The sequence below is a fragment of the Micromonospora halophytica genome (assembly GCF_900090245.1).
Classification (GTDB): Bacteria; Actinomycetota; Actinomycetes; order Mycobacteriales; family Micromonosporaceae; genus Micromonospora; species Micromonospora halophytica.
In genome coordinates this window covers 55,728-112,123 of the sequence record NZ_FMDN01000019.1, presented here as the reverse complement: position 1 = coordinate 112,123, position 56,396 = coordinate 55,728, and the positions used below count along the sequence as shown (strand labels likewise).

The following is a 56,396-nucleotide window of genomic DNA, read 5'->3' as shown; positions in this document are numbered from 1 at the left end:
CGGCTCCGTCAGCCGCTGTTGGGGCGCCGGCCACCTCACCCGGCGACGGCGGTCATGTCCGCCCGGTAGACCGACCTGGATGGTCCGCGAACCGGGAGGAACGATGACTGAACTCGACAGGCGTACCCTGCTGCGCGCCGGCCTGATCGCCGGAGCGGGAGCGGCCGGCGGCGCGCTGCTCGGTGGCGGCGCGTCCGCCGCCCCCGCCTGGCGGCCCGCCGGCCGGCCGGTGCTCACCCACGGGGTGCAGAGCGGCGACGTCACCGCCGACTCGGCGCTGGTCTGGACCCGCGCCGACCGGCCCGGCCGGATGTACGTGGAGCTGAGCCGACGCCCCGACCTGCGCGGGGCGCGGGTGCTGCGCGGGCCGGTGCTCGACCCCTCCGGTGACTTCACCGGCCGGCTCCGGCTGCGCGGGCTGCCCTCCGCAGAGCGGCTGCACTACCGGGTGCGGGTGGAGAGCCTGGACCGGCACGGGCTGCTCAGCGAGCCGCTACGGGGCTCCTTCGCCACCGCCCCCGGCCGGCACGAGCGGCGGGACGTCCGGTTCGTGTGGACCGGGGACATCGCCGGGCAGGGCTGGGGGATCGCGCCCGACTTCGGCGGCATGAGCATCTTCCGGTCGATGCGGGCGGTGCGGCCCGACTTCTTCCTGTGCAGCGGCGACACCGTCTACGCGGACGGACCGCTGAGCGAGACGGTGACGCTGCCCGACGGCCGGACCTGGCGCAACCTGGTCACCCCGGAGAAGGCGAAGGTCGCCGAGACGCTGACCGAGTACCGGGGGCAGTTCGCGTACAACCTGCTCGACGAGCACCTGCGGGCGTTCGTCGCCCAGGTGCCGCAGGTCAACCAGTGGGACGACCACGAGGTCACCAACAACTGGTACCCGGGGGAGGTCCTCACCGACGCCCGCTACAGCGAGCGCCGGGTCGACGTGCTCGCCGCCCGCGCCCGGCAGGCGTTCGGGGAGTGGCTGCCGGTCCCGGCGGACGGGCCGCTGTACCGGCGGCTGTCGTACGGGCCGCTGCTGGACGTGTTCGTGCTGGACATGCGGACGTACAAGGACCCGAACGACGGCAACACCTACGCCGACCCGTCGCGCGGCCTGCTCGGCCGTGACCAGCGGGAGTGGCTGGTCCGGGAGCTGACCCGGTCCCGGGCGACGTGGAAGGTGATCGCCGCCGACATGCCGATCGGCCTGGTGGTGCCGGACGGGCCGGCCGCGCAGGAGGGCGTGGCGCAGGGCGACCCGGGCGCGCCGGCCGGACGCGAGCTGGAGTTCGCCGAGGTGCTGCGGGCCACCCACCGTGCCGGCGTCACCGGGATCGTCTTCCTCACCGCCGACGTGCACTACACCGCGGCGCACCACTACGACCCGGCGCGGGCGGCCGTCGGTGACTTCACCCCGTTCTGGGAGTTCGTCTCCGGCCCGGCGCACGCCGGCGCCTTCGGCCCGAACCGGCTGGACGGCACGTTCGGCCCGCAGGCCGTCTTCGTGCACGCGCCCCCGCGCGCCAACACCTCTCCGGCCGAGGGCTTCCAGCACTTCGGCGAGGTGAGCATCGACGCCGCCTCCGGTGCCTTCACCGTCCACCTGCGCGACCGTGACGGCGCGTCGCTGTGGAGCACCACCCTCCCCGCCCCCTGACCGCTCGCCGCCGGTCCCGGGGTCGTTCCGGGACCGGCGGCGAACCCAGGGGCGGACCGGGACGATCCGCACACCCGTTACTCGGCGGCGATCTCCCGGTCGGGTCGGGTAGCCTTGAGCACCGTAAGGCGATGACCCGGCCATCACCGGTGAGCCTCCGGAAGAACAGCCGGGTGACCGGCCCAGTAGAACCGGACGGGTCCGGCCCGTCACAGCCGGCCAACGAGCGGGCGGTCGATCCTGACCGCCAAGCGGGGTGGTACCGCGGGCCTGCCCCGGGGCGCCGGTGACGGCGTACCGGAAAAGGGCTCGTCCTCGCAGACCCACGACACCGTGAGAGCTGCTGAGGAGAGCGACCCCCGATGGCCTATCCGTTGCACGACCCGACCGCCGCCGGTGTCCCGGCGAGCCCGGACCTGCCCGCGGTCGAGCGCCGGGTGCTGGAGCACTGGACGGCCGACAAGACCTTCGAGGCCAGCGTCGAGGCCAGGCCGGCCTCCGGCCGGCGACCGGAGACCACGGACTCCGCCGACGGCGGAGTCGCGGGCGACGCCGACAACGAGTACGTCTTCTACGACGGCCCGCCGTTCGCCAACGGCCTGCCGCACTACGGCCACCTCTTCACCGGCTACGTCAAGGACGTGGTGCCGCGCTACCAGACCATGCGCGGCCGGCGGGTGGAGCGGCGTTTCGGCTGGGACTGCCACGGCCTGCCCGCCGAGGTGGTCGCCGAGAAGCAGCTCGGCATCACCAGCAAGGCGGAGATCCTCGATCTCGGCGTGGCCCGGTTCAACGAGGCCTGCCGCACCTCGGTGCTGGAGTTCACCCAGGACTGGGAGCGGTACGTCACCCGGCAGGCCCGCTGGGTCGACTTCGCCAACGACTACAAGACCCTCGACCTGGACTACATGGAAAGCGTCATGTGGGCCTTCAAGACCCTGCACGACAAGGGTCTGGTCTACGAGGGCTTCCGGGTGCTGGCGTACTGCTGGCGCTGCGAGACGCCGCTGTCGAACACCGAGACCCGGATGGACGACGTCTACCGGGACCGGCACGACCCCACCCTGTCGGTGTGGTTCGGGCTGACCCCGGACGACACCGCGCCGGAGCTGGTCCGGGGCCCGGTGCAGCTGGGCGTCTGGACCACCACGCCGTGGACCCTGCCGTCGAACCTGGCGCTCGCCGTCGGCCCGGACATCGAGTACGCCGTGCTGGAGCGCGACGGCTCGCGGTACGTGGTGGGCGCGGCGCGGCTGGCCGCGTACGCCAAGGAGCTGGAGGGCTACGAGCAGGTCGGTACGGTGTACGGCCGGGACCTGGTCGGACGCCGCTACACGCCGCTCTACGACTTCCTGGTCGAGCAGGCCGGGGAGAACGCGTACCAGGTGCTCGGCGCGGAGTTCGTCACCACCGAGGACGGCACCGGGATCGTCCACCTGGCCCCGGCCTTCGGTGAGGACGACCAGAACGTCTGCAACGCGGCCGGCATCCCGACCGTGGTGACCGTCGACGACCACACCCGGTTCACCGCGCTGGTCCCGCCGTACCAGGGTGAGCAGGTCTTCGACGTCAACAAGCCGGTGATCCGGGAGCTCAAGGAGCGGGGGGTGGTGCTCAAGCAGGACACCTACACCCACTCGTACCCGCACTGCTGGCGCTGCGACACCCCGCTGGTCTACAAGGCGGTCTCCTCCTGGTTCGTCGCGGTGACGCAGTTCAAGGACCGGATGGTCGAGCTGAACCAGCAGATCAACTGGACCCCGGGGCACATCAAGGACGGCTCGTTCGGCAAGTGGCTGGCCAACGCCCGGGACTGGTCGATCAGCCGGAACCGGTTCTGGGGCTCGCCGATCCCGGTGTGGAAGTCCGACGACCCGAACCACCCCCGGGTCGACGTGTACGGCTCGCTGGCCGACATCGAGCGGGACTTCGGCGTACGCCTGACCGACCTGCACCGGCCGGCGGTGGACGACCTGGTCCGCCCCAACCCGGACGACCCGACCGGCAGGTCGATGATGCGTCGGGTGCCGGAGGTGCTGGACTGCTGGTTCGAGTCCGGTTCGATGCCGTTCGCCCAGGTGCACTACCCGTTCGAGAACCGCGACTGGTTCGAGCACCACTACCCGGGCGACTTCATCGTCGAATACATCGGACAGACCCGCGGCTGGTTCTACACCATGCACGTGCTGGCCACCGCGCTGTTCGACCGGCCGGCGTTCCGCAACTGCCTCAGCCACGGCATCCTGCTCGGCTCCGACGGGCGCAAGATGTCCAAGAGCCTGCGCAACTACCCGGACGTGTACCACGTCTTCGACGCGTACGGCTCGGACGCGATGCGCTGGATGCTGATGTCGTCGCCGGTGCTGCGCGGTGGCGACATGCCGGTGACCGAGGCGGGCATCCGGGACGCGGTGCGTCAGGTGCTGCTGCCGCTCTGGAACGTCTGGTACTTCTTCTCGCTCTACGCCAACGCGGACGGCCACACCGCCCGCCGCCGTACCGACTCGACGCACCTGCTCGACCGGTACGTGCTGGCGAAGACGCGCGAACTGGTCGAGACGGTCGGCGCTCAGATGGAGGCGTACGACATCTCCGGCGCCTGCGCCAGCATCCGGTCCTACCTGGACGCGCTGACCAACTGGTACGTGCGCCGCTCCCGGGACCGGTTCTGGTCCGGCGACGCCGAGGCGTTCGACACGCTGTGGACGGTGCTGGAGACGCTCTGCCGGGTGCTGGCGCCGCTGGCGCCGCTGACCGCGGAGGAGATCTGGCGCGGCCTCACCGGCGAGCGGTCGGTGCACCTGACCGACTGGCCGTCCGCCGAGGAGTTCCCCGCCGACCACGACCTCGTCGCGGCGATGGACGCGGTGCGCGACGTCTGCTCGGCGGCGCTGTCGCTGCGCAAGGCGAAGGGGCTGCGGGTGCGGCTGCCGCTGTCGACGCTGACCGTGGCCTCGCCGGTCGCGGCGACGCTGCGTCCCTTCGCCGACCTGGTCGCCGACGAGGTCAACGTGAAGGCGGTGGAGTTCTCCGAGCAGGTGCAGACCTACTGCCAGCAGGTGCTGACCGTGGTGCCCCGCGCGCTCGGCCCCCGGGTCGGCAAGCAGGTGCAGCAGGTCATCAAGGCGGTCAAGGCGGGGGAGTGGGAGCTGGTCGACGGCGCCCCGGTCGCCGCCGGGGTCACCCTCGCCGAGGGTGAGTACGAGCTGCGCCTGGTCGCCGCCGACGCCGAGCACTCCGCGCCGCTGCCCGGCGGCGAGGGCGTGGTCGTGCTGGACACCGAGGTCACCCCGGAGCTGGCCGCCGAAGGGCTGGCCCGGGACGTGGTCCGGGTGGTGCAGCAGGCCCGCCGGGACGCCGACCTGGACGTCTCGGACCGGATCGTGGTGGCGCTGTCGGGCTCCGAGGAGGTCCGGGCCGCCGTGTCGGCGTACCGCGACTTCGTGGCCCGGGAGGTGCTGGCCGACACCGTCGACTTCGTCGAGGGCCTCGACGGCTTCGCCGGCGAGGTCGGTGAGGGCGAGCGGGTGACGGTAACCGTCCGGCGGGTATGACCTGCTGAGTTCCGGTGGTCCGGTGGCGTCCGCGCCGCCGGACCACCTGCTGCGATCCCGCGCCACCGGATGGGTAGGGGGCGCACGCGTCCGCTACCGTGACACCGCCTGTTCACGTACGACCGCCGGAGGACCAGTGCCCCTGCTCTACACCATCGGCAAGCTCACCGTGGCGCCCGCGCTCCGGTTGGCCTTCCGCCCGACCGTGGAGGGGTTGGAGCACATCCCGGCGACCGGGGGCGCGATCTTCGCCGGCAACCACCTCTCCGTCGCCGACGAGCTCTTCCTCGGCACGGTGGTCCCCCGGCACCTGGCCTTCTGGGCCAAGTCGGAGTACTTCAAGGGCACCGGCCCCAAGGGGGCCTTCTCCAAGTTCGTCCTCACCGGCCTGGGCGCGATCCCGGTCGAGCGGGCCGGCGGGCGGGCGGCGCTGTCCGCGTTCGACGCCGCCATTCCCGCGTTGAAGGGCGGCGATCTGGTCGCCGTGTACCCGGAGGGGACCCGCTCCCCGGACGGGCGGCTCTACCGGGGGCGTACCGGGGCGGCCCGGCTGGCGGTGGCGGCCGGCGTGCCGATCATCCCGGTCGGCATGATCGGCACCGATCGGGCCCAGCCGATCGGCGCGCGGGTGCCCCGACCGGGCCGGGCGAAGATCATCGTCCGGTTCGGCAAACCGTTGGACTTCACCGGCCGGCCGGACGACCGCACCTCGCTGCGGGCGATGACCGACGAACTGATGGCCGAGATCCAGAAGCTCACCGGCCAGGAGTACGTCCCCCGCTACGCGCCGAAGCGCGGCGAGCCCACTCCCGGCGAATCGCCCGCCTGACCCTTCCAGCCCATTCTCCCACCCCCCGGTCGGGGTGGACGTGGGTGCGGCCGGTCAGCCTTGGCTCGGGGTGATGATCTGGCCGCGCAGGGTGTCCAGCAGTCGGGCGCTGTCGTCGACCGAGAGCCGGGTGAACACGGCCGTGGTGATGCTGCCGTGGTCGACGGAGGTGCAGACCACCACGTCGGTGCCGTCCGAGCGACCCGTCGCGCAGCGGGCGTGCCGACCGCGTACGCCGGTGTCCACCGGCTCCGGGGTGCCCAGCCGGTACGTGTCGGTCAGTCGGGTCATCTCGTCGTCGGCGTCCGACTCCGGGCTGATCCGGAAGCCGGTCGCGCCGAACACCGTCACCCGTTTGCCGTCGCCGGTGCCGTAGACCCCGGCGAAGACCTCCTCGGAGATCAGGTGCGCCTCGCGTACCTCGGCTTCGAGGCGCTTCGCGGTCGCCGTACTGCGGGTGTCGTCGCGCAGCGTCAGGTCGGCCACCTGGCCGGGCAGCGCGGCGTCGACCGGGTACTGCTCCCACATCGGCTTGCCGAACCAGGCCGGGCAGCCGCAGCAGCAGGCCAGGCTGAGCAGCAGCACCCAGGGCCAGCGCCGCCGCTTGCGCACCGGCACCGGGACGTACCCCCTGGGGGCCTGCCATCCCGGCGGGGGCGTCACCGGCTCCGGACGGCGACCCCGGCGCTGCTTCGGTGGCCGGGTCACCGGCGGCGGGGGAGGGGGCGGCGCCGGCCGGGGCGGCGGAGAGACCGGCAACGGCGGCGGGGAGACCGGACGGGCCACCGGCGGGGCCGGGTACGGGTGTGCCGGTGGTGGCGCGGCCCGATGGGGCCCGGCCGGGTGGTGCGGCGGAGGCGGCGGCGACACCGGGTGGTGCGGCGCGGGCGGCGGTGTGGCCTGGTGGTGCGGCGTGGCCTGGTAGGGGCGGGTGGCCGGCGGTGCCGGATAGGACAGCGTCGGCGGCAGCGGTGGGACCGGGTGGTGATGGTCCAGGTCCCAGGAGCCGGTGTCCGCGCCCGCCCACGGGTCCACCGGGGCGCGATGCTCGGGCAGTTCGGTCGGGGCCGGCGGCGGGACGGGTGTGGGCTCGGCCGACTCGCCCCAGCCACGTCGACGCGGCGGTGGGGGCGGCACCGGGGCCGAGCCGCTCCAGCGCGGCGCCGGCGGCGGCTCGGGATCGACCCGGGTGCCGTCCGGGACGGCTTCGACGCGGGTGGGCGCGGGCGCGGCCGGGGAGTCGGGTTCGACGCGGGTGGGTTCCAGGGCGGCGGGCGGGACGGCGACGTCGACGCGGGTGGGCGCGGGCGCGGCCGGGGAGACGGGTTCGACGCGGGTGGGCTCGGCCGGGGTGGGCTCGGCGGCGGTCGGCTCGTCCGTGCCGGGTTCGGTCGCCGGACGTGCCCCGACGCCGGAAGCGGCGTCACCGGCCGGTCCCGCGCCGGCCGCCTCGGCGGGACGGCCCGGTTCCGGGTCGACGGGCCCGCCGACCGGCTCAGTGGGCCCTGGCGTGTCCGGCCGCACGTCGGCCGGCCGCGTGGCCCCGGCCCGGTCGGTGGGCAGCTCACGGGTGCCTTCCGGGCCCGTGCGGGGCCCGGCCTGCGGGGGTACGGGAGAGGGCGTCGGCTCGTCGGCGACGGCCGGTTCCCGGCCCGGGTCGGTGGCCGGCGTGCTTCCCTCGGCCGGCCGGTCCGGACCCGGCTGCGGCTGCGGCATCGCGGCAATCTCCTCTCGCGCCGGTCCGAGGTTAGTACCGGCGTGCCAACGTCCGCGATCCGCGTCCCGCCCGGCCGGCCGTCGGATCCGGCACCCCGCCCCGACGGGGCCGCCCGGTGCGCCGTGGTCCCCGGCCGGCGAACGCGTACCCTTGGGCATCATGAGTGCCCCGTCCACGACGCCGCGCCCCGCCGCGGCCAATTCTGGCGACGGCTCCAGCTCGGCGCGTCTGTCGCCCCGCCGCGACCTGGAGCCGTCGATCTGGCCCCAGCTGGAGCCGCTGCTGCCCCAGGTGACCAAGCCCATCCAGTACGTCGGTGGCGAGCTGGGCGCGGTGGTCAAGGACTGGGACGCGGCGACCGTGCGTTGGGCGCTGATGTATCCCGACGCGTACGAGGTGGGCCTGCCCAACCAGGGCGTCCAGATCCTCTACGAGGTGCTCAACGAGCTGCCCGACGTGCTCGCCGAGCGGACGTACGCGGTCTGGCCGGACCTGGAGAAGCTGATGCGCGCCCACGGCGTGCCGCAGTTCACCGTCGACGCGCACCGCTCGGTGCGCGACTTCGACGTGTTCGGTGTCTCGTTCTCCACCGAGCTGGGCTACACCAACCTGCTCACCGCGATCGACCTGGCCGGCATCCCGATGCTCGCCGCCGACCGTACCGACGCCGACCCGGTGATCGTGGCCGGCGGTCACGCCGCGTTCAACCCGGAGCCGATCGCCGACTTCGTCGACGCCGCCGTGCTCGGCGACGGCGAGGAGGCGGTCCTGGAGATCACCACGATCGTCCGGGAGTGGAAGGCCGAGGGCTCGCCCGGCGGCCGGGACGAGCTGCTGCTGCGGCTGGCCCGCACCGAGAGCGTCTACGTGCCGCGCTTCTACGACGTGGACTACCTGCCCGACGGCCGGATCCAGCGGGTCGTGCCGAACCGCCCGGACGTGCCGTTCCGGGTGCACAAGCGCACGACGATGGACCTGGACGCCTGGCCGTACCCGAAGAAGCCGCTGGTGCCGCTGGCCGAGACGGTGCACGAGCGGTACGCGGTGGAGATCTTCCGTGGCTGCACCCGGGGCTGCCGGTTCTGCCAGGCCGGCATGATCACCCGCCCGGTGCGGGAGCGCTCGATCACCACCGTCGGCCAGATGGTGCAGCAGGGGCTGGAGTTCTCCGGTTTCCACGAGGTGGGTCTGCTGTCGCTGTCGTCGGCCGACCACTCGGAGATCGGCGACATGTGCTCGGGCCTCGCCCAGCAGTACGAGGGCACCAACGTCTCCCTGTCGTTGCCGTCGACCCGGGTGGACGCCTTCAACATCGACCTGGCGCAGGAGCTGTCCCGCAACGGGCGGCGCACCGGTCTGACCTTCGCCCCCGAGGGCGGGTCGGAGCGGATCCGCAAGGTGATCAACAAGATGGTGTCGAAGGAAGACCTCATCCGCACCGTCGTCACCGCGTACACCAACGGCTGGCGGCAGGTGAAGCTCTACTTCATGTGCGGCCTGCCCACCGAGACCGACTCCGACGTCCTCGAGATCGCGGACATGGCGCACGAGGTGATCCGGGCGGGCCGGGCCGCCACCGGTTCGAAGGACATCCGCTGCACGGTCTCCATCGGCGGTTTCGTGCCGAAGCCGCACACCCCGTTCCAGTGGGCGTCCATGGCGCGACCGGAGGTCATCGACGGCCGGCTCAAGCTGCTCAAGCAGGCGATCAACGCGGACCGTTCGCTGGGCCGGGCGATCGGCTTCCGGTACCACGACGGCGAGCCGTCGCTGATCGAGGGCCTGCTCAGCCGCGGTGACCGCCGGGTCGGCGCGGTGATCCGCAAGGTCTGGGAGAACGGTGGCCGCTTCGACGGCTGGAGCGAGCACTTCTCGTACCGCCGCTGGGTGGAGGCCGCCGACGAGGTGCTGCCGACGTTCGGTGTCGACCTCGACTGGTACACCACCCGGGAGCGCGACGAGCTGGAGGTCCTGCCCTGGGACCACCTCGACTCCGGCCTGGACAAGGACTGGCTCTGGCAGGACTGGCAGGACTCCCTCTCCGAGTACGAGCAGGACGACTGCCGCTGGACCCCGTGCTTCGACTGCGGCGTCTGCCCGTCGATGGACACCGAGATCCAGATCGGCCCGACCGGCCGGAAGCTGCTCCCGCTCACCCCGGTCAACGGCCTGAAGGTCCCCACCGGCGCCCAGCAGTGACCGTCCGGAGCGGGCGCGCCGCGCTTCTCCCGCGCGCCGCCCGCTCCGCCCGGTGATCATGAAGTTATCGTCTGCGGCACGGCGTGTCGCAGACGCCACCGTCATGATCAACCGGTGCCGACCGAACGAGGAGCACGACGATCAGTAAGAAACCACAGCCGGAGGGCGGGCAGGCGCCGGTCGTCCAGCGCGTCCGGATCCGGTACGCCAAGCGCGGGCCGTTGCGGTTCACCTCGCACCGGGACTTCGCCCGGGCCTTCGAGCGGGCGCTGCGGCGGGCCGGGGTGCCGATCGCCTTCTCCCAGGGCTTCACCCCACACCCCAAGATCTCGTACGCCAGCGCCGCCCCCACCGGCGTGGCCAGCGAGGCCGAGTACCTGGAGATCGGCCTGCGCGAGCCGGTCGACCCGGAGCAGTTGCGTGCCGCGCTGGACGCCGCGCTCTCGCCCGGCCTGGACGTGCTCGACGCGGTGGTCGCCGACGGCGGCAGCCTGGCCGACCGGATCGAGGCCTCGCACTGGCGGATCGAGCTGCCGGCGGTGGAGCCGGCCGCGCTGGAGCGCGCGGTGGCCGCCTTCACCGCCGCCGACGAGGTGTTGGTCGAGCGGATGACCAAGCAGGGCCGGCGCACCTTCGACGCCCGTGCCGCCGTCATGAGCATCGATGTGATCCGGTCGGCGGAGACGCCTTCCGGGGCCTCGGGCGTGTCGTGTGCGATACTCGAACTGGTCGTGCGGCAGGTCACCCCGTCCGTACGACCCGATGACGTCCTTTCCGGCCTCCGCGTGGTGGCCGACCTGGAGCCGCCGGTCTCGCCCAGGGTGAACCGGCTGGCGCAGGGCACGTTGACCGCGCAGGGCGCGATCGTGGATCCGTTGGACGCGGACCGCGACGGGGCATCCATCGGGGAACACTGACCGTCGGTCAGCGTTCCAGGCAGGCAGACTTCGGCGGTCGCGCACCTCGCGCGCCCGGCGGAAACACTTTTGCGGCAACCCTGCGTGGCAGCGCTCACCCGCGCCCGGGGCAGCCAGAACTGGAGAACCTCCATGCTCGAGAACGAGCCCGAGGGTGGCGAACGGACCGGTTCACAGCCGGCCGGCGACACCGCCGACAGCACCACCACCGGCAGCAGCCCGGAGGCCCCGCCGGCCGAGGCGGCGGCGGAGGCGCCCAAGCGTCGCCGCACCACCCGGCGCAAGGCCGCCCCGCTGAGCCAGCCGGAGCAGGCGGAGCTGCCCGCCGAGGCGTCGACCGCCGCCGCGTCCGCCACCGACGAGACGCACCAGGCCGAGGTGATCGCCCCGGTCGCCGGTGAACTGGACACCGCCCCGAAGACCACCCGTCGCCGGCGCAAGGCGACACCCGCGAAGGCGGCCGAGGAACCGGTCGTGGTGACCGGCGCGGAGGAGCCCTCCGGCGAGGTCGTACCGCCGGTGAAGGTGACCCGTACCCGGCGGCGCAAGGCCACCGCCCCGGCCGTGGAGCCCTCCGCCGAGACTCCGGCGACCGCCGAGGTGCTCGCCGCGTCCGGCGAACCCACCGAGGTCGTGACCCCGGCGGTGGAGACCGAGGAGCCGGCCGTCGAGGCAGCGGCCCCCACCGAGCCCACCGCCGCCGACGAGGAGCTCACCGACGAGGAGGCCGCGGCGCAGGCCGAGGCCACCGAGCCGGCCGCCACCGATTCCGGGGCCGCCGTCCCGGCCGTCGCCGCGTCCGGTGCCGAGAGCCGGGCCGGCGAGGTTCCGCCCGGCGTGACCGTGCCCGGCGGCGAGCAGCCGGCGGAGCGGACCGAGCCGGAACCGCGTACCCGTCGGCGCCGGGCCGCGCTCTCCGCGCCGACCGTGCTGTTCATGGCCCCCCAGCCGGAGGAACTGCCGACCTTCCGGGTGGTCGAGCCCGGCCCGGTGGCCGAGGTCGTCGAGGAGGAGCCGGCGGAGACCGGCCGCCGTCGCCGCCGCGGCCGTCGTGAGGTCGAGCCGGTCGAGGCCGCCGAGGTCGAGGAGGAGCCCACCGCCGAGGAGGAGGAGCCCGCCGCCGAGGACGAGGACGAGGACGAGACCGCCGCCGGTCGTCGCCGTCGTCGTCGTGGTCGCCGGGGCCGTGGTCGCGGCAAGGGTGGTGCCGACGAGGCCGACGACGAGGAGGAAGGCGAGGAGGCAGCCCAGGTCGAGGCCGAGGAGGTCGAGACCGAGGAGGCCGAGGAAGAGGAGGGCGAGGGCGACGGGATGACCCGCCGCCGGCGCCGTCGCCGCCGTCGGGGCGCCGGGGACGCCGAGGGGGCCGCCGACGACGGCGTACCCACCGTCGTCAAGATCCGCGAGCCGCGCAAGGCCGTCGACGAGGTGCAGGGCGTCTCCGGCTCGACCCGGCTGGAGGCCAAGCGCCAGCGTCGCCGGGACGGCCGCGAGCAGCGGCGTACCCGCCCGCCGATCCTCAGTGAGTCGGAGTTCCTGGCCCGCCGGGAGGCGGTCGACCGGGTGATGGCGGTGCGCCAGCGCGGCGACCGCACCCAGATCGCCGTTCTCGAGGACGGCGTGCTGGTCGAGCACTACGTCACCCGCAACTCCTCCGGCACCATGGCCGGCAACGTCTACCTGGGCAAGGTGCAGAACGTCCTGCCCAGCATGGAGGCGGCCTTCGTCGACATCGGGCGTGGCCGCAACGCCGTGCTGTACGCCGGTGAGGTCAACTGGGACACCACCGGCCTGGAGGGGCGGGCCCGCTCGATCGAGCAGGCGCTGCGCTCCGGCGACTCGGTGCTGGTGCAGGTCACCAAGGACCCGATCGGGCACAAGGGCGCCCGGCTGACCAGCCACATCGCGCTCTCCGGCCGGCACCTGGTCTACGTGCCCAACGGCAACGCCTCCGGGATCAGCCGCAAGCTGCCCGACACCGAGCGCAAGCGGCTGCGGGACGTGCTGAAGAAGCTGGTGCCGGACGGCGCCGGGGTGATCGTCCGCACGGCCGCCGAGGGCGCCAGCGAGGACGAGCTGGCCCGGGACGTCAAGCGGCTCCAGGCGCAGTGGGAGGACATCCAGGCCAAGGCGGCCGAGGGCGGTGCCCCGGTGCTGCTCTACGAGGAGCCGGACCTGGTCATCCGGGTCGTCCGGGACCTGTTCAACGAGGACTTCCGCGAGCTGGTCATCGAGGGCGAGCAGTCGTACGACATGGTCGAGTCGTACCTGTCGCACGTCTCGCCCGACCTGGTCGCCCGGTTGCGCCGGCACGTCGGCACCTCCGACGTCTTCGCCGAGTACCGCATCGACGAGCAGATCATCAAGGGGCTGGACCGCAAGGTCTTCCTCCCCTCGGGCGGCTCGCTGGTGATCGACCGGACCGAGGCGATGACCGTCGTCGACGTCAACACCGGCAAGTACACCGGCTCCGGCGGCAACCTGGAGGAGACGGTCACCCGCAACAACCTGGAGGCGGCCGAGGAGATCGTCCGCCAGCTCCGGCTGCGGGACATCGGCGGCATCGTGGTGATCGACTTCATCGACATGGTGCTGGAGTCCAACCGTGAGCTGGTGCTGCGCCGGCTGACCGAGTGCCTGGGCCGGGACCGGACCAAGCACCAGGTCACCGAGATCACCTCGCTCGGCCTGGTGCAGATGACCCGCAAGCGGATCGGCGCCGGGCTGCTCGAGGCGTTCAGTGAGCCCTGCGAGTGCTGCAAGGGTCGCGGCCTGATCATCCACACCGAGCCGGTGCCGGAGAAGCCGCGTTCCGGCGGTGCGGGGGAGAAGGTCAAGGCGGTCGCCTCGTCGGTGGCCCCCACGGCGGCCGAGCAGCCCGCCACGTCGTCGCGTCGGCGCTCCCGCAAGGGCGCCGTGGCCGAGCGTGTGGTGGTGGAGACGACCGAGGCCCCCGAGGTCGCCGCCCCCGCCACCGACGCCGAGTACCACGACACCATGGGCTACGACCTGTCCCGGTACGAGTCGGAGACGCCGGCCGCGCCGGCCGTCGCGGACGCCCAGGAGGGCGAGTCCGCCCGGCTGGCCGGGGCGGACGACCCGGACGCGCTGGGCGACGGCGACACTGACGACGAGGGCGGTGAGGGCGGCACCGGCCGACGCCGGTCCCGCCGCGGCGGTGCCCGTCGGCGTACCCGGCCGTGACCGGCTGACGGACGACGTCCGACAGGGCCCCTTCCCCGGCCACGGCGCCGGCGGGAGGGGCCCTGTCGTGTCCGGCCGGCCCGGCTCTACGATCGGTCACCCCGGCTAGGAGAAGACAATGCGCCGCCTGCTCGCCGCCACCGTGGTGACCACCGTCCTGCTGACCGGCTCCGGCTGCTCCGGCGACCGGGCCGACGAGGCCGCCCCGGCCAGCCCGGTCGGTCCGTCCACCGCCCCGACCGTCCTGCCGTCCGCCCCGGTCAGCGTCGCGCCGGCGGGCGGCAACGGCCCGCAGGTCTGCGCCGAGGCCGAGGCGGCCTCCTCGACGGCCGTGCGGACGTACGTCGAGGAGTTGGGCAAGATGATCGCGGCGGTCGGCGCGAACGACAGCACCGGGGCGGAAACTGCCCGGAAGCGGGCGGAGTCGGCGCTGACCACCTGGCGGACGGCGCTGCGGCAGCAGTCCGCCAAGGCCACCGACCCGCAGCTGAAGACCCTGCTCAACGATCTCGCGACCGAGGTGGGCACACTCGGCACCGACGTCGAGTCGATCGACGAGACCGAGCTGGACCGCCTCCAGCAGCGTCTCGACCAGCTCTGCGGCCGCTGACCGGCGGGGCCGGTTTGGGTGTCGGCCGGTCCATGGCGTACTCTTTCCTGCGGCACACTTTGGTGTGCCGAGTTCCCGCGTGCCCGCGCCGCCGGTGTCACTGCTACCCGGCGAGTCGCCGTGGGAACGACCGACCGGTAACGGTGGGTAAAGACGCTAGCAGCCTCAACGACAGGGAGTCCGCCTCCGATGTACGCGATCGTCAAGACCGGCGGCAAGCAGTACAAGGTCGCCGAGGGCGACGTGATCGAGGTCGAGAAGCTCGTCGGTGCCCCCGGCGACGCGGTGAAGCTCACCGCGGTGCTCCTCGTCGACGGTGACGACCTGGTGACCGACGCGGCGAAGCTTGCCAAGGTCGCGGTGTCCGGCGAGATCGCCGCGCACACCAAGGGCCCGAAGATCCGGATCCACAAGTTCAAGAACAAGACCGGCTACCACAAGCGCCAGGGTCACCGCCAGCCGCTGACCCAGGTCAAGGTGACCGGCATCTCCAGCGGGAAGTAGGTCGTCCTCCAATGGCTCACAAAAAGGGTGCGTCCAGCTCGCGTAACGGCCGTGACTCCGCGGCCCAGCGACTCGGCGTGAAGCGCTTCGGTGGTCAGGTCGTCAGCGCGGGTGAGATCCTCATCCGTCAGCGTGGCACCAAGTTCCACCCCGGTGACCTGGTCGGCCGCGGTGGCGACGACACGCTCTTCGCGCTGGCCGCCGGTGCGGTCCAGTTCGGCACCAAGCGTGGTCGCAAGACCGTCAGCATCGTGCCGCAGCAGTAGTTTCACCGCGTTGCGGGCCGCGGACCTCGGGTCCCGGCCCGCTTCGCATTTTCGCGTGCGGGGACGAACCTCGCTGGAAGGATTGGCGTCGTGACGACGTTCGTTGACCGGGTCGTCCTGCACATGCAGGCCGGCGACGGCGGGCACGGCTGTGTCTCCATCCACCGGGAGAAGTTCAAGCCCTTCGGCGGACCGGACGGCGGCGACGGCGGGCACGGCGGCAGCGTCTCGCTGGTGGTCGACCCGCAGGTCACCACGCTGCTCGACTTCCACTTCCGTCCGCACCTCAAGGCCGACAACGGCAAGGGTGGGGCCGGCTCGAACCGGGACGGGGCCAACGGCCGCGACCTGGTGATCAAGGTCCCGAACGGCACCGTCGTGCAGACCCTCGACGGCACGGTCCTGGCCGACCTGGTCGGCGTGGGCACCACCTTCGAGGCGGCCCGTGGCGGGCGCGGTGGCCGGGGCAACGCCTCGCTGGCCAACGCCCGGCGCAAGGCCCCCGGCTTCGCGGAGCTGGGCGAGCCCGGCGACCGGCTGGACGTGGTGCTGGAGCTCAAGAGCGTCGCCGACGTCGGCCTGGTCGGCTTCCCGTCCGCCGGCAAGTCCTCGCTGATCTCGGTGATCTCGGCGGCCAAGCCGAAGATCGCCGACTACCCCTTCACCACCCTGGTGCCCAACCTGGGCGTGGTGCGGGTGGACAACCACACCTTCACCGTCGCCGACGTGCCGGGGCTGATCCCGGGCGCGGCGACCGGCAAGGGCCTTGGCCTGGAGTTCCTCCGCCACGTCGAGCGCTGCGCCGTGCTGGTGCACGTGGTCGACACCGCGACGCTGGAGCCCGGCCGCGACCCGCTGGCCGACATCGACACCATCGAGGCCGAGCTGGCCGAGTACGGCGGGCTCGCCGACCGGCCCCGCCTCGTCGCGCTCAACAAGATCGACGTACCGGACGGGCGCGACCTCGCGGAGATCGTCCGGCCCGACCTGCAGGCGCGTGGTTTCCGCGTCTTCGAGGTCTCGACGGCCACCCGGGAAGGGCTCAAGGAGCTCACGTACGCGATGGCCGAGCTGGTCGAGCAGTCCCGGGCCGCCGCGCCGCCGGCCGAGCCGACCCGGATCGTGATCCGCCCGAAGGCGGTCGACGACCAGGGCTTCACCATCGAGGCGGAGCCGGACGGCTCGTTCACCGTGCGGGGTGTGCGGCCGGAGCGCTGGGTGCGGCAGACCAACTTCGACAACGACGAGGCCGTCGGCTTCCTGGCCGACCGGCTCGCCCGCCTCGGCGTGGAGGAGAAACTGGCCAAGGCCGGCGCCAACCCGGGCGACCTGGTGCGCATCGGGGAGCGCGAGTTCGACTGGCAGCCCACCCTCTACGCCGGCGTCGACTTCGTCCCGGGCAACCGGGGCACCGACGTCCGGCTGGAGGAGAAGTCGACCCGGGCGTCGGCGGCGGAGCGGCTGGCCGCCCGCAAGGCGCGACGGCAGCGTCCCGAGGACGAGGTGGAGGCCGCACCGGTGGCCGAGACGGACGCCGACGACGACCGGGAGTAGCCCGGTCCCGGTCGCGTTCGGGTCGCCCGCCGGAAACCTCCGCGAAACGGACGCGGCATACCGTGAGCGGATGTTGATCGAGTCCCGTCCCGCCACCGATCCCGAGATCGACACCCTCGTCGTCGCCCAGCAGCGGGAGCTGCGTGAGGCAGACGGAGGGCTGGACGGACAGGTCACCGTCACCCACGACGACATCCGCTACCTGGCGGTGGTGGTCGACGGCCGGGCGGTGGCCTGCGGTGGCGTCCAGGCCCTGGACGCCACCACCGGCGAACTGAAGCGGATGTACGTCCGGCCGGCGTACCGGGGGCGGGGGATCGCCCGGCAGCTGCTGACCGCGCTGGAGGAGCTGGCCTTCCAGCAGGGGCACTCGGTGGTCTGCCTGGAGACCGGCGTCTACCTGCCGGCGGCGATCGGGCTCTACACCTCCTGCGGGTACGAGCCCATCCCGGTCTACGGCGAGTACGTCGACAACCCGTACAGCGTCTGCTTCGCCAAGCGTCTGCCGGTCGCCGCCTGAGCGACGGGACGGTGGCCCGGCCGGCCGGCTCAGGCGCCGGTCTGCGCGTGCGCGGCGGTGACCGGCTTGGACTCCGGCGAGGCGTGCCGGTGAAGGACGATGCCCAGCGGGACCGGCGGGGCGACCGGTGGCTCAGGGACGGTCGATCGGGGTGTCGAGCCGGCCGCCGGTGCCCGCGCCGTTGGACACCAGCAGGCCGAGGGCGAGCATGCCGAAGCCGAGCACCAGGTGCAGCCAGTTGTCGGCGTCGTTCACCGGGATGAAGTTTGCCGCGCTCTCCCGGTCGATGCCGAAGCCGTACAGCCAGAGGGCCAGGTAGACCGCGCCGCCGCCGGCCAGGAAGAGCCGGGCCCCGGCGACGGTACGGGCCATCGCCAGCCCGGCCAGGCCGAACAGCAGATGCAGCAGGTTGTGCAGGATCGACACCTGGAACAGGCCGAGCAGTTTCGCGCCGGAGTGATGCCCGGCGAACGTCATGTCCCCGTACCCGGTGGTGACGCCCGGGACGAAGCCGAGCACGCCGATCAGGACGAAGATCGCGGCCACCGCGGTGGCGGCTGTCTGGAGCCGGGGCTTCGGGCCGGCCGGGGCGCGCCCGCGCACGTCACGTGCCATCGCTAGTCACCTCCGTGAGCGCTGCCGACGGTAGCCGGACACTCCTCACATTCTGTGACCGACTGACCGCCCGCAGTGGAGAAATGGCGAATCAGGCATGGACCAGACGACCGGGGGTAGGTCAAGAGTCGCGCCGACGTGACGGTCGGCGAGATCCCCCAGCGCACAACCGCGACGAAACGTCCGAGCGGAAGGGTAACCATGACTTACGATCTCTCGCCCACGTCCTCCATGTACGGGCACGAGCACAGCAACAACGGCGGTGGCGTCCGGGACCAGGCCCGTCAGGTCGGCTCCGAGGCCGCCAACGCGGGTGGCGCGGTCGCGCAGACCGCCAAGCAGCAGAGCAGGGAAGTGGTCGGCCAGGCGCAGCGCCAAGCCCGCAACCTCTACGGTGAGGCCCGTACCCAGGTCGCCAGCCAGGCCGGCGACCAGCAGCGCCGGGCCGCCGGCGGGCTCCGCTCGCTGGCCGAGGAGATGCGCTCGATGGCCCAGAACGGCGGACAGGCCGGCCCGGTCACCGAGCTCGCCCACCAGGCCGCCGACCGGGTGCACGGTGTGGCCGGCTGGCTCGAGGCGCGTGAGCCGGGCGACCTGCTCAACGAGGTGAAGACCTACGCCCGTCGCAACCCCGGCACCTTCCTGGTCGGCGCAGCCCTGCTCGGCGTGGTCGCCGGCCGGCTCACCAAGGGCCTCACCTCGGCCTCCGACGACTCGACCGGCAGCCACGGCCGGTACGGCTCGACCAACGGCCACGACCCGGACCGCACCGCGGTGATCCCGACGCCCCCCGCGCCGCGCGCGGTGCCGGACGCGACCCCGCCGGGCGGCTACCTCGACCCGACCCCGGGCACCTACGCCGAGCCCGACCCCGGTTACTCGGCCTACCCGGACCGTGGCACCACCACCAGCTACGCCGACCCGGCCGGCGGGGTTGGCCAGCCGTTGCCGCCGGTGACCCGGACCGACCCGCTGCCGGGCGTGCCGTCCAGCGGCACCACCCGCCCGTGAGGGACCGAGACATCCGAAGGGAGGCGACGGCATGAGCATGTCGACGCAGTCCGGCGTGAACTCCGGACACCACCCCGCGGGTGCCTCGCACACCGCGGACGAGGTCAGGGGCAGCTCCATCGGTGAGCTGATGCGGTCGGTCACCACCGACCTGTCCACCCTGATGCGCCAGGAGGTGGAGCTGGCCAAGGCCGAGATCCGCCAGGAGGGCAAGAAGGCGGGCAGGGCCGCCGGGCTGTACGGCGGCGCCGGCTTCGGCGGCTACATGGTGGCGCTGTTCGTCTCCGTCGCCGTGTGGCAGTTCCTGGACAACGTCATGGACTCGGGCCTGGCGGCGCTGATCGTGGCCGTCATCTGGGCCGTGGTCGCCGCGGTCCTCTACTCGAAGGCCAAGAAGAACGCGGAGCGCATTCGCGGCCTCAAGCAGACCAACGAGAGCGTGCAGCGCATCCCCGACGCGCTCAAGCCCCACCGGGAGGGAGTCACCCGATGAGCACCGATCCCGCCCAGATCCGCCAGGAGATCGAGGTCACCCGCAACAACCTCAGCTCCGACGTGGACGCTCTGGCGTACAAGGTGAGCCCCGGCCGCATCGTCGACGACCGCAAGCAGCGGGTGCGCAGCGCCCTGCACAACGTTAAGGACAAGGTGATGGGAAGCGCTTCCGACCTCGGCCACAGCACCAGCCACGCCGCCCACTCGGTGGGGGGCCAGGCCTCCTCGGCGGCCTCCACGGTGAGCGGCAAGGCGCACTCGGCGGCCGCCACCGTCGGTGACGCCGCTCACCGGACGCCGCAGGTGATCCGGCAGAAGTCCGAGGGCAACCCGCTGGCCGCCGGCCTGATCGCGTTCGGCGTCGGCATGCTGGTCTCCTCGCTGGTCCCGGCGACCCGCCGCGAGCAGGAGCTGGCCGTCCAGGCCAAGGAGAAGGCCACCGAGCACAGCGGCGTGGTCAAGGAGAAGCTGGGCGAGGTCGCCACCGAGCTGAAGGAGGAACTGCGCGAGCCGGCGCAGCACGCCACCGAGTCGGTGCGCTCCACCGCCCAGAGCGCCGTGCAGAACGTCAAGGACGACACGAAGTCGGCCGCGTACGACGTCAAGGACCAGGCGCAGCAGTCCCGCGAACAGGTCCGGTACTGAAGGACCCCACCGCACCGCTCGCGGCCACTCCCGGCGTCCGCCGGGGCGTGGCCGCGAGCTTTCGCGTGTGCGGGGTCAGGCGCGGGTCACCAGGTCCGTGCCCACCCAGGCCACGAGGTCGCCGGGCTCGACCGGGGTGAGCCGGCGGCGCAGCACCCTGGTGGAGTGAGCGGGGCGGCGGATCCGGTGGCCGGCGTAGCGGACCCCGCCGCGCAGCAGCCGCCCGCCCAGAGCGAGCCAGGAGCAGAGACCGCGCTCCAGCAGCCAGACCGGCGCGGCCAGCGCGGTGCGGGCGGGGAAGACCCGCGTCCCGCCACCCCGGCGTCGGCCCGTCTCGGCCACCGCCACCGCCGTCGCGGCAGCCGTCAGCAGCAGGCCGGGCCGTCGGGCGGCCAGCGCGACCGCCACGCCGGGGAGCACCGCCAGCGCGGCCAGCAGCCGCACGGGCTGGGCCAGGTCGTCGTACGCCTGGCGGACCCGCTGGCCCCGGAAGTGCGCCGGGGCCGGCGGCAGTCGGCGGACGAACAGCCAGGCCGGGGCGGTCTCGGTGCCGCCGTACGCCCGCACGGTGCGGACCAGCTCCAGGTTCTCGAAGAGCACGTCCGGGTCGTAGCCGCCCATCGCCCGGAAGGTGCTCCGGCGCACCGCCAGGGTGCCCGACCAGTCGGCGGCCAACGCCCGGTTGAGCAGCGTCCGGCCGGTGTCCCACCAGGCGTGCCAGGGCAGCGGGTCGAAGTAGTTCTGCGGGCGGACCAGGTCGTACGCCTCCAGCAGCCGGTGCGCGGCGCGCAGCGCCGGCTCGTCGTACCGGACGTCGTCGTCGGCGATCACCACATGTTCGTGCCGGGCCGCGGCGACCCCGGTCAGCACGCCGAGCACCTTGCCGTTGATCCCGTGCAGCGCCGGGTCGACGGGCAGGTGCCGGACGATGCCGCGCCAGGCGGCGGCGTGCCGGTCGTGGACCTGCGGCGGGGAGTCGTCCACCACCGTGACGTCCACCAGGCGGGACAGCCGCCGCAGGTAACCGGTCAGCTCGGCCAGGCCGGTGTCGTCGGACCAGCGCAGCGGCAGGACGTACTCGACGGGCAGCCGTGGTGTGCGGACGCCGGGGCCCGTCGCGGTGGCCGGTTCGTCCCGGGCCGGGGCGCTCACGACGGCTCCCCGCGCAGGGAGGTGCCGGCCGTGCTCGCTCGCGTCAAGGACACCGTCGCCTCCCGAAACTCTGGTGCTGCGGGCATGCCCACGGTCGGACCGGTCAAACCGGTCCGTTTCGAGCGACCGTCGACGGGTAGCGCTCCGGGATACGGGTGTCCATCCCGGGCACCCGGGTGGAGGAGACGTGATGACCAGCAACGCGACGAGGTGGGCGCTGCTCGGCGCCACCACGGTGACCGCGCTCGGCGCCGGCCGGGCGGTGGCCCGCAGACGGCGTCGCCACCAGCCCGACCGGCAGGGCGGCTGGTACGTGGTGCGGCGCGGTGTCACCGTGGACCGGCCGATGGACGCCGTCATCGGCTTCTGGACGGACCGGGAACGGCTGGACCGGGCCCTGGCCGAGTGGGCCACCCTGGAACAACTCGACGACAACCGGTGGCGCTGCGTGGCGAGCGACCCGGCCGGCGGTGGCACCGAGTGGCGGGCCGAGATCACCGTCGACGGGCCGGGCCGGCTGAGCTGGCGGGTCGACGAGGGGCCGGTGCCGCAGCGGGGGCACGTCGACCTGGTGTCCGCGCCGCAGGATCGCGGCACCGAGATCCGGGCCGAGCTGCGCTACCGGGCCGGCGGCCTGCTGCGCCGGGTCCTCGGCCCGGTCGGCGGGGACGAACCCGACCTGGGGCTGCGGGACGCGCTGCGGCGGATCAAGTCACTGGTCGAGACCGGCCAGATGATCGACACCCGGCACGACCCGTCCGGGCGTGACGCGACGCAGGAGAAGGCGACCGACAGGGTCCGCGAGCGGTTGACGACGGGAGGACGGGCGTGAGGGCGCTCTGCTGGGAAGGGGTCGGCAAGCTGGCCGTGCGGGACGTGCCCGAACCGGGCATCCGCGCCGAGGGGGACATCATCGTCAAGGTCCGGGCCAGCAGCGTCTGCGGCTCGGATCTGCACCTGATCAACGGCTACCTGCCGGCGATGCGCGAGGGCGACATCCTCGGCCACGAGTTCACCGGCGAGGTCGTGGAGACCGGGCCCGGCGTGCAGCGGCTGCGGGTCGGCGACCGGGTGGTGGTCGGCTCCGTGGTGGCCTGCGGCGGCTGCTGGTACTGCCGTACCGAGCAGTACTCGCTCTGCGACAACTCCAACCCGCAGCCGGTCCTCACCGAGAAGCTCTGGGGCCACTCGCCGGCCGGCATCCTCGGGTACTCACACGCCGCCGGCGGCTACTCCGGCAGCCACGCCGAGTACATCCGGGTACCGTTCGGCGACGTCGGCGCGTTCAAGGTCCCGGACGGGGTGGCCGACGACGCGGTGGTCTTCGCCTCCGACGCCATGCCCACCGGCTGGATGGCCGCGGACTTCTGCGCGCTCAAGGGCGGCGAGGTGGTCGCCGTCTGGGGCGCGGGCGGGGTCGGTCAGATGGCCGCCCGCTCCGCGCAGATCCTCGGCGCGGAGCGGGTCATCGTCATCGACCGCCTGCCCGAGCGGCTCGCCACCGCCGCCGACCGGCTGGGCGTGGAGACGATCAACTATGCCGAGACCGACGTGCTGGAGGCGCTGCGGGAGATGACCGCCGGCCGGGGTCCGGACGCCTGCATCGAGGCGGTGGGCATGGAGTCGCACGACGTCGGTCCGATCTACGCGTACGACAAGGCGAAGCAGAGCGCCCGGCTCACCACCGACCGGCCCACCTCCGTACGCCAGGCGATCATGGCCTGCCGCAAGGGCGGCACGGTCAGCATCGTCGGCGTCCACGGCGGGCTGGTCGACAAGTTCCCCCTCGGCGCGGCGATGAACAAGGCCCTGGTACTGCGGATGGGGCAGATGCACGCCCAGCGCTACATCCCGATGCTGCTGGACCGGCTGGCCGTCGGCGAGATCGACCCCGGCTACCTGGCCACCCATCCGATGTCGCTGGAGGACGGTGTGCGCGGGTACGAGCTGTTCGAGAAGAAGCAGGACGCCTGCCTGCGCAGCGTCCTGCACCCGGCGGCCTGACCGTGGGACGGGCGTCGACCCGGTGTGTGGCGGCGGGGTGCCGGCCCCGACCCGACCGCGCGTACCGATGAGACGCCCCTCCCCGGGCCGCCGGCATGACCTGGTGCGACGGTCCGGGCGGTGCGCCGACCCCGGCTTCGGGACGGCGTCGGTCAGTCGGTGCGCCGTACGTCGTCGATCAGGAAGCCGCTCGGCGGCAGCGTGGGCATCCGGCTCAGGTCCAGCGCCAGGTCCTGCGGCGGCACCTCGTACCGCATCGCGATGGTCAGCAGGGTCACCGAGCGCTTCATCAGCTCGATGGTGATCCACTCACCGGGGCAGCGGTGCCCGCCGAGGTGGTCGCCGCCGCCCTGCGGCACGAAGCCGTACGGGTCGTCGCGCCAGCCGGTGAAGCGTTCCGGGCGGAACCGCTCCGGCTCGGGCCACAGCTCGGGGTGGTGGTTGGTGCCGTACAGGTCGAGCAGCACCCGCCGGCCCTGCGCGAAGTGATGGCCCCGCCAGTCGAAGGAGTGCCGGACCCGGGCCGTGGCCACCGGGAAGAACGGGTAGTAGCGGCGGACCTCCTGCACGAACCACTCGGTCGCGTCGTCGTCGCCCCGGACCCGGTCCCGCCAGGCCGGGTGGTCGTGCAGGGCGAGCGCGGCGAAGACCACGTACCGGTCGACGGCCACGGTCGGGCGCAGCACGTTGAGCAGCTCGACGGCGGCGATCCGGCGGGGGAGCAGCCGACCCTGGCCGTCGCGGTGCTCGGCGACGGCGCGCAGGGCACTGCCCTCGGGTGCGGGCAGGGTGCCGACCCGGGCCCGCTCCACGATGTCGGCGAGCCAGTGCTCGGCGCGGCGCCGGCCGCGCCGGCCACGCCAGTAGCGCGGGCCGATCGCCGCCGCGCTCTCGATCATCGCGTGCATCTGGGCGGTGCGGCGGGCCACCTCGGGCTCGGCCAGCGGCACTCCCGCCCAGGCGCAGACCGCCCGCATCAGTATCCGGGCGACCTCGTCGTAGAGGACCACCGGGCCGTCGGCCTCCCAGACCGGGATCCGGGCCCGCCACTCGTCGGCGAAGAGCTGGCCCAGGTGCCGGACCGCGGCGGGCGTCATCAGCGACACGAACATGGCCTTGCGTTCGGTGTGCGCAGCCCCGTCGAGTCCCTGCACACCGCCCTGGCCGGTCAGCGTCCGCTGCCCCCGCTTCGGCATCGCCCCGGCCCGGCGGAAGCGCCCGGCGTCGTAGAAGAGCTCGGCGGCCGGCCTGCCGCGCAGGCAGATGGTCGGCTCCAGCAGCAGCCGGGCGGTGAAGATGTCGCTGCCGTAGCGCTCACAGCGGGAGCTGACGTACCGGTACCCCTCGCGGAGGAACGCCAGCGTGCTCTCCGGGCTGCGGTCGGCGGGGGTGGCGGACATCCGGCTCTCCTGACACGGTGACGGCGGGTGGCCGCGCTGGTCGGCCGGTCGTCGTCTACCCCGGTCCGGCACCACCCAATCCCGTGTGCCCGACGAGGTCGCCCTGTCCGAGGGGTGTGGGCCCGCAAAAGGCCGCCGTGCTGGCCCCTCCCAGGGCGCCGGAAACCTGGTTTTCTCGTCCCCGGGCCGGCCACGACGGCCGGCCACCGGGTCACCACGGGGAGGACGGATGGAGAAGAACAGGCCGCCGTACTGGCGTCAGCGGGGGGTGACGGAGACGATGGCGCGGGCCGCCGGCACCGGCTCCGACCCGGCGGACGCGCCGTTGGTGGCGCCGCCCCGGCGGGGGTCCCGGCCGCCCCGGCACTTCACCGCCCATCTGGGCTTCGAGGCCGCCGGCCCGGAGCAGGCCCGCGAACTCGCCGTGGCGTACGCCGAGGCGCTGAGCCTGCTCCGCCCGGAGTTGGCGCTCGCCGCGGCCGCCCTGTCGCCGGCCGACGCCTGGCACCGGGCCGAGCGGCTCTTCTGCGACGCGTCGGGCCCCGACGGCGAGCGCTGTGCCGACGTCGCCGGCCATCCCGGCTTCCACCACGCCCCCGGCCCCGGCGGCCTGGGCTGGGGCGAGGGGGACGGGTGAGCCGGGCGGGCCGCTCAGTCCAGGTCGAACTCGCCGTCCTGGGCGCCGGCCACGAAGGCGTCCCACTCGGCCTGGGTGAAGACGAGCACCGGGCCGTCCGGCTCGGCGGAGTTGCGCATGCCGATCAGGTCGTCGACGAAGGCCACCTCGACCGCACTGTCGGAGGTGTCGCCCTCGGCCCGTTGCCAGACCGCCCGGGACAGGTCGAAATCTCCCTTGGGGTGCTGACCCATTGTTGGTCCTCCATCGCCACACGTAATGGGAAGCCCGTCCGGCTTCCGTCCGGCAGGATAAGCGGATGCCGAGCCTGACCCGTGAAGAGGCGACCGCGCGTCGCGCGCTGATCACCGTCGAGTCCTACGAAGTGGACCTCGACCTCACCGGCGGCGGCGAGCGGTTCGACTCGACCGTCACCATCCGGTTCCGGGCCACCCCCGGGGCGGAGACCTTCGTCGAGGTCAAGCCCGTGACCCTGCGGCGGGTACGCCTCAACGGCCGCGACCTCGACCCGGCCACGCTGGTCGACAACCGGATGCCGCTGACCGGGCTGGCCGAGGCGAACTCGCTCACCGTCACCGCCGAGATGGCGTACTCGAACACCGGCGAGGGGATGCACCGCTTCGTCGACCCGGCCGACGGCGAGACCTACCTCTACGCGATGTCTTTCCTGGACGACGTGCAGCGCATCTTCGCCGCCTTCGACCAGCCGGACCTGAAGGCCCCGGTCACCCTGTCGGTCACCGCCCCGCCGGAGTGGACGGTCGCCGCCAACGGGCAGCTCGCCGACACGCCCCGGCCGGGGCGCTGGGAGTTCGCCCCCACCGCGCCGCTGGCCACCTACTTCGTCTCGCTGATCGCCGGCCCCTGGCACGTCCGCCGCGACTCCCACGACGGCATCCCGCTCGGGGTCTACTGCCGCCGGTCGCTGGCCACGCACCTGGACGCCGACCTCGACGAGATCCTCACCGTCACCAAGCAGTGCCTCGACCGGTTCCACCAGCTCTTCGCCGAACGTTATCCGTTCGGCAAGTACGACCAGGCCTTCGTGCCCGAGTTCAACGCCGGAGCGATGGAGAACCCGGGCCTGGTCACCCTCCGCGACGACTACGTCTTCCGGTCGGCGGTCACCGACACCCAACGGGAGCTGCGCGCCACCACGATCGCCCACGAGATGGCGCACATGTGGTTCGGTGACCTGGTCACCATGCGCTGGTGGGACGACCTCTGGCTCAACGAGTCCTTCGCGGAGTACCTCGGTACCCGGGTCACCGCCGAGGCGACCCGCTTCGACCGGGCCTGGACGACGTTCGCCATCCGCCGCAAGGCCTGGGGCTACACCGCCGACCAGCGCCCGTCGACCCACCCGGTGGCCCCGGAGGAGGTCGCGGACGCCGCCGAAGGGTTGCTCAACTTCGACGGCATCTCGTACGCCAAGGGCGCCAGTGTGCTGCGCCAGCTCGTCGCCTGGCTCGGCGACGAGAGCTTCCTCGCCGGGCTCAACGCCCACTTCGCCGCGCACCGCTTCGGCAACGCCACCCTGGCCGACCTGCTCGACGGCCTCAGCACCGCCGGTGGCCGGGACCTCACCGACTGGGCGCAGTGCTGGCTGCGCCGGCCCCAGGTCAACACGCTGCGGATGCAGACCTCGGTGGACGCCGACGGCCGCTGGGTCTCCGCCGCCGTGGTGCAGACCGCTCCCGAGGCGTACCCGGTGCTCCGGCCGCACCGGGTCGGTGTCGGCCGGTACGCCGCAGACGGCACGGTGACCCGGATCGAGGTGGATCTCGACCCGGACGTCGACAAGGGGCGCACCGAGCTGTCCGAGCTGGTCGGCGAGCCGGCCACCGGCCTGCTGCTGCCCAACGACGGCGACCTGACCTTCGCCAAGATCCGGCTGGACCCGGCCTCCGCCGACGCGGTGCCGATGGTGCTGCCGCGGCTGGCCGATCCGCTGGCCCGGGCGCTGCTCTGGGGTGAGGCGCTCGACGCCGCCCGGGACGGGGAACGTCCGGTCACCGCGCTGGTCTCGCTGATCGCGGCGGCGCTGCCCGCCGAGACCGAGGTGATCATCGCGGAGGAGGTGCTCGGCCTCAGCCGCGGCCTGATCGACCGCTACCTCGACCCGCTCGCCCGGGAGGCCGCCCTGCTGCGCGTCGCCGGGGCCTGCGCCGCGCTGCTCGCCGGGGCGCCGCCGGGAGGGTCGTTGCAGCTCGCCGCCGCCCGGGGCCTGATCGCCGTCAGCACCGACACCGGGTTGCTCGCCGGCTGGCTGGCCGGTGACGGCGTGCCGGAGGGGCTGGCCGTCGACGCCGACCTGCGCTGGGCGCTGCTGCTGCGCCTGGTCGTGCTCGGTGCGGCCGGCGAACCGGAGATCGCCGCCGAGGCCGCCGCCGACCGCAGCGCCGTCGGCGCGGAACGGGCCGCCTGCTGCCGCGCCGCTCTGCCGGACGTCGACGCCAAGCGAGCTGCCTGGGAGATCGTCACCCGCAGCACCGAGCTTTCCAACCGGCTGGTGGAGGCGACCGCGGAGGGCTTCTGGCAGCCGGAACAGGCCGAGCTGACCGCACCGTACGTCCCCAGGTACTTCGCCGACATGCCGGCCGCCGCGCGGCTGCGTACCGCCTGGGTGGCCGACGGGATCACCAGACTGGCCTTCCCCCGCTTCGCCGTGGCGCAGCCCACCCGGGAGTTGGCAGCGGCGCTGCTGGCCCGCGACGACCTCACCCCGGGCCTGCGCCGCTGGGTCACCGACCTGGACGACGACCTGCGACGCGCGCTGGTGGCCCGGACGGCGGTGGCCGCCGCGTCGGCCTGACCGCCGTCGGCCCTCGCCCCCCCGGGGTGGTGTGCGCTCCGGAGCGCACACCACCCCGGACGTCGGTTCAGCGTCCGGTCGGGCCCGACGTGACCGGGGCGTCCCAGTCGATGACATAACGCTGCTCGGGACCGATCGTCTTCTCCGGGTTCATCGCGGTCTTCACCAGCAGCGGCATGAGCAACGGCATCAGCGCCCGGGCCACCGGGCCCGGAGCCTTGGCCTGGTTGATCCGCGCAGCGCGGGCGGCGACCCGCTCCACCCGGTCACGCCGCAGCCGCTCGAAGGCGACGAACGCCGACCGGGCGTCGGGCAGGTCGCGCAGGCAGCGGGCCAGCTGCACGGCGCTCTCGATGGCCAGCGAGGCGCCCTGCCCGGAACTGTTCGAGGGTGCGTGCGCCGCGTCGCCCACCAGCACCATGCGTCCACGATGCCAGTGCCGGACCGGCGGCATGATGTGCAACGAGCCCACCACCTGCAACTCGTCGGGGTCGCTGGTCGACATGAGGTCGCGACCCGGGTCGTCGTCGGCGTGGGCGGCCCGCAGGGTCCGCATCCAGTCGGCCGGCGACACCGCGCGGGCCTCGGTGAGACTCATCGGCCGCTGCTGCGGGAGGTTGACCCCCCACCGGGTGCCGCCGCCCGGCTCGGGCCAGTAGAGGTAGTAGCCACGCCGGCCGAAGGTGAAGGTCATGGTGCCGGGCTCGACGTCGACCTCGTGCCGGGCCACCGCCTCGAAGCCGAGCAGCCCGGTGAACCGGGGGCCGGGGTCGTCCGGGTCGATCAGGGCGCGGACGGTCGACCGCACGCCGTCGGCCCCGATGAGGACGTCGGCCGTGGCCGTGCCACCGTCGGCGAACCGGGCCGTGACGCCGGTGTCCGTCTCCCGTACGTCGACCAGGCGTCGGCCGTGCTCGACGACGATGCCCTCGGCGGCGGCGCGTTCGTGCAGCACCCGGTGCAGTTCGTTGCGGTGCACCACGTGCAGCGGCGGCACGCCCGCCAGGCCCGGCAGGTCGATGCGTCGGCGGCCGATCGCCATCGCCGTCCGGTGGATCGGGGTGGCGATCATGGCCACGGCCCGGTCCGCGTCGACCGCGCCAAGGGCCGCGAGGCCGTTGGGGGCGAGCGCGAGGGTGCCGCCGATACCGTCGGTGGTGCTCGGGTACGCCTCGTGGACGGTGGCGGTGATGCCGGCGCGGCGCAGCGCCAGCGCGGCGACCGGGCCGGCGATGCCGCCGCCGATCACGATCGCGGTCTTGACTCTCATGGTCCCTCCAGGGGCTCGTCGGTTGTCGCGCGTGGCGAACCGACCTGGAGAGAGCCCGGCTATCCTCGTGGTTGCCGCTTCGGGCCGGCACCTCTCCAGGTGCGGTTCGAGGTAAGGGCCCCGGCCTGGTGTTGGCGCACCGTGCCGGGGCCGCCCATCACCGTGTGGTGTCGCTCCCTTCCTGAGGGTCCGTCGACCGGCCGCCGGTCTCATGGAAGGCCCGCCACTCGTCCAGGCCTGGGTAGCTGCCCGAGGTGAGCTCGGCCAGCAGGGCACGGATCCAGGCGGCTTCCGCCTCCTTGACGGTCAGGTCGTAGTCCGACTCGGCCAGGAACAGCCGTGGCACGGTGCGCAGGTGCTCGGCGAGCGCCGCACGGCCGGCTCGGATGCCGTCCTCCAGCAGGGCCAGCCGCTGTCGCAGCAGGATCACCGCCTCGTCGGGGTGCAGGGCGGCGAGCACCGACAGGCCGGCGCGGAACCGGGACTGCTCCGGGCCCGGGGTGGAGACCAGTTCCCGGGCCCAGTCGACCAGTTCCGCCCGGCCGGAGTCGGTGATGCGGTACACGGTGCGTTCCGGGCGGCGGCCTTCGCGGACGCTCTCGACGGCCGCGATCAGCCCGTGCCGGTCCATGTTGCGCACGACGGTGTAGAAGGACCCCCACTTGATCTCCATGTCCTGGTCCTTGCCCCAGGCCCGCAACGTGGTGGCGATCTCGTACGGATGCATCGGCCGTTGCACGAGGACGGAGAGCACGGCCAGGGCGAGCAGGTTCCCGACCTTCCGCTGCTGGACCACGACCCCACACCTGCCGATGCTCGTACCCGATTACTTGTCGACGAGTATAAGAGCGTGTGGCGGCGGACGAAACCCCGACCAGCAGCGCGTGGCCGAGCGGCCGATCGGCGGGACGGTCGGGTGACCCCACCCGGTCGTCGGCCGGACCCGGCCTACGATCATCGGGTGGAGGAAGACATCCGGCGGATCGGGATCATGGGCGGCACCTTCGACCCGATCCACCACGGGCACCTCGTGGCCGCCAGCGAGGTGGCCGACCGGTTCGGCCTGGACGAGGTGGTCTTCGTCCCCACCGGTCGGCCGTGGCAGAAGGCGGACGAGCCGGTCAGCCCCGCCGAGGACCGTTACCTGATGACGGTGATCGCCACCGCCTCCAACCCGCGCTTCCAGGTCAGTCGGGTCGACATCGACCGGGGTGGCCCCACCTACACGGTCGACACCCTGCGCGACCTGCACGCGCTGTACGGCCCGAAGGTGCAGCTGTTCTTCATCACCGGCGCGGACGCGCTGGAGCGGATCCTCTCCTGGAAGGACCTGGACGAGGTCCTCGAACTGGCCCACTTCATCGGGGTCACCCGACCCGGGTTCGAGCTGACCGACAAGCACCTGCCGGCCGACACGGTGAGCCTGGTGCAGGTGCCGGCGATGGCGATCTCCTCCACCGACTGCCGTGCCCGGGTCGCCCGGGGCGAGCCGGTCTGGTACCTGGTGCCCGACGGTGTGGTGCAGTACATCGCGAAACGTGCCCTCTATCAGGAGTGAATCCGCCCGGTACGGGATCCTTCGTCCCCGAAACCGACCAGAACTGACAAGTCGTCTCGCCGCCGGGTGTGAGACGCTTGGAGGGTCGCACGGATGATCGAAGGAGAACGGTGACAGTTTCCGAACGCGCTCACGAGCTGGCGATGGCCGCCGCCCAGGCTGCGGCCGACAAGAAGGCGCAGGACATCGTCATCATCGACGTGGGCGACCAGCTCGCCATCACCGACGCGTTCCTGGTCGCCTCCGCGCCGAACGAGCGTCAGGTGCTGGCAATCGTCGACGCCATCGAGGAACGCCTGCTGGAGCTGCCGGAGAAGGCCAAGCCGGTTCGCCGCGAGGGCGAGCGGGGTGGCCGTTGGGTGCTGCTCGACTACGTCGACGTCGTGGTCCACGTCCAGCACACCGAGGAGCGCGAGTTCTACGCCCTCGACCGGCTCTGGAAGGACTGCCCCCAGGTCCCGTTCGTCGACCGGGACCTGGTCGAGGCCGACGCCTCCGCCGCCGAATGACCCGCCTGATCGTCTGGCGGCACGGCAACACCGACTGGAACGCCGCCAGCCGGGTCCAGGGGCAGACCGACGTACCCCTCAACACCCTCGGCCGCGAGCAGGCCCGCACCGCGGCCCCCCTGCTCGCGGCGCTGCGGCCGGACGCCATCGTCGCCTCCGACCTCAGCCGGGCCGCGGACACCGCCGCCGCCCTCGCCGAGGTCACCGGGCTGCCGGTACGCTCCGACCCCCGGCTGCGGGAGCGGTACTTCGGCCAGTGGCAGGGGCTGCTCCTCACCGACGCCGCCGCCCGCTTCCCCGAGGAGCATGCCCGCTGGCGGGCTGGTGACCCCGACCCGGGCGCCGGCATCGAGAGCCTCGACGACCTCGGCAAGCGGGTCGGCGCGGCGTTCTCCGACGCCGCCGACCTCGTCGGGGCCGGCACCGTCGTGGTCGCCACCCACGGCGGCAGCGCCCGCCAGGGTGTCGGCACCCTGATCGGCTGGGACCACGTGGCGCTGCGCGCCATCGGTTCGCTGGCCAACTGCCACTGGACCGAGCTGCGTCACAACGACGCCCACGGCTGGCACCTGCGTGCCCACAACGTCGGCGTGATCACCCGCCCGGCACCCGCCGAGCCGGTCTGAGTCGTCCGGCCCGGGCGCTGCGCCGCGACATCGGCTAGCGTGCCGGGCATGCCCGTCGCGGTCGTCACCGACTCCACCGCCTACCTCCCGCCCGAGCTGGTGCAGGTGCACCGGCTGACCGTGGTGCCGTTGACCGTCGTGCTGAACGGTGCCGAAGGGCTGGAGGGGGTGGAGGTCTTCCCGGCCGACGCTACCCGGGTGCTCGGTGGCCGGCGGGTCTCCGTCAGCACGTCCCGCCCCGCCCCGGAGCAGTTCGCCCGGACGTACCGCGAGCTGCTGGCGGCCGGTGCGGACGGGATCGTCTCGGTGCACCTGTCGGCGGAGCTGTCCGGCACCGTCGAGGCGGCCCGGCTCGCCGCCGCCGAGATCGGCGACCGGGTCGAGGTGGTGGACAGCCGCTCCACCGGAATGGGTCTGGGCTTCCCGGTGCTCGCCGCCGCCAGGGCCGCCGAGGCCGGTGCCGACCTGGTCGCCGTCCGCGAGGCGGCCACCGCCACCGTCGGTCGGACCACCATCTTCTTCTACGTCGACACGCTGGAGTTCCTGCGCCGGGGCGGCCGGATCAACGCGGCGGAGGCACTGCTCGGCACCGCCCTGTCGGTGAAGCCGATCATGCACATGCCGGACGGGGCGATCGTGCTCAGGGACAAGGTGCGCACCGCCAGCCGGGGCGTGGCCCGCCTGGTCGACCTGGCCGTCGAGGCGGCCGGGGACGCCGACGTCGACCTGGGCGTCCACCACCTCGCCGCACCGCAGCGCGCCGAGCAGCTCGTCGAGGCGCTCACCGACCGTTTCGGTGACCGGCTGCACGACACATACGTCTCCGAGGCCGGTGCCGTGGTCGCTGCCCACGCCGGACCCGGCCTGGCCAGCGTGGTGGTCCACCGCCGCCCCGATCCGGCCTGACCGGCCCACCGCCGGAAGCCCGGGTGACCCTGCCGGTCGACGGGGGACGGGCGGCGCGGGGCCCGGGCCCGGAGGCGCGCTGGCCTCGTAGCACATCACCGCTTGATCAGGCGGTTGTCCACAGGGCGTCCGCCCGTCCACAGGGGCCGGTCGACGGCCGGCGGTGGCCGTCGCGACGTTCGTAGCCTCGCGCCGTGTCGGACGACGAGGAGACGATGGTGCGGCGGCGGCTGCTCCGGCTGGCCGAGGCCGTGTCCGGGGCAGTGCCGGTGCCACCCGCGCCACGGCCCGCAGCCGAGGGCCATGGCGACGGCGGCGGGCCGGTGCCCGGCGGCCGAGCCCTGGTGCCCGGTAGGGCTGTCCGCGCCGGGGCGGACGACGACGCCACGGCCTGGTCGACAGGCGCCGCCGGCCGGACCCGCCCGCCCGGCGGTGCCGATCCTGCGGTCACGCCGTCCGGCCAGCGCCGCAGGCCAGCACCGTCCGACGGCGACCGCCCGGGCGCGTCGACCGGTGACGACCCGGGGCTCGGGGGCGACGCGCCGGTCCAGGTGTCCTCCCGGCTCCCCGGGCCGGGGGCGTTCGACCCGGGGCGGCGGGGGGTACGGGCGCTGGCCGCCGTCGCCGTGGTCGTGGTGCTCGGCGCCGGCCTCTGGGCCTGGCGGTCCCGCCCCCGCGCCGAGCCGGTCCGTTCCCCGGCGCAGGCCGTGCAGGTCGCCGCTCCGGATGCGTCGAGCGGGCCCGGCGCGACCGCGAGCCCTGCCGGTGAGCTGGTCGTCGCGGTCGCCGGCAAGGTACGCCGTCCGGGCCTGGTCCGGGTGCCGGCCGGCGCGCGGGTGGCCGACGCGGTGCAGGCGGCCGGCGGCGCGCTCCCCGGTGTGGACGTCGCCCTGCTCAACCCGGCCCGGAAGGTCACCGACGGTGAGCTGATCCTGGTCGGCGTCGCGGCGCCACCCGGTGTGCCCGCGGGGGCCCCGCCGGCCGCCGGTGGGGCCCCCGCTCCCGGCCAGCCGTTGAACCTCAACACCGCCACCCTGGCGCAGCTCGACGCGCTGCCGGGGGTGGGTCCGGTGCTCGCCCAGCGCATCCTGGCCCACCGCGACCGGCAGGGCGGCTTCCGGTCGGTGGGCGACCTGCGGCAGGTCGAGGGAATCGGCGACGCCCGGTACGAGCAGCTCAAGGACCTGGTGACAGTGTGAGCCGCCGAACCCCGGGCAACCGGGTCGTCGACACCGCCGCAGAGGCGCCGGACCTGCGGCTGGCCGGGCTGGCGGTGGCCGCCTGGCTCGCCGCGCTGGCCTGCCTGTACCTCACCGCGACCATGGCCGTGCTGCTGGCCGCCACCGCCGCCGGCCTCGCCGCCGTGGCCGCCCCGCACCTGCTCGGCCGCCTCGGCCGGCCCTGCGCACCGCTGCGGCGGTACGGCTGGATCGCCGTCGCGGCGCTGATCGGTGTCGTCTGCGGCGCCAGCGCCACCGCCGCCCGGCTGCACGTACGCGACGCCACCCCGCTGCGTGCGCTGGTCGACGAGCGGGTCCGGGTCAGCGCGGAACTCATCGTCCGGGACGACCCCCGTCCGGTACGCGGCGCGGCGGGCCGGCCGGCGACCCTGCTGGTCGCCACCGAGCTGGTGCACCTCACCGGCCCCGACGGCCGCCGGGTGAGCGCCCCCGTACGGGTGCTGGTGCTCGCCACCGACCCGGCCTGGCGGGGGCGGCTGCCGGGGCAGCGGCTCACCGCCGAGGGGCGGCTGACCGCGCCGCGCGGCGGCGATCTCACCGCAGCGGTGCTGACCGTGCCGGGCCCACCGACGCCGCACGGACCACCACCGTGGCTCCAGCGTGCCGCCGGTACGCTCCGCGCCGGCCTGCAACGGGCCTGCGCGCCGCTCCCCGACGAGCAGGGTGGCCTGCTGCCGGGGCTGATCGTGGGGGACACCAGCGCGTTGCCGGCCACCGTGGAGGAGGACTTCCGGGCCACCGGGATGACGCACCTCAACGCGGTCTCGGGAACCAATGTCGGTTAGGGATTGTTGTGGAACGCCTGGTCAGACGGCGGAACCCCCGGCCAGAGAGGCGGCCGGGGGTTCCGCGTGTCGATGCGGCCGAGGCCGCATCCGGCGGTCAGAGGGGGTCTTGCTCCTCGGGGTCGTAGGCGTTCCAGAGCTGATGGGCGTTCGAGAAGATGCGCAACGCCTCCACGTCCTCCGGCTCCGGCATCAGCAACAGCACGTCATCGTCACCCCGCCGGGTGATCCGCCAGCGTTGCTCCGGCGGGACCACCAGCTCCAGCCCGGGGCCGCTCCCGGTGTCCAGCCACGCGATGACCGGTTGCCCCTGGGGAGCGTCGGTGACGACCACCCGCACCGCCGGTAGCTGGATCACGTCCACCCCCTCCCGCTCGAACCGGTGGGGTCGAACCGGGCCAGCACGGCCGCCCGCTCCCGGCGGGACAGCTCGGGGCTGTGATGCCACTGGGAGAGCAGACGTTCGGCGCTGGGCCGGTCGGTGGCCTCGAACGCCCGGAGCGCGTTCTCCGCCCGGTCGATGACCGGACTCTTGCCGGGCGGGTAGAGCTCGATCAGGCGGGCGGGTGTGGGTTCGTCCGGTGGGGCCGGGTCGGGGAAACTGTTCACGGTCGGACCTCCCGTGTCCGATCAAGGTCCCGGGCTGGCGTGTCAGCGCCACCCGGGACCGCCTGCAAGGTCTCCCGTCACCGTAGGGCCAACCTGTCTACCGTGTCCATCGAACGAACAGCATGGACAGCGTGGCGCGCCTGGACAGGTGAGACCTTGAAGGCATGATCGACCCCTGGTCACCGCGCTCATTCGCTGAGCAGTTGGCCGACGTGCTACGGGCGAAGATCGACAGCGGCGAGTGGCAACCCGGGCACAAGCTCCCCGGGGAGGTCACGCTGGCGCAGACCTACGACGTGGCGCGCGGCACCGTGCGGGCCGCGCTGGACCAGCTCCGCGAGGAGGGCCGGGTGGTCACCTTCACCGGGCGCGGCACGTTCGTCACGCCCGAGGCCACCGGCACCGGGAATCCTGACGCTTAACTGTCACCCCCGTCCCCGCGTCACCGGGCCAGCGTGGCAGCCCCCAGCCGCTCCAGGACCGCCTCGGCCGCTTCCTCCCCGGCCTCGCGCCCGGTCGCGCCCGACACGTGGACGTGAAGCTCCCCGATGCTGAACGACCCGCCCGCGCTGGCCCCGTCCCCACCGCGCGGCCGTCCGCCGCTCCACGCCGGGAGGTCCCCGGTCAGGTCCCCGAGGGTCTTCCGGATGTCCGTGAACCGGCTCCGGAGACCTCGATCGAACCCGGCCATGACCATCTCGCCGGACGCCTCCAAGATGCGCCGGTCCACCTCCGCCGGTCCCTTCCAGTCCGGCAACATCGAGGTGAGGGAGCCCAGGGTGGAGCGCACCCGATCAAACCCGGACCGGAGCCCGGAGATCAGGCCGTCGATGATCCGGCGGCCCGCATCGGCCAGCCAGCTACCAGCGGCGGAGAACGCGCCGATGACGGTCTGGCGCAAGCCGGTGACGGCCGAGCGCACCCGGGACGCCGCACCGGTGACCACCGACACCATCGCGTTCCACCCGGCCGTCCAGGCGGCCCGGATGGTGCTCAGTGCGCCGGAGATCACGCCCTTGATGCCGTTCAGGGTGGTGGAGACCGCCGTCCGGATGCCGTTCAGCACGGCCGAGACCACCGCCTTGATCCCGTTCCAGGTCCCTTGCCAGTCGCCCCGGATGGCGGCCGAGACAGCGGCGATGACGCCCTTCACCACGTTGATGGCGGTGGTCACCGCGTTCACGATCAGCTTCCACGCGGTACTGACCACCGCGCTGATGGTCTGCCACACGCCGGTGAAGATCGGGATCAGGGGAGCGAGGGCCGTCCCCACGGTGACGCCGAACTGGGTCAGCCACGTGATCGCGCCCTGAATCCAGGCCGCCGCGTCGATGAAGAACTGACGCACGGCCGGGTAGACCGAGCTCAGCCAGCCCAGCATCACGCCCAGGCCCGCGATCATGGCGCTGATGAAGGTCAGGAAGTCCTTGAAGAACAGGGCCGCCCCCGGCCCCCCGTCCGCGATGGCGGAGAAGAACACGGACAGCCCGGTCCCGAGCACCGGCAGCGCGGCGGCCATCTCCTTCAGGAACGGCCCGGCCGCCGTGATCAGCTCCTGGAACCCGGGGAGGGCGTTCTCCACCAGCCCGGCCAGCCCCTCGGCCAGCGCCTGGATCGCGCCCGAGTCCGCCAGCCCCTTGAACATCTCGCGGATCTGGGGGCTGATCCGCTTCACCAGCTCCTCGAACGTGCCCAGCGCCTCCACCAGGGGGCCGAGCATCGGTTTGGCCGCGTCGGTGAACGTCGACTTCAGGGTGCCGGTCAACGAGCTGGCGGCGGCCTTCAGAGCGGGCTCCTCCCGGAGCAACCATGCCCCGAGCCCGATCACGCCCAGGCCAGCGCCACCGATGAGCGCGCCGGACAGGAGCGCGCCGATCGCCGGGGCGGCCACGGCCGCGATGGTGGCCGCGATGGCGGCACCGGCGGCGGCCACGTACGGGTTGCTCCCCAGCGCGGAGGAGAGCCCGCCCAGGCCCTTCCCGATGCTCTCGGTCATCGCCTTGGCGGCCTCGGTCCCCGCTCCGGTGAACGAGGAGCCGAGGCGGTCCCGGTCCACGTCCACGTCCGCCTTGACATCGACGGTCGGGACCTTCATCCGGGCCAGGGCGCGGTCCAGCTCCCGCTCGGTGTCCCGAGCGAACCGGCGAACGTCGCCGGTGACTTCTACCCGGGCGGAACCGACATCCGACACGTCCGCCTCCTCTCAAGACTGCAAAGTTGTTGTGTGGCAACGCTTTCCAGCGTTGCCGCCCCCTGGCCGGGAGACCAGAGGGCGTTTCAGCCGGGGAGTCCCGGGCACGGCGTCCCGTCGTCGGTGGTGGCAAGGCACCAGTAGCACTGGGGGCCGATGACGGCGATCAGGTTCTCCGCGTCCAGGAGGAATGTGCCGTCTTCCGGGTTCAGGTTGGTGACCCTGGAGTGCTGTTCGATCGTGAACAGGTGCTCCCCATCGACCTGGGGCGGCATCTGGCGCGGCGTACGGCTGATGTCTTGCTGGATGCCGTCCGGGATGAACACGGCCTCGGTCATGCCGCCACCCCCGCCAGCCGGGCCTCCACCAGCTTGGCCAGCTCGGCCAGGCGCTCCTCCGTGGTCAGCGGCACCTCGGGGAGGTCGGTCACGTACGCCCAGGGCTCGCGCCGCTCCCCGGCACCCAGCGGCCGGTACGAGGCCATCTCGCGCGCCAGCGGGAACCGGCTCGTGTCGGCGCGGGGCGGGATCAGGTCCCGGGCCGCCTCCAGGGCGTACTCCTCCAGCTCCCGGCCGAACGGGGCCTTGGCGCGCTGGATGAGCCGGGAGCACCCGGCGCACACCGGGCGGCCCTGGTACTGGTCCCAGGCGTCCACCAGCTCGTGAGACCGGCCGCACACCCCGCACGGCCAGCCGGAGGAGTGGCGAGCGGGGAGGGTGAGCTCACAATGACGCTGCAACACGGCCGCGCGGAGCTCGGCCAGCTCCGCACGGGGGACGTGCTGGAACGGGGAGCGGCCCCGGCCCGCGTCGGTGGACGAGGCTTTCTCCAGCTCCCGGTACGCCAGCGGCGCGCCGATCCTCTGGACCACATCCGCGTGAGCCTGGGTGACCCGGACCGGGCGCGCGGTCGGGTCGAGCGCGAGCGCCAGGAGCTCCGGGCCGGACGAGGCGTACGAGCACACCCGGTGGTACCGCCAGGAGCGAATCTGGCGGGTGTACGGGTAGGTGCCCACCTCGCGGTAGGTCTGCTCGGCCTCGGGGTCGTCCTTGGCGACGGTCGCCCCGCACGTGCCGCACGCCGACGCGACGACCTCCCCGGCATCGGCCAGCGCGCGGACCAGCGCGGCGCGGGGGTCGGGGGTCTTGGCCTGGGCGGGCTTGGTGGTCTTGGTCTTGCGGGCGAACATGTCTCGGTCCTCCGTGGTCAGTCGGTTCTTGATCTTGGGGTTGTCGTCCAGCCAGCGGTCCAGCTCATCCCGGGTGAACACGAGGTACGGGCTTCCGCTCACCAGCGCCCGGTCCAACTCGGGCTCAGGGCCGGTGCCCGTCTTCACACGGGCGGCAAGCGCGCTGTACTCGACGCCCAGGTACTCGGCGGCGGCCCGGTAGCCCACGAACTCGGTCACAGCATGAGCCGGATCGGTCCAGGCGGGCTCAGCCGCCGCTTGCGCTCCAGGGCGGCCTCGGCGCGCCGGTCCAGGGCGGCCAGGAGCGCGGCGCTCTGCTCACGCTGGGCGGACGCGAGAGCCTGGCCGCTGGCGGCCAGGGAGCGGCCGAGCTCGTGACGGGCGACGGCCAGCCGGAAGCGCTCCGGGCTCGGGGTCAGGCCGAGGCGGGGGCAGATTTCGTTGACGTACTTGGCCCAGGCCCTCGGGTGGCGCTGGGCCTCGGCAGGCTGGGAGCGCCGGGAGAGCACGGCATCGAACGCGCCGCTGATCGCGGTCTGGAGCTGGTTCGGACGGGCGGTCATGGCAGGTTCCTTCAGTAGCTCAGGCGGGTGGCTGGCATGGTCGGCTGTCCCCCGCGATACCCGAGGGTGGTCACGCCGCTGGAGCCGCTGGCGCGCCGTACGTACTTGGGGTTCCGGACGTAGATCCGGCGCTCCTCATCGAAGATCCGGGACGGCTGGCGCTCGGGCTCCGGCTCCGGCTCGATCAGCTCCGCGTCCACCACCTCGGGCTCCTCGGCCTGGACCTGGGCTTGACCGTGAAGTGTCAATCCCCGGTCATGGGTCTGCCGGAGCCGGGCCGCCTCGGCCTGGCGCTTGGGGGTGGGCCGGGCCTCCAGGTGCTCGATGTCCTCGGCCACCTGATCGCGCACCGGTGCGGGCTCAGCGGTCCCGCTGGCGTGCGCCAGCGGCTCCGGGGCGGGAGCCGGGGGGAGCGCGGCCACCGGGCCGCCGGGCAGCGCGGGCACCGGCCGCCCGTCCGCCACGGCGTCCGCCACCCGGGCCAGCCAGGTGGTCAGGTCCCCGGCGGTCAGGCCGAGCCGGGGCGCGAGCGCGGCGGCCTGGGCCTGGGTCACCAGTGCCAGGATCGGCGGCCCGTCCGGCCGGGGAGCCGGGCTCGGGTCGTTCAGGTCCACGCCGCCCAGCGCCGCCTTGATGGCCTCGGTCACAGCCTGGCCGGACGGTATGCCGACCCAGTTCAGGAGGAGCGCGGCCACCCGGTCCAACATCACGTCTTCCCACTGACGGGCGGTCTGGTTCGCTATGTCCAGGGCCTTGGTCGCCACCGCGCTGGCGGCCATCGCGTGCGCGGATCGGGCGAGCCCGGCCACGCGCTCGATCCCCTCGGCCGTGGTGACCTTCCCGGCCGCCACGTCGTCCCGGGCGGCCCGAGCGAGCACGTCCACCGTGCGGATCGAGTCCAGGATGATCTCCCAGACCGGGCGGTTCGGATCGTTCGCCATCATCTCCGCCAGGGTGATGGTCCCGGCGGCGCGCTCCTCGGCCACGGCCTTCCCGGCCCGGCCGCCGAGTCCGCCGTGATGCTTGCACGTGGTCAGGCCCGGCACGGCCCAGTGCTTGCACGCCTTCCCGGTGTGCTTGGCGGTGCCCGAGCACTTCACCGGCGGCGGGTTCTGGCGTCGCGCCCGGCTGCTCATCTGACCACCCGATCGGCGTAGACCAGCGGGTGGACCGTGCTCCCGGGCAGCACTGGGCCGGGGGAGGTGCAGACGGCCGGGTGGTCACGGACCAGGCGCGCGGCCTCGGCCGCCCCCTTGACGAGATCAGCCGGGCACGTTCCCGGGCAGCAGAGCCGGAACCAGGCGGGGCGGTCCGCCTGGTGGTGCGGCTTGGAGGGGTCCGGGCGCATGGGTCAGCTCCCCAGCGGGGTGAAGGTGGCCCGGCCCGCGAGGCAATCGAACGACGCGGCCCAGGCCCGCTCAGCGACCATCAGACGGAGGTTCGTCTCCCGGTCGAACGCGGTGTGGACCTGGGCCTCCTGGGCGCGCCAGAGGGTCACCTGGCCGGTCACGATGACCTCGCCCAGCGGGTACGCGCCGAACGCCCAGACGGAGCCCAGCGGGGTGACCTTGCGCGGGCCGTCCTGGAGGATCAGCCCCGCCTCGGCAGCGAACGCGGCGGCCTCGATGGGGGCGTGGATCGTGGCCGCGTACCCGTAGCCGTTCTCGGTGTAGGCGTAGCGCTCCAGCGCGCCCACCACGTCCGTGATCAGGTCCGGGTCGTACCCGCCCGTGACCGGCTCGGCCTCGGCGTCCAGGGAGAGGATGTCCAGGGCGTTGCCCTCGAAGTCCAGGCCGGACCAGAGGGCGCGCTCCACGGTGGGCTGTTCGCTGGCCTCCAGGCGGCGGACGACCTGTGCGCGTAGCTCGGCCTCGGTGTATCCGACCTGGGTGCATTCCAGGGTGGCGAGCGCGAGGAACACGCCGGTTGCCACCTCGGGGTTGCCGCCGTCCAGCGGCTTGGCCGGGGCGGCCACCTCGCCCCCGTAGCACGTGACGCCGTAGGCGTACGCCTCCCCGCACGTGACGGGGGTGTACCGGATGCCGCCTCCCTCGCCGTGCGGGGCGGGGAGGTCCAGCGGGCCGGACGCGGCGTTGAACAGGCCGTACCGGCGTAGGCCGGGCTCGGGCGGGGTGACGATCTGGCCGGGGATCAGGCCCATGTCTGTGTCCTCTTTGCGGTGAAATGCCGTGCACAGGAATGACTCTTATGGTGTGTGTCGGTGGGCGCGGCGGTCCTGGACGAATCAGCGACCGGGGGACGGGGTGGAGCGGGCCTCTCTCGATCGGGCAGCCCTGGCCGGACGAATCAGACGCCAGGTGCGCCGGGGCGCGGCGGCCCCGTGATCAAGTGTTGTCCCGCTTATGAGGTTCCGACAGAGGGCATCTCGCGGATCGAGGGGACATCTCGCGGGAGCGCGCCCAGGGCTCCGGGGCCGGGCCGGAACGGGAGCGGTCCCCGGCCGTCCGGGGTGGACAGGCCGGGGACCGTTCTTGACACTCCACCGTCAGGGGCGGACGGTCTGCCAGGCGATGGCGAGCGCGGCCACCAGCGCCAGGAGCCGGGCCAGATCGGGGCGGTACACCGGGTTCACAGCTCCACCACCTCCTGGCCGGTCTGGTGCCGCCACTGGTCGATTGCCCGCTCCAGCGCGCGGTCAGATGCCCCGTCGTCCCCCACGTCGCCCATCAGGTCCATGACGGCCTGAGCGTCCATCTCGGGACGGATGCTCGGCCGGAGACCGAGGTAGGCCAGCGGCATGGCCTTGGCGGTGTGGGCCAGCAGCCACTCCCCGAACGTCACGGCGGTGGCGGGCTCGCCGGGCTTGCGGACGCGGGCATTGTTCCGCCGCATGTACTTCAGGTAGTTGTCCGTCGTGCACCGGTAGCCGCTCCGGTGCAAGTCGTCCGGGTCCTCCTCGTTCCCGGCGTTGATCCCGGAGTTGATCGCGTCGTACTCCCACTCCTGGCGAGCGTGGATCATCCGGTCCTGGCGCTGGGCGTGGCCCAGCGGGCGGCCGGGGCAGAGCTGGCCGGGCTCGGCCTTGCACCGGGGGCACCGGAAGTCCAGCGTGTCCGGCTCGGCGTACTCGGCCTTGAAGGCCAGGTATCCAGCCCAGCCCCCGGGGGTGAAGCTGTCAGCGGTCAGAGTCATGGTTTCCTCGTCTCAGGTGGTCGGTGGTGCCCCGGCCGGACCGGTAGGACGGCCCGGCCGGGGGATGGGGAAGGTCAGGCCGCGCCGGTCTTCTTGACGACCCGGTACTGACCGGCCTTGCGGTGGGGGTCGCCGTTGATCGGGCGCTCCCCGAGGAACTTCACGACGATGGCGTCACCCACCTCGGGGGCCGCGTCCGCCAGGGCGCGACGGAGGAAGGGCGGGCTGCCGGTGATGCGGACCAGCCCGGTCCGGGTGCGGAGCACTGCCACGGGGAAGTCCCCCGCGAAGTCGTCTTCCACCTTGGACAGCTCGATCACGCGCCCAGCCACCGTGTCCCCGGAGTTCGAGGGCACCCAGTCCACCGGCGGGCCGGAGGGGATGGAGGAGATGGAGGACATCTCCTCGCCGCTTTCCCTGGGGGTACAACGCGCCTGGTCTCCGGTAGCCGTATCGTCACCCAACCGCATAGCGGTTTTCGAGCCATACGTAAGAGCGGAAACATCTCCTCCATCTCCTCCATCTCCTCCCGGAGGAGAGGACGAATCGGACGAGAACCGGCTTTCGGTGCGAAGCGTCCAGCGGGTCACCTTGCCGCGAGCCGTCCCGATGTGGTCGAGCACCATGCCCGCCTCGGGGCGGCCCTTCTGGCTCCGGTAGGCGTACGGCAGCCTGCCCGGGAACGCCTCGTCATGAGGCTTGAGCAGGCCGGGCGGTCCCTGGAAGCGCTCGGGGTTCTTGCGCGCCGCGTTCACCACGTCCTGGACCGTGAAGCCCTCGGTCCCGAACGTCTCGGACAGCCAGAAGAAGTGCCCGGCCCACCAGTCGCTCTCGGGGCTGGAGCCCTTGGCCCACTCCTCGCGGCCGACCAGGAAGTCAGGCACCCCGGCGTGCGACAGGATGCCGCCCACAACCAGCTCCCACTCGGTGAAGGACCCGAAGACGGCCGGACGGGGCATCCGGGGCTTGCCAGCGGCGAACCAGGCGCGCGCCAGGGTCAGCACGGCGGCCAACAGCTCGCGCCGGTTCTCCCGGACCCACCGCTCCAGGTTCGGGTGACGGAAGCTGTCCGCCGGACGGTTCTCCGGGTCGTCGTGGTTGGGCTTCAGGGAGATCCGGTAGGCGCGGCGCGTGATGTCCCCCTTCACCTCGACGTTGTTGCCGAGGCTGACCCACGTCGCGGTGTTGGGGAACGTGCCGTTCTTGCTGACGCCCAGGATGCGGTCTTCCCAGATGCTCGCGGTGAGCGCCTGGGCCAGCGCCTCACCCTCGACCGTGTGCGCCTCGTCAAAGATCATGAACTGCCGACCCTCGCGGAACGAGGCCGTGATCTTCTTGCGCAACTCCTCGTTCTCGGGCATGGAGGTCAACGGGGCCGACCGGCCCGTGTAGACCCAGAGCATCGTCTCCACGACCTTGCCCTTGCCCACGCCCATCCGGGAGCCGTCCAGCACCGCCAGCGGCACCACATCGACCAGGCCCCGGATGGTCGGGGTGAGAATCAGCGCCAGCGCGTTGGCGCGGTCCGCCTGGGTCTCGAACGGGAAGTCCCCCAGCCAGTCCTCCAGGATCAGCTTCCGCGCGGTGGCGACCTCCTCCATGCTCGGGTGCTCCGGGATCTCCAGCCCGGCCAGCTCCCCGTCCGGCATCAGCATGACCTCGCTGTCCGGGTCGTACCCGGGCTCGGTCACCACCGTGCCGTCCGCACGGACGAACGGGGCCGTGGCGAGCCGGGTCAGCGGCGCGAACGCCTCCACCCGGCTGAGAACGGCGGCCATCGCCTTCTGGTCCGGCCAGGCCGGGACGTACGAGACCGAGCCGTCCCGGCCGACAACCTCCCGGACGGTCTGGACGGCCTGCTGGAGCACGTCCCCGAACCGGCCAGAGTCCACCGGCTCCAGGCGGGCGGGCTTGCGGTCCGCCGTGACCAGCTCAGAGATGTGGTCCCCGTGGCAGAACAGGCGCGTCCCCGAGAACTTCACCGCCATGCCGGACGAGATCTCGTTGATCACGTTCAGCGGGTCACCGCTGACCACAACCACCGCGCGGTCCCCGGTCGGCTTGGGCGGCTTGGGCGGCCCGTCCTTCTTCCTCGGGGCCGTGGGAGCACGGTTCGGGAGGTTCTTCGCGCTGGCCTCGGACAGCAGCATCCCGAACACCCGGGCGCGGCGCTCGTGAGTGCGCTTCGCCAGGTAGTCATCCAGCCCGGCCTTGCCACCGGCCGGGAGCTTGACCCACTCGATCAGCTCGGCACCCTCGGCCTTGAGAGCGGCCTGGAGCTGGTCAGCCGCGCGCCAGACATTCGGGTTGGTGGTGAAGTCGGCGTCCAGGATGACCTTCACCGGGAGCCCGTCCACAACCTCCAGGTCCGGGATCGGCAGGCTGGCGTCTCCGTCCTTCTCCCGGAAGCCCCAGCACCCGGCCATGCCGTACACGCTGTAGCCCTCGGGCGCGTACCGGGCAGCAACCAGGCATTGCTTGGAGCCCTCGGGCAGGATCACGCCCACCGGGTTCTCCACCTCGCGGACCGCCCAGAGGACCGGGGGCCGCTTGGCCTGGTAGACGTACTTCATCGGCTCCCCGGACTCGTCCAGGGGCCGCTTGTCCTCGTCGGGCCGGAGCTGGACGTTGACCGCGCCGGTCGGGCCGGTCCAGACGAACAGCAGGCCCCCGTTCTCCGGGATGTAGCGACCGATCCCGGCCTGCCACTCGCTGGGGATCTGGGCCAGGTCGTCCCGGGTCAACAGCGAGCGGACGTGACCGGCGGCCAGGGCCTGGTCCGGGTCCACGGCGTGGGCTTCCAGGTAGGCGCGGTGCTCATCGGACAGGTACGGATCAGCCACGGCGCACCTCCACCCAGAGCGCGCCGTACCCGTACCAGCCGCTCTCCTCGCGGATCGTGCCGGTGACCGGGATACCGCCCAGCACCCGAAGATCGAGCACAAGGCTGGAGACGTGCCGCCGGTCCTGGTCCTTGACCTCGTACGGCTGGGCGACGATCAGGTGCGGCTTGCCACCCTTGGTCCACATGGTCATGTGATCGCGCCAGTCGCTCCCGCCCTCCAGGCAGGGGACGACCGACGCGCGGCAGGACTTGCCCTCCAGCCAGTGAATCGGGCACCGGCGCTTGGGCCGGGCCTCACGGAGCCGGTTCTCCGTCGCCCACTGGATCAGGCGCTGGCGCGCCGGAACGCCGATGTTCGGGCCGTACGGCCAGTCGTACCGGTGGCCCCAGTGCCAATCCTCGGACTCCTTCAGCCCGATACGCGGAGCCTGAGCGTCCAGCGCGTCCACCAGCTCGCGCTCGGCGTCGCTGGCGTGGCGGAGGCACCGGTACGAGTCCACGTCACCGTCCACGAAGTGAACGCCCCGGCGGCAGGCCCGGCAGTTGTTGTAGCCCGGCACGTCAGCCACGGTCGCCACCCCCGGCCAGCATCTCGGCCAGGTCCCGGCGGGCCTTGCGGACCGCGAACACCTCGCAGCAACGCTCGTCACCGCAGAAGGTCTCCCAGCACGGGCCGCACGCGGGGCCGCACTCGGTAGACTTGAGGGCGGTCTGGTTCTTGGGGTTGGGACGGCTCTCGCTGGTCGGGCGGGAGCCGTTCGTCATGCTCGGCATGGTCACTTGCCCCCGTCCTGGGAGGCGAGGAGCGCGCGGAGCCGGGCACGGTGGTTCTCGGTGAGCTGGGGGGCGCGCTTCACCAGCGCGGTGATGTAGGCGTCCGGGGACTGGCGGGCCTGTCCGGCCCGGCGAGCCCGCTCCCGGCGGAACTCGGGGTCATCGTTGGACCCGGTGATGGTGGGGCACTTGTGCGCCACGTGAACTCCTTGGTGCGAAGCTCACGTGAGTGGTCGGGACTGCCTACCCGACCCCCGATGGCGGGGGCTCCCTGCTCACATGCTGTGCCGCTCGGTCTGGCCTCATCCCCGATGGTTCGGGAGTCCGGCGGCCGGGGTCCTCGCGGTTGGTCCGCTCGCCCGGCTCTTACCTGGCACCGACAATAGCTGTCTCAGCGGCTGATAGCTAACCCTCAGAGGGTGGCCCCTCTCACCAGTTATGGCGGCAAAGTCCTTACGGGACAAGGGATTCCTGACACTGCACGGTCAAGCGGCCAGCGCCACGGCTCGGCCCATGAGCTGACCTCCTCACCTCCTAACACCTCCTCAGAGGAGGTGAGGAGGTACCACCTCCTCCTCCTTATAGGGAGGAGGTGGTACTCCACTCGCCGGGAGGAGCTGGCGCGGTGGAGGAAGTCGAACCCCAACGCCCCCGGCCTGGCAGTCAGGCCCGCGCCCGGAACTCGGCGGCCCAGTGCTCGGCCCAGGTGAGCGCGTCCCCGGTCCACCGGGAGGCCCCGAGCCGCGCCGGGTCGAAGATCCGCCTCCCCCGGCCGACCGGCCCCACCTTCAGCTCCACCACCAGAAGCCCGATAGCCTCCCGGCGCTGGTAGACGGTCAGCTCCGGCCAGCGCTTCCGGGGTGCGCCGATCAGCTTCCGGATCGTCTCCGGCACCGGGGCCACCCGGGCGGCCTTCGCCCGGACCTCGGCCGCCTCGATCTGGGGGAGCAGGTCCGCCTCGAACTCCGCGAACGACGCCGGGGAGACCTTCCGGGCCTTCGCCAGCGCCTTCCACTCCGCAAGCTGGCCGTTCAGCTCCTCCAGCTCCCGGCGCGCCTCGGCCGCCTTGTCGTCGCTGCCCGGGGAGGCGAACAGGTCGGCCGCGTCGTCGCGCTCCAGGCGGGCCAGGACCAGCTCCTCCACGAACCCCTCCACGGTGACCGTGCGGACGCTGGTCTTCATGCACCCCTTGCACGTGTAGCAGAGATAGCCCCGGTTCTTCAGGACCCGCATGTCCGAGGCGCACAGCGCGCACCGGATCAGGCCGGACAGGACGTGCTTCAGCGCGCTGTCCCGCTGGGTGCGCCGCTTGGGGTCGGTCAGCCGGGCCAGGAGCTTGGCGTACGTGGCCTCATCGTGGATGCCCTTCCACCCGGCCTTGCCGATCACCTGGCCCTGATGCACCCGGAGCCCGGCGTACGCGGGCATCACGCACAACCGCTTGATCTGGGTGAGGTCCCAGCGCAACCCGGCCGCCTGCTTCTCCCAGGTCTCGGCCTCGGCCAGCAACTCGGCACGCTGTGCGGCCGACGTGGAGGGCAACGCGGCCTCTTCCCGGTTACGTCTCACCCGGGCCATCAGCGGCTCGTATCGGGGCGTGAGGATGCCCCGGGCGTTGAAGTCGGCCGCGATGGCGTTGCACGCCTCCCCGGCCAGCACCCGGCGGGCGGCCTCGCGGACGAGGGCGGCCTGTTCGGGGTGCTCCACCTGTTCCACGAACTCGCCCGCGTCGTTGTAGACCCGGCGGAAACCGAACTGGAGCTTCCCGGCGGGCTTCCCGGCGGCGGCACCGCGCCGCTTGCCTCTCAGCGCCCGGTCCGAAATCAGGTTGGACTCTGCGTGCGCGTCCACCCCGTCCGTGGCGAGGATCTTCCAGTCCCGGCCGATCCGGCAGTCGTACGTACGGCCGTGGGACACGATGTAGATCAGGACGCCGCGCTCCCGGATCAGGTCCAGGAACCCGGCCCACTCGGCCAGCTTGCGGCTACCCCGGGACGACTCCCAGAGGATCAACAGCTCACACCCGCCGGACTCGATGTGCGCCAGGAGCTCCGCGAAGTCCTCGCGCTTCTTGCGGGCGAACCGGGACGCGCTCCGGTTGTCGTCCGAGAAGACCCGGCCCAGCGTCCAGCCCTGGTCCTGGATCGCTTCCTGGGCCTCGGTGAGCTGGTCCGCGACGGACTTCCCCCGGTCGTCGGTGCTCTTGCGCCCGTAGATGTCAGCCACAGTCATGACTGTGATGTTTCCACTCATCCCTCTAACTGACAATCTCCGGTTCCAACGTCGCGATCGTCGTCGGCGCGGTGCTGCTGCTGGCCCGCTGGGCCCGGGCCGGCCCCCGGGCGGGCACGGTGCTCTGCGGGCTGGCGCTGGTCGGCTTCGTCGTCCTGGTCCGCCCGTCGCCGAGCGTGGTGCGGGCCGCCACCATGGGCGCGATCGGGTTGGCCGCGCTCGCCGCCGGGCGGCCCCGGGCCGCGTTGCCCGCGTTGAGCGCCGCGGTGGCCGTCCTGGTGCTGGTCGATCCGGAGCTGGCCGGGGACGCCGGGTTCGCGCTCTCCGTCCTGGCCACCGGCGGGCTGCTGCTGCTCGCCCCCGGCTGGCGTGACGCGCTGCGGCGGCGCGGCGTACCGGCCGGGCTGGCCGAGGCGCTGGCCGTCCCGGCCGCGGCGCAGCTCGCCTGCGGGCCGGTGGTGGCCGGGATCTCCGGCACGGTGAGTCTGGTCGCGGTGCCGGCCAACCTGCTGGCGGTGCCGGCCATCGCGCCCGCCACGGTGCTGGGCGTGCTGGCCGCCGCCGTTTCGCCGCTCTGGCCGGCCGGTGCCGAGTTCGCGGCCTGGCTGGCGAGCTGGCCGGCCTGGTGGCTGGTGACGGTGGCCCGGGTCGGGGCACGACTGCCGGCCGGCACCCTGCCCTGGCCCGGTGGGGTGCCGGGGGCGCTGCTGCTGGCCGGGCTGACCGTGGCACTGCTCCTGGCCGCCCGGCGGCCGGTGGTCCGGCGACTGGTGGCGGTCGGTGCCGTCGCGGTGATGCTCGGCACCCTGCCGGTGCGCATCCTCGCCGACGGCTGGCCACCGGCCGGCTGGGTGCTGGTCGGCTGCGCGGTGGGGCAGGGGGACGCGCTGGTCCTGCCGGTGGCAGCCGGCCGGGCCGTGGTCGTCGACGCCGGGCCGGAGCCGGCCCTGGTGGACGGCTGTCTGCGCCGGCTGGGCGTGCGGGAGGTGTCGCTGCTGGTGGTGAGCCACTTCCACGCCGACCATGTGGGTGGGGTGGCCGGGGTGCTGCGGGGCCGGCGGGTGGGCGCGATCGTCACCCCGGCGCTCGCCGAGCCGGCGGCGGGGCGGGCTCTGGTCGCCGCCGCCTCGGGGGCGGTGACGCCGCAGGCGGGGGTGGCGGGGTGGTCGTACCGGGCCGGTGGGGTGGAACTGGTGATCCTCGGCCCGCCGTATCCGCTGCGCGGCACCCGGTCCGACCCGAACAACAACTCACTGGTGGTGCGGGCCACCGTGGCCGGGGTGCGGGTCCTGCTCGCCGGGGACGCCGAGACCGAGGAGCAGCGGGCCCTGCTGGAGCGCTCACCGCCGCAGGCGCTGCGGGCCGAGGTGCTGAAGGTCGCCCACCACGGCAGCGCCTACCAGGATCCGGCGTTTCTGGACGCCGTCCGGCCGGCCGTCGCGGTGGTGCAGGTGGGTGCCGACAACGACTACGGACACCCCAGTCCGTCGGTGCTGGCCTGGTTGGCCCGGGGCGGGGTCCGGGTGCTGCGTACCGACACCGATGGGGACGTGGCGGTGGTCGCCGGGCGGCACGGGCTGGCGGTGGTGGCGCGAGGTCCGGAGCCGGGGACGCGGTGACCCCGGGTTTGGACGGGTCACGGTTCCGGCGGCGGTGCTCGACGGCCTCCGGACCAACCGTCGGGTGCTGGCGTAGACGGCGGGGCCAGGTGCACGCAGGTCGGCGGGGCTGCGGTGACCTGCCCTCCCGCGCTGCGCTGCGGCTGCGCGCAGGGCAGGAGGACGGACAACCGGCCGCGCAGCGAGAAGCATTGCGGCTTGAGCCCGGCAATCGAGATAAATGTCGGGATTTGCGCTGAGTGCGGGGTGTGCCGTCACAGCCGCCGATGACCAGGCCCGATCGCGCCGTGGGGCGTGCCAAGATGGGCGGCGTGACCGCCGCCAGCCTCGCTCCCATTCTGCTCGTCCTCGGCGATGAGGAGCTGCTCGCCACGCGCGCGGTCAGCGAGGCCGTCGCGCGGGCCCGCAGCGTCGACCCCGAGGTGGACGTCCGGGAGTACCAGGGCGGGACGCTGACCCCGGGTGAGATCGCCGAGGCGCTCAGCCCCTCGCTCTTCGGTGGGCGCCGGCTGCTGGTGCTGCGCGCCGGGCAGGACGCCCGTAAGGACCTGGTCACCGCGCTGCTCGCGTACGCCAAGAGCCCCGACCCGGACGTCCAGCTCGTGGTGCTGCACCTGGGTGCCGCCAAGGGCAAGGCGTTCGCCGACGGGCTCAAGGCGGCGGGTGCCACCGTGGTGCCCGCGATGAAGCTCAAGGGGCACCGCGAGCGGGTCGCCTTCGTCCGGGACGAGATCCGCCGTGGCGGTGGCAGGTGCTCCGAGGACGCGGCCGAGGCGCTGATCGCCGCCGTCGGCGGCGACCTGCGGGAGCTGGCCGCCGCCTGCTCGCAACTGCTCGCCGACACCGACGGGCGGATCGGCGCGGACACCGTCGCCCGGTACTACCGGGGCCGGGTGGAGGTGACCGGCTTCACGGTCGCCGACGCGACGATGATCGGGGACGTCCCGGCGGCGCTGGAGGCGCTGCGCTGGGCGCTGCATGTCGGGGTCGACCCGGTGCCGATCGCCGACGCCCTCGCCGACGGTGTCCGCACCGTGGCCCGGGTGGCCGCCGCCGGGCGGGGTGACCCGTACCAGCTCGCCAGCAGCCTCGGCATGCCCGCCTGGAAGATCAAGAACGCCCAGCAGCGGGCCCGGGGCTGGACCCCGGAGGGCCTGGTCGAGGCGATGCGGGTGGCCGCCGAGTGCAACGCGGCGGTCAAGGGCGGTGCGGACGACCGGGCGTACGCCCTGGAGAAGGCGGTCTTCTCGGTCGCGGCCGCCCGGCGGGGCGGCGCCCGGTGACCGGCCCCACCCGTACGGCGTGGAGCACCGTGCCGGCCGAGGAGGAGCGGTACCGGCCGCTCTACGCTCGGGCGCTCGGACTGCGCTTCGTCAACCCGGGTGGGGTGCTCTGCTTCGTCTTCTTCGAGGGCGCCGTGGCGCTCGCCGTGCTGCTCGCCCTGGCCGAGCTGGTGAGCTGGTGGGCCGTGCCGGTGTTGCCGCTCGCCGTCGCGGTGATGGTGAAGTTCAACGACCTGGTGGTCGAACGGGTGGTGCGGTCGGCGGCACTCGTCCCGGAGCAGGAGCGGGACCGGTTCCGCCGGCAGGTGGAGCCCGTGGTCGGCAGGGCCCGGGTGCCCCGGACCCTGCCCGGCGTCGTGGTCGCCACCGAGGTGGTGCCCGGCCCGTCGGGGGACCGACGGTCGGGGCCGTCAGTGGCGCGTGGCCTCGCCCGGCCGGGCGGGAACCACGACGCCTGATTCGCTCCGACGATCCGTTGCCGCCCCGGCCCGGTCTCCGGCTCCGGCCTACCGGCAGGTCGGCCCTGATCCGGTGGACGCATCGCCCCCGGTCCGGTGGACGTGGACAGCCGGAAGCCCCGGGGCGGTGGCCCCGGGGCTTCCGGTCGGGTCTGGAGGTCGCTCGGTCAGACCGAGAGCGAGCCGACGCGCTTGGCGATCGCCGACTTCCGGTTCGCCGCCTGGTTGGCGTGGATGACGCCCTTGCTGGCGGCCTTGTCCAGCTTGCGGGCGGCCTCACGCATGAGGACGGCGGCCTTCTCGGCGTCGCCGGCCTCCGCAGCCTCGTGGAACTTCCGGATGGCGGTCTTCAGCGACGACTTGACCGACTTGTTACGCAGCCGGCGCTTCTCGTTCTGCCGGTTGCGCTTGATCTGGGACTTGATGTTCGCCACGCGACAGCCTCGTCTTGATAGCTCGGGTTTCGGTCTGCTTCAGCGCGCGACAAGCATGCGTCATCGCTGCGCGAAGAGCCAGGTTACCAGGTCCGTCGGGACGAGCCAAAACGGCTCACGCCCAGCCCCGCCGGTCGGCCAGCCAGCCGAGCGCCTGCTCGCCGCTGAAGCGCTGGTGCGCCCGCAGGTACGGGGAGACCGGCGGGGCGGGGGCGGTCCCGGCGGCCGGCCCCACCACACCCGGCGGTACGACGGCGGCCGAGGTCAGGAAGTACCCGGCCAGCGCGGCCAACGTCACATCCAGGGCGTCCGGTGGGGCGTCGGTCGCAGTCGGGTGGGCGGCGAAGAGCGCGTCCACCGGCAGCCCGCCGGCGTACCCGGTGAGCAGCAGGCCGACCAGGTCGAACCAGGCGGGGCCGTGGCAGAGCCAGTTCCAGTCGCAGAACCAGGCCCGGCCGCCGGCGTCCAGCAGCACGTTGTCCACCCGCAGGTCGCCGTGGGTCAGACCACGTCCGGCGGCGGCGTACCCGGGCAGGCGGGACTCCAGCGTGACCAGGTCGGACAGCCGGTCCCGGGCCGCCTGGGGCGCGGGCGGCATCGGCTCCCGGCCGGCGGCCACCTCGCCCCACCACAGGACGTCGTCGCGGATCAGGTCGGCCAGGTGCGGCAGGCCCAGCGTGACCAGCCCGGCGGGCGGCTCGGCCAGGGCGGCGGCGATCTCGGCGTACCCGGCGAGGACGGCGTCCAGTTCGCCGGGGGTCCAGGGCAGGCGCGGCATCCGCCCGTCGATCGCGTCCAGGCACAGCGCGCGCCAGCCGGCGGCGTCCAACGCCCACCGGGGGCGGGGGGCCGGCAGGCCGGCGGGGAGCCGGGCGAGGACAGCGGCCTCCCGGGCGTACCAGTCGGCGAGGTGGCCCTGGCGGGCCAGGTCGGCGGCCTTGACGAAGACGCTGCCCCCGTCGGCGGTCTCCAGCACGGCGGCGAACCCGCCGGTGAAGCCGGCCCCGGCGGTCCGTGCCGCCACCACGGGCACCCCCAGTCGGGCGGTGACCGCCTCGCGCAGCCCGGCCGGCAGCGCCGACCAGTCGGGCCGTACGGCTGTCGCGTGGTACGGCACGGGGATCGCGGGCACGTCACCATGCTGCCCTGCCGGCACGCCCCCGCGCAGCCGGGCCCCGCGGGCGTCTGTCGTACCGCGTTGGCAGCATCCGTCCCGTGCATGTGGACGAGTTCTGGACGTTGATCGAGAGGTCCGCCGCCGTCGCCGCCGACCCCGACGAGCGGCTGGCCTGGCTCACCGACCGCCTGGCCGAGCGGCCCGTCGGCGAGGTGGTGGACTTCGCCGTTCGGCTCGATGAGCTACGGGGCCTGGTCGACACCTGGCGACACTGGGGCGCGGCGCTGCTGATCTGCGGCGGCCTCTGCTCGGACGACGGCTTCCACTACTTCCAGGCCTGGGTGGTCGGGCTCGGCCGGTCGGTCTTCGAGCGGGTCGTCGACGACCCGGACGCGCTCGCCGACGTCCCGCAGGTGCGTCGACTGGCCGGGCGTGGCCCGCGTGAGTGGGCGGAGGACGAGTGGCCGGAGTGGGAGTGCCTGGACTACGTCGCGGACGAGGCGTACGAACGGGTCACCGGTGAGGAGGGCTTGGACGAGGCCGTCGAGGCCCGAGGGCGGGAGCTGAGTTCCTCGCCCGATCCCACCGACGAGCGGTGGGACCTCGGCGACCGGGTCGAGCTGGCCCGCCGGTACCCGCGACTCGTCGCCATCTTCCCGCTGCCGGGTCGGGGTCGGGAGTGGGTCTGGGAGACTGCCAGGCCATGAGGACCGACGACTTCTGGCACCTGATCGACCAGGCCCGGACCGGTGCCGGGGGCGAGCCCGAGGCGGTCGCCGCCCGCGCGGTCGCCCTGCTCGCCGAGCGTGACCCGGAGGAGATCGTCGGGTACGCCCACCACCAGCGGCGGGTGCTCGCCGCCTCGTACCGGGTCGACCTGTGGGGCGCGGCCTACCTGATCAACGGCGGCGCCTCCGACGACGGCTTCGAGTACTTCCGGGGCTGGCTGATGACCCAGGGCCGGGCGGTCTTCGCCAGGGCGGTCGGCGACCCCGACTCGCTGGCGGAGCTGCCGCGCGTCCGGGCCGCCGCGCTCAGCGGCGAGGAGTTCGAGTGCGAGGACATGCTGGCGGTGCCCTGGCAGGCGTACCGGAAGGCGACCGCGACCGAACTGCCGGCGGAGCGCGACCCGGTCGCGGTGCCGGACCTCAACGACTTCTGGGACTTCGACGACGAGGACGAGGCCCGCCGGCGGCTGCCCCGGCTGGCGGCGCTCTTCGTCGAGCCGCCGGCCGAGTGAGTGTCGAACCGCCGGCGGAGTGGGTGGGGCGGCCGGCGCAGTGGTCGCCCTCGCCGGGCGGCCACCCGCAGTGGCCGGCCCTCCGCCGGGCGGCCACCGGCCGGTCGCGTACCCGCGCCGTCGGGCCGCACGGCCGCTGCGGGCGCCGGCCGGCCCGGCGCGGGTCGGGGGCACCCCCAGGAGTGATCGGACCGCTTCCCGAGCGACGTGGGAGCATAGAGGGGGCCGGCGGCGCGTCGGCCCGCTCACGTCAGCCGACCAGAACGGACCGCTGTGCCACCGACGCTCGATCCCGGCGCGAACGCTCCTGGTGCCACCGACCCGGCGCGCATCAGGAACTTCTGCATCATCGCCCACATCGACCACGGGAAGTCGACCCTGGCCGACCGGATGCTGCAGCTCACCGGTGTGGTCGATCCCCGGCAGATGCGCGCGCAGTACCTCGACCGGATGGACATCGAGCGCGAGCGTGGCATCACCATCAAGAGCCAGGCCGTCCGGATGCCGTGGACCATCCGGGAGGGCGACCGGGCCGGTGAGCAGGCCGTGCTCAACATGATCGACACCCCGGGCCACGTCGACTTCACCTACGAGGTGTCCCGCTCGCTGGCCGCCTGCGAGGGCGCGATCCTGCTGGTCGACGCCGCTCAGGGGATCGAGGCACAGACGCTGGCCAACCTCTACCTGGCGCTCGAGAACGACCTGCACATCATCCCGGTGCTCAACAAGATCGACCTGCCGGCCGCCCAGCCCGAGAAGTACGCCGAGGAGCTGGCCCACCTGATCGGCGGCGATCCGGCGGACTGCATCAAGGTCTCCGGCAAGACCGGCGCGGGCGTGCCGTACCTGCTCGACGAGATCGTCCGGCAGTTCAGGCCGCCGGTCGGCGACGCCGAGGCGCCCGCCCGGGCGATGATCTTCGACTCGGTGTACGACGTCTACCGGGGCGTGGTCACCTACGTCCGGGTGATCGACGGGCGGATCAGCGCCCGTGACCGGATCAAGATGATGTCCACCGCCGCGGTGCACGAGCTGCTGGAGATCGGTGTCATCTCGCCGGAGATGGTGAAGGCCGACGCGCTCGGCGTCGGCGAGGTGGGCTACCTGATCACCGGCGTGAAGGACGTCCGGCAGTCCCGGGTCGGTGACACGGTCACCATCAACTCCCGGCCGGCGACCGAGGCCCTGGGCGGCTACAAGGACCCGAAGCCGATGGTCTACTCGGGCCTCTACCCGATCGACGGCTCGGACTACCCGAACCTGCGCGACGCGCTCGACAAGCTCAAGCTCAACGACGCGGCGCTGGTGTACGAGCCGGAGACCTCGGGCGCGCTCGGGTTCGGCTTCCGTTGCGGCTTCCTCGGCCTGCTGCACCTGGAGATCATCCGGGAGCGGCTGGAGCGTGAGTTCAACCTGGATCTCATCTCGACCGCGCCCAACGTGGTCTACCGGGCCATCCAGGAGGACGGCGAGGAGGTCGTGGTCACCAACCCGA

Annotated in this window: 52 protein-coding genes and 2 pseudogenes (1 of these 54 only partly in view); 31 read left to right on the top strand and 23 right to left on the bottom strand. The window is 73.2% G+C overall.

Annotated features, from left to right (window positions below):
- Positions 1 to 103: 103 nt before the first annotated feature.
- The 3 genes from GA0070560_RS21900 (at position 104) to GA0070560_RS21890 (ending at position 6,034) form a co-directional block, all read left to right on the top strand.
- A complete protein-coding gene (locus GA0070560_RS21900; RefSeq protein ID WP_091300949.1) occupies positions 104 to 1,651 on the top strand; it encodes an alkaline phosphatase D family protein in 1,548 nt (515 codons plus the stop codon).
- Between the two features lie 362 nt (positions 1,652 to 2,013).
- On the top strand, positions 2,014 to 5,205 hold the full coding sequence (gene ileS / locus GA0070560_RS21895) for an isoleucine--tRNA ligase (RefSeq protein ID WP_091300947.1): 3,192 nt from the start codon (positions 2,014 to 2,016) through the stop codon (positions 5,203 to 5,205).
- A 136-nt stretch (positions 5,206 to 5,341) separates the two neighbouring features.
- Positions 5,342 to 6,034, top strand: coding sequence for a lysophospholipid acyltransferase family protein (locus GA0070560_RS21890; protein WP_091300944.1), 693 nt, complete (start codon positions 5,342 to 5,344; stop codon positions 6,032 to 6,034).
- Positions 6,035 to 6,088: 54 nt separating this feature from the next.
- On the opposite strand, the gene GA0070560_RS29580 is transcribed toward GA0070560_RS21890, so the two are convergent.
- On the bottom strand, positions 6,089 to 7,750 hold the full coding sequence (locus GA0070560_RS29580; protein WP_091300942.1) for a hypothetical protein: 1,662 nt from the start codon (positions 7,748 to 7,750) through the stop codon (positions 6,089 to 6,091).
- 160 nt (positions 7,751 to 7,910) lie between these two features.
- On the opposite strand from GA0070560_RS29580, the gene GA0070560_RS21880 reads away from it, so the two are divergent.
- The 8 genes from GA0070560_RS21880 to GA0070560_RS21845 all read left to right on the top strand — a co-directional run bounded on the left by GA0070560_RS21880 (position 7,911) and on the right by GA0070560_RS21845 (position 17,525).
- Positions 7,911 to 9,950: a TIGR03960 family B12-binding radical SAM protein gene (locus GA0070560_RS21880; protein ID WP_091300940.1), complete on the top strand. Its 2,040-nt coding sequence runs from the start codon at positions 7,911 to 7,913 to the stop codon at positions 9,948 to 9,950.
- A 197-nt stretch (positions 9,951 to 10,147) separates the two neighbouring features.
- Positions 10,148 to 10,867 carry a TIGR03936 family radical SAM-associated protein gene (locus tag GA0070560_RS21875; protein WP_091300938.1) on the top strand — a complete coding sequence of 240 codons (720 nt, stop codon included), beginning with the start codon at positions 10,148 to 10,150 and terminating at the stop codon, positions 10,865 to 10,867.
- Positions 10,868 to 10,999: 132 nt separating this feature from the next.
- On the top strand, positions 11,000 to 14,071 hold the full coding sequence (locus tag GA0070560_RS21870; RefSeq protein WP_091300935.1) for an Rne/Rng family ribonuclease: 3,072 nt from the start codon (positions 11,000 to 11,002) through the stop codon (positions 14,069 to 14,071).
- A 118-nt stretch (positions 14,072 to 14,189) separates the two neighbouring features.
- Positions 14,190 to 14,681, top strand: coding sequence for a hypothetical protein (locus GA0070560_RS21865; protein WP_091300934.1), 492 nt, complete (start codon positions 14,190 to 14,192; stop codon positions 14,679 to 14,681).
- A gap of 189 nt (positions 14,682 to 14,870) precedes the next feature.
- Positions 14,871 to 15,185, top strand: coding sequence for a 50S ribosomal protein L21 (rplU, locus tag GA0070560_RS21860; RefSeq protein ID WP_088975625.1), 315 nt, complete (start codon positions 14,871 to 14,873; stop codon positions 15,183 to 15,185).
- 11 nt (positions 15,186 to 15,196) lie between these two features.
- Positions 15,197 to 15,451: a 50S ribosomal protein L27 gene (rpmA, locus tag GA0070560_RS21855; protein ID WP_088975624.1), complete on the top strand. Its 255-nt coding sequence runs from the start codon at positions 15,197 to 15,199 to the stop codon at positions 15,449 to 15,451.
- A 90-nt stretch (positions 15,452 to 15,541) separates the two neighbouring features.
- Positions 15,542 to 17,005, top strand: coding sequence for a GTPase ObgE (gene obgE / locus GA0070560_RS21850; protein ID WP_091300931.1), 1,464 nt, complete (start codon positions 15,542 to 15,544; stop codon positions 17,003 to 17,005).
- Positions 17,006 to 17,075: 70 nt separating this feature from the next.
- The gene (locus GA0070560_RS21845; protein WP_091300929.1) at positions 17,076 to 17,525 is read left to right on the top strand and encodes a GNAT family N-acetyltransferase; all 450 of its coding nucleotides are present in this window, start codon (positions 17,076 to 17,078) and stop codon (positions 17,523 to 17,525) included.
- 132 nt (positions 17,526 to 17,657) lie between these two features.
- On the opposite strand, the gene GA0070560_RS21840 is transcribed toward GA0070560_RS21845, so the two are convergent.
- Positions 17,658 to 18,140 (bottom strand): DUF4383 domain-containing protein, encoded by a 483-nt coding sequence (locus tag GA0070560_RS21840; protein WP_091300927.1) that lies wholly within the window; start codon positions 18,138 to 18,140, stop codon positions 17,658 to 17,660.
- 201 nt (positions 18,141 to 18,341) lie between these two features.
- Here GA0070560_RS21840 and GA0070560_RS21835 point away from each other — a divergent pair, with 201 nt between their 5' ends.
- The 3 genes from GA0070560_RS21835 to GA0070560_RS21825 are packed head-to-tail and all read left to right on the top strand — an operon-like array spanning position 18,342 to position 20,291.
- Positions 18,342 to 19,151 (top strand): ATP synthase subunit B family protein, encoded by an 810-nt coding sequence (locus tag GA0070560_RS21835; protein WP_091300925.1) that lies wholly within the window; start codon positions 18,342 to 18,344, stop codon positions 19,149 to 19,151.
- Positions 19,152 to 19,182: 31 nt separating this feature from the next.
- Positions 19,183 to 19,644 carry a phage holin family protein gene (locus tag GA0070560_RS21830; RefSeq protein ID WP_091300923.1) on the top strand — a complete coding sequence of 154 codons (462 nt, stop codon included), beginning with the start codon at positions 19,183 to 19,185 and terminating at the stop codon, positions 19,642 to 19,644.
- On the top strand, positions 19,641 to 20,291 hold the full coding sequence (locus tag GA0070560_RS21825) for a DUF3618 domain-containing protein (RefSeq protein WP_091300920.1): 651 nt from the start codon (positions 19,641 to 19,643) through the stop codon (positions 20,289 to 20,291). The genes GA0070560_RS21830 and GA0070560_RS21825 overlap by 4 nt, the downstream gene beginning before the upstream one ends.
- A 75-nt stretch (positions 20,292 to 20,366) precedes the next feature.
- On the opposite strand, the gene GA0070560_RS21820 is transcribed toward GA0070560_RS21825, so the two are convergent.
- Positions 20,367 to 21,443, bottom strand: a complete 1,077-nt coding sequence (locus tag GA0070560_RS21820; RefSeq protein ID WP_091300918.1) for a glycosyltransferase family 2 protein — start codon at positions 21,441 to 21,443, stop codon at positions 20,367 to 20,369.
- Between the two features lie 190 nt (positions 21,444 to 21,633).
- On the opposite strand from GA0070560_RS21820, the gene GA0070560_RS21815 reads away from it, so the two are divergent.
- Both GA0070560_RS21815 and GA0070560_RS21810 read left to right on the top strand, forming a co-directional pair.
- On the top strand, positions 21,634 to 22,275 hold the full coding sequence (locus GA0070560_RS21815) for an SRPBCC family protein (RefSeq protein WP_091300916.1): 642 nt from the start codon (positions 21,634 to 21,636) through the stop codon (positions 22,273 to 22,275).
- Positions 22,272 to 23,447: a zinc-dependent alcohol dehydrogenase gene (locus tag GA0070560_RS21810; RefSeq protein WP_091300915.1), complete on the top strand. Its 1,176-nt coding sequence runs from the start codon at positions 22,272 to 22,274 to the stop codon at positions 23,445 to 23,447. Before GA0070560_RS21815 ends, GA0070560_RS21810 begins: the two co-directional genes overlap by 4 nt.
- A 152-nt stretch (positions 23,448 to 23,599) precedes the next feature.
- Here the strand turns inward: GA0070560_RS21810 and GA0070560_RS21805 are convergent, their stop codons facing one another.
- Positions 23,600 to 24,847, bottom strand: a complete 1,248-nt coding sequence (locus tag GA0070560_RS21805; RefSeq protein WP_091300914.1) for a cytochrome P450 — start codon at positions 24,845 to 24,847, stop codon at positions 23,600 to 23,602.
- A gap of 229 nt (positions 24,848 to 25,076) precedes the next feature.
- On the opposite strand from GA0070560_RS21805, the gene GA0070560_RS21800 reads away from it, so the two are divergent.
- On the top strand, positions 25,077 to 25,484 hold the full coding sequence (locus GA0070560_RS21800; RefSeq protein WP_091300912.1) for a hypothetical protein: 408 nt from the start codon (positions 25,077 to 25,079) through the stop codon (positions 25,482 to 25,484).
- A 14-nt stretch (positions 25,485 to 25,498) separates the two neighbouring features.
- Here GA0070560_RS21800 and GA0070560_RS21795 read toward each other — a convergent pair whose 3' ends face one another.
- Positions 25,499 to 25,717: a DUF397 domain-containing protein gene (locus tag GA0070560_RS21795; RefSeq protein ID WP_067312494.1), complete on the bottom strand. Its 219-nt coding sequence runs from the start codon at positions 25,715 to 25,717 to the stop codon at positions 25,499 to 25,501.
- Between the two features lie 65 nt (positions 25,718 to 25,782).
- On the opposite strand from GA0070560_RS21795, the gene pepN reads away from it, so the two are divergent.
- Positions 25,783 to 28,299: an aminopeptidase N gene (pepN, locus tag GA0070560_RS21790; protein ID WP_091300910.1), complete on the top strand. Its 2,517-nt coding sequence runs from the start codon at positions 25,783 to 25,785 to the stop codon at positions 28,297 to 28,299.
- Positions 28,300 to 28,366: 67 nt separating this feature from the next.
- Here the strand turns inward: pepN and GA0070560_RS21785 are convergent, their stop codons facing one another.
- The gene (locus GA0070560_RS21785) at positions 28,367 to 29,569 is read right to left on the bottom strand and encodes an FAD-dependent oxidoreductase (RefSeq protein WP_091300908.1); all 1,203 of its coding nucleotides are present in this window, start codon (positions 29,567 to 29,569) and stop codon (positions 28,367 to 28,369) included.
- A 157-nt stretch (positions 29,570 to 29,726) separates the two neighbouring features.
- Positions 29,727 to 30,365, bottom strand: a complete 639-nt coding sequence (locus GA0070560_RS21780) for a PadR family transcriptional regulator (protein WP_091300906.1) — start codon at positions 30,363 to 30,365, stop codon at positions 29,727 to 29,729.
- Positions 30,366 to 30,530: 165 nt separating this feature from the next.
- On the opposite strand from GA0070560_RS21780, the gene nadD reads away from it, so the two are divergent.
- From nadD to GA0070560_RS21750, 6 genes and pseudogenes are all read left to right on the top strand, one after another.
- Positions 30,531 to 31,127: a nicotinate-nucleotide adenylyltransferase gene (gene nadD, locus GA0070560_RS21775; protein ID WP_091300904.1), complete on the top strand. Its 597-nt coding sequence runs from the start codon at positions 30,531 to 30,533 to the stop codon at positions 31,125 to 31,127.
- Between the two features lie 110 nt (positions 31,128 to 31,237).
- Complete coding sequence (rsfS, locus tag GA0070560_RS21770) at positions 31,238 to 31,636, top strand: ribosome silencing factor (RefSeq protein WP_091300902.1); 399 nt, start codon at positions 31,238 to 31,240, stop codon at positions 31,634 to 31,636.
- Positions 31,633 to 32,262: a histidine phosphatase family protein gene (locus GA0070560_RS21765; protein ID WP_091300900.1), complete on the top strand. Its 630-nt coding sequence runs from the start codon at positions 31,633 to 31,635 to the stop codon at positions 32,260 to 32,262. The genes rsfS and GA0070560_RS21765 overlap by 4 nt, the downstream gene beginning before the upstream one ends.
- A 48-nt stretch (positions 32,263 to 32,310) precedes the next feature.
- Positions 32,311 to 33,168, top strand: a complete 858-nt coding sequence (locus tag GA0070560_RS21760; protein WP_091300898.1) for a DegV family protein — start codon at positions 32,311 to 32,313, stop codon at positions 33,166 to 33,168.
- A gap of 194 nt (positions 33,169 to 33,362) precedes the next feature.
- Positions 33,363 to 34,367: a ComEA family DNA-binding protein gene (locus tag GA0070560_RS29960; protein WP_342670431.1), complete on the top strand. Its 1,005-nt coding sequence runs from the start codon at positions 33,363 to 33,365 to the stop codon at positions 34,365 to 34,367.
- Positions 34,364 to 35,188, top strand: a pseudogene (locus GA0070560_RS21750) (ComEC/Rec2 family competence protein); the annotation flags it as partial. The gene GA0070560_RS29960 and the pseudogene GA0070560_RS21750, both read left to right, overlap by 4 nt.
- Positions 35,189 to 35,291: 103 nt before the next feature.
- Here the strand turns inward: GA0070560_RS21750 and GA0070560_RS21745 are convergent.
- Positions 35,292 to 35,552, bottom strand: a complete 261-nt coding sequence (locus GA0070560_RS21745) for a hypothetical protein (RefSeq protein WP_139131563.1) — start codon at positions 35,550 to 35,552, stop codon at positions 35,292 to 35,294.
- A complete protein-coding gene (locus tag GA0070560_RS21740) occupies positions 35,549 to 35,803 on the bottom strand; it encodes a hypothetical protein (RefSeq protein WP_091300894.1) in 255 nt (84 codons plus the stop codon). Before GA0070560_RS21740 ends, GA0070560_RS21745 begins: the two co-directional genes overlap by 4 nt.
- 164 nt (positions 35,804 to 35,967) lie before the next feature.
- On the opposite strand from GA0070560_RS21740, the gene GA0070560_RS21735 reads away from it, so the two are divergent.
- The gene (locus GA0070560_RS21735) at positions 35,968 to 36,225 is read left to right on the top strand and encodes a GntR family transcriptional regulator (protein WP_091300893.1); all 258 of its coding nucleotides are present in this window, start codon (positions 35,968 to 35,970) and stop codon (positions 36,223 to 36,225) included.
- Between the two features lie 20 nt (positions 36,226 to 36,245).
- Here GA0070560_RS21735 and GA0070560_RS21730 read toward each other — a convergent pair whose 3' ends face one another.
- The 12 genes from GA0070560_RS21730 to GA0070560_RS21670 form a co-directional block, all read right to left on the bottom strand.
- Entirely contained in the window at positions 36,246 to 37,994 is a 1,749-nt protein-coding gene (locus tag GA0070560_RS21730; protein ID WP_091300891.1) for a phage tail protein, read from the bottom strand.
- 86 nt (positions 37,995 to 38,080) lie between these two features.
- The gene (locus tag GA0070560_RS21725; protein ID WP_091300889.1) at positions 38,081 to 38,332 is read right to left on the bottom strand and encodes a hypothetical protein; all 252 of its coding nucleotides are present in this window, start codon (positions 38,330 to 38,332) and stop codon (positions 38,081 to 38,083) included.
- Positions 38,329 to 39,402 (bottom strand): DNA-binding protein, encoded by a 1,074-nt coding sequence (locus tag GA0070560_RS21720; protein WP_091300887.1) that lies wholly within the window; start codon positions 39,400 to 39,402, stop codon positions 38,329 to 38,331. Before GA0070560_RS21720 ends, GA0070560_RS21725 begins: the two co-directional genes overlap by 4 nt.
- Entirely contained in the window at positions 39,399 to 39,746 is a 348-nt protein-coding gene (locus GA0070560_RS21715) for a hypothetical protein (RefSeq protein WP_091300885.1), read from the bottom strand. Before GA0070560_RS21715 ends, GA0070560_RS21720 begins: the two co-directional genes overlap by 4 nt.
- Positions 39,747 to 39,757: 11 nt before the next feature.
- Entirely contained in the window at positions 39,758 to 40,882 is a 1,125-nt protein-coding gene (locus tag GA0070560_RS21710; RefSeq protein WP_091300884.1) for a hypothetical protein, read from the bottom strand.
- A gap of 215 nt (positions 40,883 to 41,097) precedes the next feature.
- Entirely contained in the window at positions 41,098 to 41,907 is an 810-nt protein-coding gene (locus tag GA0070560_RS21700; RefSeq protein WP_091300880.1) for a hypothetical protein, read from the bottom strand.
- Between the two features lie 428 nt (positions 41,908 to 42,335).
- On the bottom strand, positions 42,336 to 42,899 hold the full coding sequence (locus GA0070560_RS21695; protein ID WP_091300877.1) for a zinc finger domain-containing protein: 564 nt from the start codon (positions 42,897 to 42,899) through the stop codon (positions 42,336 to 42,338).
- A gap of 74 nt (positions 42,900 to 42,973) precedes the next feature.
- Positions 42,974 to 45,742 carry a DUF3854 domain-containing protein gene (locus GA0070560_RS21690; protein WP_091300874.1) on the bottom strand — a complete coding sequence of 923 codons (2,769 nt, stop codon included), beginning with the start codon at positions 45,740 to 45,742 and terminating at the stop codon, positions 42,974 to 42,976.
- Complete coding sequence (locus GA0070560_RS21685) at positions 45,735 to 46,313, bottom strand: hypothetical protein (RefSeq protein WP_139131562.1); 579 nt, start codon at positions 46,311 to 46,313, stop codon at positions 45,735 to 45,737. Before GA0070560_RS21685 ends, GA0070560_RS21690 begins: the two co-directional genes overlap by 8 nt.
- The gene (locus GA0070560_RS21680) at positions 46,306 to 46,509 is read right to left on the bottom strand and encodes a hypothetical protein (RefSeq protein WP_139131561.1); all 204 of its coding nucleotides are present in this window, start codon (positions 46,507 to 46,509) and stop codon (positions 46,306 to 46,308) included. The genes GA0070560_RS21685 and GA0070560_RS21680 overlap by 8 nt, the downstream gene beginning before the upstream one ends.
- 11 nt (positions 46,510 to 46,520) lie before the next feature.
- Entirely contained in the window at positions 46,521 to 46,718 is a 198-nt protein-coding gene (locus GA0070560_RS21675; protein WP_091300868.1) for a hypothetical protein, read from the bottom strand.
- Positions 46,719 to 47,181: 463 nt separating this feature from the next.
- Entirely contained in the window at positions 47,182 to 48,750 is a 1,569-nt protein-coding gene (locus GA0070560_RS21670; RefSeq protein ID WP_170839518.1) for a recombinase family protein, read from the bottom strand.
- Between the two features lie 35 nt (positions 48,751 to 48,785).
- On the opposite strand from GA0070560_RS21670, the pseudogene GA0070560_RS21665 reads away from it, so the two are divergent.
- The 3 genes and pseudogenes from GA0070560_RS21665 to GA0070560_RS21655 form a co-directional block, all read left to right on the top strand.
- A pseudogene (locus GA0070560_RS21665) lies at positions 48,786 to 50,369 on the top strand (ComEC/Rec2 family competence protein); the annotation flags it as partial.
- Positions 50,370 to 50,671: 302 nt separating this feature from the next.
- Positions 50,672 to 51,652, top strand: coding sequence for a DNA polymerase III subunit delta (holA, locus tag GA0070560_RS21660; RefSeq protein ID WP_091300862.1), 981 nt, complete (start codon positions 50,672 to 50,674; stop codon positions 51,650 to 51,652).
- Positions 51,649 to 52,110, top strand: a complete 462-nt coding sequence (locus GA0070560_RS21655) for a hypothetical protein (RefSeq protein ID WP_245675642.1) — start codon at positions 51,649 to 51,651, stop codon at positions 52,108 to 52,110. Before holA ends, GA0070560_RS21655 begins: the two co-directional genes overlap by 4 nt.
- Positions 52,111 to 52,277: 167 nt before the next feature.
- Here the strand turns inward: GA0070560_RS21655 and rpsT are convergent, their stop codons facing one another.
- Entirely contained in the window at positions 52,278 to 52,544 is a 267-nt protein-coding gene (gene rpsT, locus GA0070560_RS21650) for a 30S ribosomal protein S20 (RefSeq protein WP_091300860.1), read from the bottom strand.
- A gap of 115 nt (positions 52,545 to 52,659) precedes the next feature.
- The gene (locus tag GA0070560_RS21645; RefSeq protein WP_245675641.1) at positions 52,660 to 53,676 is read right to left on the bottom strand and encodes a phosphotransferase family protein; all 1,017 of its coding nucleotides are present in this window, start codon (positions 53,674 to 53,676) and stop codon (positions 52,660 to 52,662) included.
- An 83-nt stretch (positions 53,677 to 53,759) separates the two neighbouring features.
- On the opposite strand from GA0070560_RS21645, the gene GA0070560_RS21640 reads away from it, so the two are divergent.
- The 3 genes from GA0070560_RS21640 to lepA form a co-directional block, all read left to right on the top strand.
- Positions 53,760 to 54,368, top strand: a complete 609-nt coding sequence (locus tag GA0070560_RS21640) for a DUF4240 domain-containing protein (protein WP_091300858.1) — start codon at positions 53,760 to 53,762, stop codon at positions 54,366 to 54,368.
- Positions 54,365 to 54,901, top strand: coding sequence for a DUF4240 domain-containing protein (locus tag GA0070560_RS21635; protein WP_091300856.1), 537 nt, complete (start codon positions 54,365 to 54,367; stop codon positions 54,899 to 54,901). The genes GA0070560_RS21640 and GA0070560_RS21635 overlap by 4 nt, the downstream gene beginning before the upstream one ends.
- Positions 54,902 to 55,174: 273 nt before the next feature.
- On the top strand, positions 55,175 to 56,396 hold the 5' portion of the coding sequence (gene lepA / locus GA0070560_RS21630) for a translation elongation factor 4 (protein ID WP_091300853.1). The gene runs 656 nt beyond the window's last position; only the first 1,222 of its 1,878 coding nucleotides appear in the window; the start codon lies at positions 55,175 to 55,177; its stop codon lies off the right edge, out of view.

Excerpts from the sequence above, each read along its gene's own strand:
- rplU (WP_088975625.1), top strand. The coding sequence starts at position 14,871 with ATGTACGCGATCGTCAAGACCGGCGGCAAGCAGTACAAGGTCGCCGAG.
- holA (WP_091300862.1), top strand. The coding sequence starts at position 50,672 with ATGGGCGGCGTGACCGCCGCCAGCCTCGCTCCCATTCTGCTCGTCCTC.
- GA0070560_RS21900 (WP_091300949.1), top strand. The coding sequence starts at position 104 with ATGACTGAACTCGACAGGCGTACCCTGCTGCGCGCCGGCCTGATCGCC.
- ileS (WP_091300947.1), top strand. The coding sequence starts at position 2,014 with ATGGCCTATCCGTTGCACGACCCGACCGCCGCCGGTGTCCCGGCGAGC.
- GA0070560_RS21870 (WP_091300935.1), top strand. The coding sequence starts at position 11,000 with ATGCTCGAGAACGAGCCCGAGGGTGGCGAACGGACCGGTTCACAGCCG.
- GA0070560_RS21725 (WP_091300889.1), bottom strand. The coding sequence starts at position 38,332 with ATGACCGAGGCCGTGTTCATCCCGGACGGCATCCAGCAAGACATCAGC.
- GA0070560_RS21695 (WP_091300877.1), bottom strand. The coding sequence starts at position 42,899 with ATGACTCTGACCGCTGACAGCTTCACCCCCGGGGGCTGGGCTGGATAC.
- GA0070560_RS21835 (WP_091300925.1), top strand. The coding sequence starts at position 18,342 with ATGACTTACGATCTCTCGCCCACGTCCTCCATGTACGGGCACGAGCAC.
- GA0070560_RS21845 (WP_091300929.1), top strand. The coding sequence starts at position 17,076 with ATGTTGATCGAGTCCCGTCCCGCCACCGATCCCGAGATCGACACCCTC.
- rpmA (WP_088975624.1), top strand. The coding sequence starts at position 15,197 with ATGGCTCACAAAAAGGGTGCGTCCAGCTCGCGTAACGGCCGTGACTCC.
- GA0070560_RS21815 (WP_091300916.1), top strand. The coding sequence starts at position 21,634 with ATGACCAGCAACGCGACGAGGTGGGCGCTGCTCGGCGCCACCACGGTG.
- GA0070560_RS21795 (WP_067312494.1), bottom strand. The coding sequence starts at position 25,717 with ATGGGTCAGCACCCCAAGGGAGATTTCGACCTGTCCCGGGCGGTCTGG.
- GA0070560_RS21840 (WP_091300927.1), bottom strand. The coding sequence starts at position 18,140 with ATGGCACGTGACGTGCGCGGGCGCGCCCCGGCCGGCCCGAAGCCCCGG.
- GA0070560_RS21715 (WP_091300885.1), bottom strand. The coding sequence starts at position 39,746 with ATGACCGCCCGTCCGAACCAGCTCCAGACCGCGATCAGCGGCGCGTTC.
- GA0070560_RS21830 (WP_091300923.1), top strand. The coding sequence starts at position 19,183 with ATGAGCATGTCGACGCAGTCCGGCGTGAACTCCGGACACCACCCCGCG.
- GA0070560_RS21735 (WP_091300893.1), top strand. The coding sequence starts at position 35,968 with ATGATCGACCCCTGGTCACCGCGCTCATTCGCTGAGCAGTTGGCCGAC.
- GA0070560_RS21710 (WP_091300884.1), bottom strand. The coding sequence starts at position 40,882 with ATGAGCAGCCGGGCGCGACGCCAGAACCCGCCGCCGGTGAAGTGCTCG.
- GA0070560_RS21880 (WP_091300940.1), top strand. The coding sequence starts at position 7,911 with ATGAGTGCCCCGTCCACGACGCCGCGCCCCGCCGCGGCCAATTCTGGC.
- GA0070560_RS21670 (WP_170839518.1), bottom strand. The coding sequence starts at position 48,750 with ATGACTGTGGCTGACATCTACGGGCGCAAGAGCACCGACGACCGGGGG.
- GA0070560_RS21765 (WP_091300900.1), top strand. The coding sequence starts at position 31,633 with ATGACCCGCCTGATCGTCTGGCGGCACGGCAACACCGACTGGAACGCC.
- GA0070560_RS29580 (WP_091300942.1), bottom strand. The coding sequence starts at position 7,750 with ATGCCGCAGCCGCAGCCGGGTCCGGACCGGCCGGCCGAGGGAAGCACG.
- GA0070560_RS21805 (WP_091300914.1), bottom strand. The coding sequence starts at position 24,847 with ATGTCCGCCACCCCCGCCGACCGCAGCCCGGAGAGCACGCTGGCGTTC.
- GA0070560_RS21865 (WP_091300934.1), top strand. The coding sequence starts at position 14,190 with ATGCGCCGCCTGCTCGCCGCCACCGTGGTGACCACCGTCCTGCTGACC.
- GA0070560_RS21825 (WP_091300920.1), top strand. The coding sequence starts at position 19,641 with ATGAGCACCGATCCCGCCCAGATCCGCCAGGAGATCGAGGTCACCCGC.
- GA0070560_RS21635 (WP_091300856.1), top strand. The coding sequence starts at position 54,365 with ATGAGGACCGACGACTTCTGGCACCTGATCGACCAGGCCCGGACCGGT.
- GA0070560_RS21800 (WP_091300912.1), top strand. The coding sequence starts at position 25,077 with ATGGAGAAGAACAGGCCGCCGTACTGGCGTCAGCGGGGGGTGACGGAG.
- GA0070560_RS21785 (WP_091300908.1), bottom strand. The coding sequence starts at position 29,569 with ATGAGAGTCAAGACCGCGATCGTGATCGGCGGCGGCATCGCCGGCCCG.
- GA0070560_RS21700 (WP_091300880.1), bottom strand. The coding sequence starts at position 41,907 with ATGGGCCTGATCCCCGGCCAGATCGTCACCCCGCCCGAGCCCGGCCTA.
- pepN (WP_091300910.1), top strand. The coding sequence starts at position 25,783 with ATGCCGAGCCTGACCCGTGAAGAGGCGACCGCGCGTCGCGCGCTGATC.
- GA0070560_RS21760 (WP_091300898.1), top strand. The coding sequence starts at position 32,311 with ATGCCCGTCGCGGTCGTCACCGACTCCACCGCCTACCTCCCGCCCGAG.
- GA0070560_RS21680 (WP_139131561.1), bottom strand. The coding sequence starts at position 46,509 with ATGACGAACGGCTCCCGCCCGACCAGCGAGAGCCGTCCCAACCCCAAG.